Source organism: Trichocoleus sp. ST-U1, assembly GCF_039961835.1.
GTDB lineage: Bacteria > Cyanobacteriota > Cyanobacteriia > Cyanobacteriales > FACHB-T130 > FACHB-T130.
Genome location: NZ_JAMPJZ010000011.1, coordinates 1 through 56,383, shown reverse-complemented (window position 1 = coordinate 56,383; position 56,383 = coordinate 1). Strand labels below are relative to the sequence as shown.

The window sequence follows — 56,383 nt, the reverse complement described above, 5'->3', positions numbered from 1 at the left end:
GGTGCAAATCGATCGGGTGGTGGAACTACTCGGCACAGGCTCAAAGATTCAGGGAGTCAAAACCCCAACGGCAACCTACCACGCTGCCAAAACGGTTATTTGTGCCGGTGCAATGAGTCGGACGCTACTCAAAGCTGCGGGTATTCCCATCCGCTTGTATTTCACCCATACCGAACTCATCGAAACGCCACCCGTTGATGTACAGTTGCAGACAACGGTGATGCCAGCAGAGATCAAACGCTTTCAACTAGAAGCAGAAGCAACTATCCCTGAACGCGATCGCTTATGGGATGAACCCGATTATGAGCCTGTTCCACCGATTCTAGATGCGGGTGCGATTCAGTTCAAAGATGGCAGTTTACGCATCGGTCAAATTAGCCGCGCGATCGCGAACCCCGACGCTAAAATTGATGCGGCTCAAAGTGAAGCGAACCTTCGTGCTGCGGTGGGGAAAATCTTACCTGCACTAGAAAATCTACCCGGAAAGTGGCATCACTGCTTGGTTGCGTTTAGTAGCGATCGCCTTCCCTTAGTCGGCGCACTCAATAACGTAGACGGCGCTTATCTCTTCTCCGGATTCTCAAATCCCTTGGTATTCGTGCCATCCTTAGCCAAGCATTTTGCTAGTTGGGCAGCAGGTCAAGAAGACGAGGTTCTCACCCAATTATCGCCGCTACAGTTGTAGCGATACAATCCCTATTAGTCTGCGTAGGCAGGCTTTGTTTGTATAGCCGCGACTTCAATCGTGAGGCGTTTTTACTATGACAACCACGAGTTTATTGATTTTTGCGATCGCTGGAATGTTTGCCGGAATTCTCGCGGGATTTTTAGGCATTGGCGGCGGTACGGTTCTTGTCCCCTTATTAGTCGCTTTGAAATACACACCCGTGCAAGCGGTTGGCACCAGTAGCCTAGCAATTTTAATCACAGCAATTTCTGGCAGTGTCCAAAACTGGCGGATGGGGTTATTCAGCTTCAAAAGAGTAATTGCCATTGGATTTCCTGCTGTAGTCACTGCACAAATTGGTGCTTATTTAGCTACCCAATTCCGTCCTTATTTACTGCTAGCAGCTTTTGGATTATTGCTACTTTTAAATATTTACTTAGTTGAACTACGCAAGCAGCTAACAATCAAGAAGAAGCAGGAAGAAGAACAGGAACTAAAAACTCCAGGTAGCCACGATACCATCCCTAAAAATTCAAACATCTTCTTCAATCCAAATTTTGCCAGAATTGCCACTGGCAGCGCTGCTGGGATACTCGCAGGTTTATTTGGGGTTGGTGGCGGTGTAATTATGGTGCCGCTGCAAATTTTACTTTTAGGAGAAACCATCAAAGTCGCCATTCAAACCAGTTTAGGTGTCATCGTTATTACAGCTATATCAGCGACTATCGGACACGCTTTCAGAGGCAATGTTTTGTTAGTTGAAGGACTTCTTTTAGGATGTGGTGGTTTCTTGGGGGCGCAAATAAGCACGCGCTTTCTACCCAAATTGCCCGATGAAGTCGTCAGTTTAGCCTTTCGCACCTTGCTAGGGATTTTATCTATTTATGTCTTTTGGCAAGCATGGCAAAACTATAACAATTTTAAAATTTAAGCTTATATAAAAACTGTTTTTAGATAAGTTGAAACTTTAAATTACAATAATTACCTTTCTCTATTTATTGAATTTATTTGTATTGATAACGAGCCTGGTTTAGTTATCAGATACGAGCGGTTCAGACCCCCGACTTCTGGGAGAAGTCGGGGATCTCGCCTTCACTAATAACTCGTAACTAATAACTAAGCAGACAAACCGTTTCTTTCTCTTAAACCTTTAGCAAGCGACAAGCGCATCTGAACGATTCAGAACTCTTAAATCCTCCTCATCCAACTCGACGGGGACGCCGCTGCGAATCAGTTCCACAAAGTCCTCGTTGGGAACCATAAAGCACAGCGTATACAAGCGATCGCAACCTGTATTTTCAATTTTATGAATCCCTGTCGGCGGGACTAATAAGCTGTCTCCAGGGCAAATCGGGACGGTTTTGCCGTCGCAAGTCGCAAGTCCTTGCCCCTTGAGGACAAAAAACATCTCCACAGCCATTTGGTGACGATTGGGAGGAGTTTTCCCACCAACATCAAAAATTTCTACACAAAACGTTAATGAAACGTTAGCGCTTGCCGGATCGAAGACAATCGCTAACCGATTACTATCCTCAGGAGTGATGCGAAAGGCTTGATAGTCTCTGGGAGACTTGACGATCGGAATCATGCAACGGGACGAGTCCATCGGGCATTTCTCCTCTAAAAGAGAGCAATATGGCTAATGGCTAATTGTTCGTTACCATTGGCGATTAGCATTAGCGGTTAGCCAACTGAATTGCTTCTACGATAGCTTGAGAATCTGCCACGAAACCAAAACACTGTTTTACGTTATAAAGGGTGGCTTGCCAGCAATACTCTGGGGATGTGGTAGCAGTACCATCCTTTACCAAAATGCAGTCATAGCCGAGAAAGTTAGCATCTTGCAGTGTTGCCATCACGCACTGATCTGCATTGACTCCGGCAAAGAACAAAGTCGTTTTTCCCAGGTTCCGCAAGATGCTGTCGAGAGGTGTATCCCAAAAACCGCTCATCCGGTACTTATCGACGCGGATATCTTCGGGGTTGGGTTCCAATTCATCCACCACCGCCGCCGCCCAACTGCCCACCATCAGCACTGGCGAACCATTCGCGGGCAACGGATCTCCTAAACCCACGCCATCGCCAGTGGGATTATAAACATGGCGTACACTAGCGCTGATATTCAGTAAGTCGGGACGGTTTCCCCAGTTAATCCAAATCACCGGAACGTTTGCCGTTCGCAATTCTGGCAACAGCGTTTTAAGCGGATTGATGGGCGTTCGGGCGGGTGTCACGTCTACGCCAATGTGGGCTAGCCAGCCATCTGGATGACAGAAATCATTCTGCATATCAATCACCAAAATCGCGGCTTTTGCCAAATCTAGGCGTAGTGTCTTGGTTTCTGTGGCTAGGGTGACAACTTGCGGTTTTAAAGGCGGGCGCGTGATATCAGCAATTTCCGCATCAACTGCCCAAGCATTCGGCGGCACGCCCAAGGTACGGAGGGGTCGATTCATAGGGAGAGTGCAAGGGGGCAATCTTGAGGAATACTACTTTTTTTGCCCAGGACTCTTAAATTTTTTGATTTCTTAACTTCACGGGAAAATGCGCGAGTTATAAACTTACAGAAGGTTTGGGCATACCCGATTGACCTGTTCCTGCTTACTTGCAGAACCTCCTCACTTCTCCACCAGCAAGAGTAAGATCGGAAATAATTTTTAATCCCAAAAGGCAAAATTCCCCTTCTCCGTACCCCCCTCTATCTCCCCGCCAGCAGAGGGAAGATAAGGAATAAATTTTATTCAGGAGGGTTGGGGTGGGGTTCCGGAACTAGAATGAAACGATCTTGTTGCTTAAACCACCATCGGTAACTCTTGAAAGCTACTTTTTAGTAAAGTTTTGTCTTCCTCGGCGCGGAGGAGTTCCATTACCCGATCCTTATAATCCTGAAACAGAGGATTGCACTTAATGTCGTAAGTGCGATCGCTGGGGAGTTTTATACTCAGTTCTTCTTTAACCGTACCTGGACGCGAACTCAGCACATAGATGCGTTGAGATAGAAACACTGCTTCCTCAACATCGTGAGTAATCATAAATATTGTTGTCCGCGTGCGTTGCCAGACTTGCAGCAAAAATTGCTGCATCGCTTCTTTCGTCTGCACATCCAACGCCCCAAATGGTTCATCCATCAGTAAAATTTTCGGTTGCGAGGCTAAAGCACGCGCGATCGCGACCCGTTGCTTCATCCCGCCTGAGAGTTCCTTCGGAAGTGACTTGGCAAACCCAGACAACCCCACCACCTCCAGATAATAAGCCACCCGTCGCCGTCGTTCTACCGAGGAGACACCTTGCAGCTTTAAACCAAATCCCACGTTCTCTGCAACCGTCATCCACGGATACAGCGTATAGCTTTGGAACACCATTCCCCGGTCAGGGCCAGGTCCCGTCACGCGCACCCCATCGACCAAAACTTCCCCCGCCGTGGGAGTATCCAATCCAGCAATCAACCGTAGCAATGTTGACTTACCAGAACCCGAAGCACCTACCGCACAGATACATTCTCCCTCTTCAATCTGCAAATTGATATCTTTGAGAGCAACGAGCGAACCGCGTCGAATTGGAAATTGTTTATGGAGTTGAGAAACTTGCAAATGCATAATGAGTGATAATTTTAAGTTTTTAGATTGAGTTGCCCACTCTAATCGTCATTGGTCACTAGCACCGAACGAATCCTTCAAAACCAATGACTGCTTACTTCTTTTCTTAATCATTAGCCCACTTACAAGACACGCGCAGTAACAATCGAAACAAAAGGTCGATCGTCAAACCAATCAAGCCAATTACAATCAGTCCCGCAAAAATTTCATCGGTCTTGAGAAATCTTTGGGCGACACTAATACGGCGACCCAAGCCTTCTGTCGCTGCCACCAACTCGGACACGATGACTAAGTTCCAAGAAGCTGCCATATTGACGCGACCCGCATCGATAATACTCGGAAGAATAAAGGGAAAAATTACTTGCAATAAAACTTGCTTTCGCTGACCGCCCAAGGTGTAGGAAGTTTCCAATAGCTCTTTCGGTACAAACTTCACCGCATCCATCACCATGAGCGTGTTAAAAAATAGCGTTCCGATAAAAATCAGCAGAATTTTTGGTTCTTCTCCCAGACCAAAATACAAAATTAGTAAGGGAATAAAAGCCGGTGCTGGCATATAACGCACAATGCCAATAATCGGTTCCATCAGCGCTCGAATGCTGGAAAAAGTTCCCATCAGTATCCCTAAGGGAATTGCAATCAGCGCCGCCAGAGAAAAGCCACTCAGAACGCGAAACAGGCTATAGGCAATATCTTTTTGCAAATCGCCAGTTGCTAAAAGCCTCTGAAAAGCGCCCCAAACTTGAGCGGGAGTCGGCAAAAATAAAGGTGCGACTATCCCAGCATTGGAGACTATCCACCAAAGAGCAAGCGGGATGCAAATTGACAGAACCATTAAAGTCCATGCCAATTTTTTAGGAATCTCCTCACCAATGCGCCAGAAGACGCTAGGCGATAACATTTTACGAGGACGAGCGGAATTATTTTCCGGCAAATCTTCAGCGTAGCGGTTCATGATTTTTGCTTTGCCGCGTAGGCTTTGATAAACTGATCGTCAAATATTTGGGTGAGATTCGGAGCCTGTTTAGCTAACTTAGCCTCAACTAAAAATTTGCTAATTTCTTGAGCGGCGTAACCCAAAGAGGTCATGTCATTACCGGGACTAAATGCTTTCAAATTATCTTCAATGGTAAAGATTTTAGTCCCGGCTTCGTATTTCTTGTATTCATCAACCGTGACCCCAGCCCGTTTTGCCATCGTGGCGTAAGCTTTGTCAGGATTGGTGCGGATAAACGCCAACGTGTCGAACCAAGTATTGACCAAAGCTTGCACGTCTTGAGGACGTTCGGTAATCAGTTTTCGACTGACCGTTAAATGATCGGGAATTGCTCCCGGAAAGTCTTTAGAACTGAATAATTCTTTACTTCCAGCACGTTCTAGCGCCTTGCTGGTAAACGGTGCAAAAACTCCAACTGCATCCACCTGACCCGCAACAAAAGCAGCTGAGGCTGCGCCGGTTTCTAAAGGCTGAAAAGTAATATCAGCCTGGGTTAAACCCGCTTTTTTCAGTCCGAGAAGTAGCAAGAAATGATCGACGGTTCCTTCTTCAGCAGCGATTTTTTTCCCTTTGAGGTCGGCAATACTATTGATACCTTCCCGAACAATAATTTTATCGTTGCCTGTTGAATTGTCATTAACTAATACAATCACTTGATCGGAACCAGCAGCCACTGAGCTGATCGTGTCATTCAAGGTTTGGGTATTCGCGCTGAGCTGACCAGCATTGAGGGCGTTAATGGAATCTAAATAGCCATCAAACCACTTCAAATTCACATTAACTTTGTTCGCGTCAAACAGCTTTTCTTCCTGAGCCACCTGCCAGGGCAACCACCCAGGCCAGACACTGAAACCCATTTGGATTGTTTCAGTTTTTGAGGATGTAGCGGTTTGCTGGGGGTTAGCACAACTAACCGTAATGACGAGGCTGAGCAAAAAGACCGAGAATAGAGAAAGTAACTGGCGGGTCTTCATTGAGTCTCACTCTTTACTAGCAGGCTCATTAGGCGGGTAGCATTTCTGTTGCCGCAGCAGATGAACGTTGATTTAAAACTTGCGACTTTACCCAATCAAACCAATTTTCTAATCCCTCACCCGTCTTGGCAGAAACCGCAATAATTGTGACATGAGGGTTCATCTGACGAACGTTGGCGGCAATCCGATTAATATCAATATCGAGATAAGGAGCTAAATCGATCTTGGTAATTAGCAAACAATCCGCTTCTTGAAACATCACCGGATATTTGAGCGGCTTATCTTCCCCTTCAGTCACGCTCAACAAAGCAACTTTAACGTGTTCTCCCACTTCAAACTCAGCAGGACAAACTAAATTACCGACATTTTCAACTAGCACTAAATCAAAATCCGAAGGATTATATTGGTGTTCTAGTTGATGAATTCCCCCAGCTACCATCTTGGAATCCAAGTGGCAGGAACGCCCCGTGTTAATTGCAATAACAGGGACTCCATATTGACGCAAACGGTCGGCATCCAACTCCGTCGTCATATCCCCTTCAATTACGGCGATTTTCAAATCATCCGTCAAAACGGCAAGCGATCGCTCTAACAGTGCCGTTTTACCCGCCCCAGGACTACTCATAATATTGAAACAAGTAATCCCCCACTTATCGAAATGCGCCCGATTATGATCGGCTCCTTTCTGATTAGCATGGAGCAAGTTAATTCCTAATGCAGCGTCAAATGTTTGATGCATAAGCGTTTTTCTGTACTTCGTCAAAACTATACTCAATTCGGTCAATTTTTAGTTCTCTACCTGAGCGAATATCCTCCATCGGTGAGTCACACTCAGGGCAGCCGTATTGCAATCCAACTTGGGGTGCATATTCTTGTTGGCAGCGGTGACAAAAGGCAATCAGCGGTGTTTCCTGAATTACCAGTTCTACCCCTTCTAAAAAGGTGTTGCCAGTCTGTACTTCAAAAGCAAATTTTAGACTGACAGGTTCGACACAAGTGAACTTACCAACAATTAAGTGAATCTGGGTAATCTGGGGGCGCTCAGTCTGGGATTCCCACCAGTCTTTTACTGTGAAAATGAGCGCCTTTGTCATGTCAGTTTCGTGCAAGGCTCAACTCCACTCTGCAACTAATTCTGGTTGGGCGTAGGGGTGAATGTATGCGGCTTTTTCTTTTCGAGGTAACTGTCCTGACAGCACTAGATGCGCCATCGTGTCGCAAATCACTCGCGTCGCCATCAAAGATGTCATGTCACTGATGTCGTAAGGGGGCGATACTTCCACCACCTCAAGCCCGCAAACGGGTGCTTTCTGAACAATTTTACCCAGCATATAAAGAGCCTCGCGGGGCAATAATCCGCCCGGTTCAGGCCAACCCGTTCCAGGGACAAAACCGGCATCAATGCAGTCAATATCAAAGCTGATATAAACGCAGTCGGTTCCATCTAAAGCCCTTTCTAGAGCGAAGTTTACCGCTGCATCCAAACCCATTTCTGTGATGTCTGTAACTGTCAGAATATTTGTGGCTCGTTCTCGACAGATTTTTACACCTTGACGCGGCACTTGCCAGCCGCCGATTCCTAATTGCACGAGGTTTTTTGGATTGGCATTTTTGATGTTTGTGGCATGGAACCAAGGGCAGGTGTGCATGCGCTCATCAAGGTCTGTTTCCTGGGTATCGACGTGGCGATCGAAGTGAATAATCCCCATTTTTTTATCCCCTAAGTGGCGACAAACTCCGCGCACTGTGGGATAGCCAATTGAATGATCGCCTCCCAAAATTATTGGGAAAGCACCGGAACTAAAGATGTGAGCAATTCCTTTAGAAATTTGGTCAAATGACTTTTCGTTATTTCCGGGAATTGTGAAAATATCTCCAACATCACACAGGGTAATTTGCTCTCGCAAATCAACGCCTAATTCAAAGTTATAGGGCGTATACAAAGCTGAAATCCGCCGAATTCCTTGGGGACCAAAGCGGGTTCCAGGTCGGTAGGTGGTGCCAGAATCGTGCGGTACGCCTACAATGGCAACATCGTATTCACCGACTTTTCGCACATCTTCTATATAAGGTGCTTTCAGGAAGGTGTTAATACCTGCGTAGTGGGGAAGTTCGCCGCGAGAGAAGGTAGAAATAGAGCGATCGCGTATACTTTCTGCTGCCTCTAATCCAAACTCTAACCCTTTTGCAACCTCCTGTTGCCAGCCTGTCATTGGCAGATGGGTTTCTTTCTCTAAGGCGCGACTCGCTTCAGTAGACGGCGGCTGAAAATCCGAATTCGAGTTTTGAGAATTTATGTCAGTCATGTTTGGAAAAATGGGATGTTTCGTCAGTCTAAAAGCTCTATTTTTTCTCCCAAGTCAAAGAAGACTTGCAAAAACAATAGCCCGGGTAAGCCATAACAGATAAGCTTCTGCTATGTACCTCCCGGGCTTTTCTCCCGCCGTGTAACCAGTCCGTGTTTCAATTTCTAAAAACACTCCATGACTGATTCGCTTCTCTCGGACCAGCCGTTTAAATCTTTAGACGTAAACCGGAACCCTAGAAGCTATTAATTTTTTTTACCCGATAGCTATCAATATTTGTTGGATGAACTTTGAAAGCTTAAATGTATAGATATCAATAAATTTTAAGGGAGAATGTAATCAAAGTTACAATTTGGCGGATTCCCCCCTGGGGGAATCCAGAGTCAAGCGATCGCTACCTAGATGAACGCTCGCATCACAGCCTACAAGCAGGATTTTGCTATCGAGAAGGCTCAAATCCTACCGGACACCGCAGCCAAACCTGGATGCAAACGACTCCAGGCTTGGCGCATCATCAGCGCCCAATTAGGACAATCTTGTGTAGCTACGCTTACCCCTAAGAGCGATCGCCCTACACGGGTCAGTCGTCGGAAAGCTTTAGTCTTCGTGATCTTCAAACGGATCGCTCAATTCCTTAGAAGGAGGCCCGAACGCAGTGTAGATGGTGAAACCAGTGATAGCGACGAGAAAGGTAGCGATAGAAATGCTAAGAACTGTTGCGGGTTCCATAGGTGAGATAATTTATGAGAGCAGTTCCTATACAATATTACAAAACGTTAAAAACTTCTGTCGAGATTGATCCTAGGAAAGCTATGGCACAACGGACTTGGTTAGGAGATGTCCTCAAACCCCTTAACTCTGAATATGGGAAAGTATCTCCGGGGTGGGGCACTACGCCATTGATGGGCGTCTTTATGGTGCTATTTTTGGTCTTTTTACTGATTATTCTGCAACTTTACAATTCCTCACTCCTCGTTGAGGGTGTTGATGTCGATTGGAAAAGCCTAGGGCGTTAATCGACTGCGATCGGGCGCGAAGTCCTTGGGCTTTACATAACGCCACGATTAAAAAACACTGATGCTTTCCCGGCTAGACCGGGTTTTTTTGTCGGTTCTATACTAAAGTTAACCTTTTGCACGAAAAATCCTATGAATATCTTTGGCATCGGTCTGCCGGAAATGGCGCTGATTATGGTTGTGGCTCTTTTGATTTTTGGTCCCAAAAAGTTGCCAGAAATTGGTCGCAGTATGGGCAAGGCAATTCGCGGCTTCCAGGAAGCATCCAGAGAATTTGAAACTGAGTTCAAGCAGGAAGCAGAGCAGATAGAACAAGCTGTCAAGACACTACCCCAGGCTGACTCAGAGAAAGTAGCAAACGGAAAGTCAGAGAATCCCGCAACTAGCTCATCGCAACACAGCTAAAACTGGCAATTCTCGTTGCCACGCTAGCGATTCTCACTCTTAGTGGAATATACAGGAACCTCACCCCCGACCCCCTTTTATGAACCGAGAGGGGATATCGAACCCCTCCCCGTTCGCTGGGAGAGGGCAGGAGTGGGGTTAAACCGTAGTGCATCCAATAGAGAATTGCTATAGAACAGGAAAGGGGGTAGACGCTAATTGTCAGCGACTGGTAGAAAGCCATATTTCTGCAATATCTGCTGCCCTCTGTTACTAGTAACAAAGTTGATGAATTCTTTTGCCTGCTGGGAATTTTGACTTTGCTTGACAACCGCTATCCAATAGCGGATAGGTCGAGTTGATTCAAGGGAAATTCGGGCGATCGCCTTCACTTTCTTCGATATCGCCGCATCCGTTGCATAGACAAGGGCGGCGTCAACATTTCCCTGCTCCACATAAGTCAAAACTTGACGCACATTGTCACCAAAGACTAACTTTTTTTCTTTTTCCAGTTTGGTATAAAGATTTTCTTTTTCCAGAGCTATTTTTGCGTACTCTCCCGCTGGCACTGTAGCTGGATTACCGATTGCTAAACGTTTCAGACGACTATCCCTTAAGTCAGATAGTTTCTTCAGCCAAGGGGTTTGAGCAGTAGTTGCCACCAGGACTAATTGATTACGAGCAAACGTCTTGCGAGTTTGGGGAAGCAACAAATTCTGCGTTTCTAAAGCATCCATCGGTCGAGCTGCTGCACTCGCGAATACATCAATGGGGGCACCCCGTTCGATTTGCTTTTGCAAGAAACCAGAAGCGGCAAAATTAAAGTGAACGGTAAAGGTAGGAAGCTGAGCTTGAAAGGATGTGGCAATCTCTGTAAAAGCTTCGCTCAACGAAGCAGCAGCAGCAACAGTCAGCGTGGTAGATGTAGATTCAGATGCCTTTGGGGAAATAGCTGGGGCACTGCAAGCCCCCAGCAGAAGACTCATAACCAGACTTAGCAGGATGAGAGGGGGTAGGATAGCGAACCGATTGGCATTCTCCGGACACTTGCGTGGCATCAAAAAAGAACTCAAGCGTTTTTTCCCTAGCAAAAACTATGATTTGAGGCTTTGATTTCTTGAACCATTCGTTTCAGCGCTCCGCTTTGCCATTGAGTTCGGGTTTACCCGGAACTTCAAATTTGTAACCGACGCCCCGAACCGTTTGAATTAACTCAGGCTGAGTAGAATCGATTTCTATCTTCTTGCGAATCTGCCCGATATGAACGTCAACAACCCGTGGGTCTCCAATGTAGTCAGAAGCCCAAACTTCCTTGATTAACTCGGCTCGACGCCAAACTCGACCGGGATGACTCGCCAAGAAATGCAACAAATTAAATTCTAAGGCGGTCAGAGGTACTGGTTGGTCGCTTAGATTCACCTCTCGACGCACTGGATCGATCACTAGTTTGTCAAAGATGAGGCGTTGCTGTTCGGCGACTTTCAGGGGTCGATGGCGCTTTAAAAGCGCCCCGACGCGGACGCCTAATTCTCCCAAGCTAAAAGGCTTGGTAATGTAGTCATCCGCACCCTGGGAGAAGCCGTGGATTTTATCGTTTTCGTCGGCGCGACTCGTTAGCAGCAGTACTAATACGTCGGTGCGGCTTTGCAATTCTTTGCAGAGTTGATAGCCATTCGCGTCAGGCAAATTCACGTCCAGAATCACCAGGTTTGGGTTGAATTGATCAAACACGGCGCGGGCGGTCTTGCCGTCTTCAGCAGACTCCATTTGATAATTTTGCTGACTTAAGAAGCGATAGATGAGATTCCGGATGGCCGGATCGTCATCCACGACAAGAATCTTGTGAGTTGCGGAAGCCAGGACCATAACTTTCCACTAAGAACTGGATTATGATTAACGGACAGCGGTATTTTAAGCAAACAGGTCGAGTCGGGGAAATAAGCGCTTTGGAAGGCGAAAAATCGCTTCCTTACCTTATTAATATTCCCAAGCTTAATGACGTAATGAGCATTTTAGACAATTATCGTCGCTCTCCCCAGTTAGTGAAAATATCTCGTAATCGTCAAGTCTCCACGATGGGCAGTCTGGCGGTTTGTTGTAAGTCTTTTTTGTCTAAAAAAATTAAATTTGCCGAGCGAATCCGGATAAATCATTTGACGGTTAGCTGGTAAACGAATAAAAGTGTCTTTCGAGAGAAGCGCTTGTGTTCAAGGATCAAGCTAAACTAACTTGGAGGATAGGATGAATGTAGGCACTCAAGGCTAAGGGTCAACTGCGATTAGGCAGTGATTTCAAGGACTTGAACGGCTTTGAACAAAAAACCAGTATGACAAAACTTCACGGGAAATGTATAGATACTTTGCCAAATGTAGTAATTTATGACCATTCCATCCTTCAAGAGCCGTAGCACCTTCTCCAATCAGCGTGAAAGTATTCCAATCGCGCTCTCATGGGGTCGGAGATCTTCTTTTCGCAACGGGAATTAGGGAGTTTTAGGTTACATAGGTTAGAACGGCTGGCTAACGATACTTTCTTCTAGCCTGAGGAACTGGCAGTGTAGATAGGGAGCTAGATTGCCAGAAACGATTGAGTCGATGAAGACTGCTAAAAATAATAGATCTCTGGGAGGTTTTGGATGAGCGAGCAAAATCCCTACGAAAAGCTTGGACTGTCAGAAGACGCAACTTTTGAGGAAATTCAGGAGACCCGCAAGCGCCTTCTTCAAGAGCATCATGGCGAGAAGGAGCTTCTGGAAGCGATGGAGACGGCCTACGATGCGATTTTAATGGAACGTCTGAGGATGCGCCAAGAGGGAAAAATTAAGGTTCCGGAACGGATTCGGTTTCCAGAGCGGGCGATCGCGCCTCCTCCCACTTTTACCCCTGTGCCGGTCAACCGTTCCCCAGCTTGGTTGCAAAATCTGATTGATACGCCTTCCTTACAGGAGGTGGCGTGGCCTAGCGGTTTGTTCTTGGCATTGAGCGCCATTACAGCCTATCCAGGCACCAATGATTCGATGCTGCCATTGAATATGGCGTTAGGGGCTGGATTAACTTTATTTTTGGTCAATCGCAAAGAGCGGAAATTTGGTCGCGCTTTCCTGCTGACGCTGCTGGGGTTGTTCGTTGGAATTGGATTGGGAACGCTGCTTGATAATGTGCTGATGACGCAAATTTCCAATATCGGATTGACGCCAGATAAATTCGTCACGGTGGTGACGTTTATTATTCTCTGGCTGGTTAGTAGCTTTCTGCGCTAAAGCTAAGAATTAAACATGAAAAATTAAGAGTTAATTAGAGAATTTTTAATTTTTCATTTTTTATGTTTAATTCTTCAGGCAGCGGCTGACTCAACACGAAATCCACGGCTTCACCAAGGTTGTTTACGATCAAGTCTGGCTGGTATTGCTCAAGCTGAGCGCGATCGCGTATCCCGCACAAAACCCCGATGACCTTAACGCCGTGGTTTTTTGCGGCAATTATATCAGCCTCGGTATCCCCGATCATCCACACCTCAGAGGCGGGAGGAAGTTCCGCGATCGCGCGTTCCATCAGCAGCGGTTTGTCGTCGATGTCACGAGTCTTCACGTAGTCGTTCGCCAGGTGGTAGCACCGATTCTCTGGGAAAAATCGCGCTAAGTCGTAACGACCGAAAGCGTAATCTAACTCTCGCTGACGGCGCATGGTTAGTACGACCAAATCGACGCCTGCTTGCTGTACTTTTTCTAAAGCGTCAACGGCTCCGGGTGCCAGGGCGTCATAAACTAGATAGGGCATGGTATGCACGGTTTGACGCCGCAGTGCCGCAAATGCTTGGGCTTGCTCTTCATCGAGACCGGAAAGGATGCCGATTTGTCGTTCTGGGACGCGCGATCGCTTCAAACCCCAAAACTCCTCCTTAGACATCTGACGCACTGACTGGTCTTCCCGCCGCGTCTGTTCCAAACAAAACTGGTAAACTTGGTAATATCGCTCCGAAACGTCCATAATTGGGCCGTCGAAGTCACTGATAATTCTTAACATTTTTAGACGCAGGGGTTAATCTATATGACTAAGATTAATCACAAATTACCCCCTTTTTACCTGCCTGCCGATAGGTTCCTCAATACAGGCTACCTCGCTTCATCTGCTCTCGTTCAATCGCTTCAAAAAGAGCGCGAAAGTTGCCTTCCCCAAAACCCCGTGCCTGTAAGCGGCGCTCAATTAACTCAAAGAAGAAAGTAGGTTGTTCAAAAATCGGTTGAGTGAAGATTTGCAGTAGCAACGCTTCGGGAGAGTTTTCCTCCCAATCCACCAAAATTTGTTGCACCGCAATTTCCTGAATTTCGGCCTCCGATAGCTGAAGTCCTTGCCGGTGAAGCAGTTGCGTGTAGTAGGTGCGGGGAACTTGCAGAAAGGGTAGACCGCGTTGACGGAGATAGGCGATCGCATCCACAATATTGGGCGTTTGCAAAGCAATATGCTGAACTCCTGGCCCCCGATTCACCTCCAAAAATTCCTGAATTTGGGAATTTGCAGATGTGGGTTGATTAATCGGTAACTTAACCCAACCATCCGGATGAAGCATCACCTTACTGTGCAGTCCCGAACGCTCGGTTTGAATCGCAAACGACTGCTGAGGTATAAACGCCAGCGTCTTTTCATACCAAGCAACTGCCCGATCCAAGTCCCCAGCCGCCACATTCAGCACGACATGATCGATGCCGCCAAACGCGAAGCCGGTGTTGCTCCTGCCATCTAACCGCTCGGAATCATCATCCCATAAGACTTTTCCGCCATCCCAGTCAAGGTGGGGAAAAGTGCAAATAAAACCTCTATCTTGGCGCTCAACAAACCTAGGCTGCCTTTCTATCAAGGTATGGCTCAAAGAACCCCAAGCGGCAATCTTGCCCCACTTCAGAAAGACCTTACCAGGTTGTTCTTGGATGGGTTGCAACACCTTAGCGCCTCCATTGACCGCCTTCGTCATCACCGCTTCCACATCAGGAACGCTAAAAGCAATGTCAGCAACGCCGGGAGGATGTTGGTGCAGAAACTGGGCAACGGGACTCGCCGATGTCAGGGGTGAAGATAGCAAAAAATAGACTGAGCCGCTTTTGACCACTTCTGTGTGAGTGTGGTCGCTTACCCCAGCGGCTACTGCTTGAAAGCCCAGCAGTAGCATAAACCAGTCGCGCGACGCTTTGGCATCTTCAACATAGAAGTGAACATGGTCAATTTTCATGGTTTATCCAGTCTGAGCAGCTCTACCTGAGTGTAAATTTTGCCCTCTTCCTGGCATTTACAGGTCATTCTTGAGAAAGAATCCCTCCTTTGATAAAGCGCTGAGTGCTGTAGGCGTTAGGTTTCCCTGCCCTGTTGAGAACCGAGTGGGAGATGGGAAGGCAGCACAGAGTGAGTAAAAAAACAGCAAATTTTATCCGTGGTGTACTCAGTTCGCAATGACGATTTAGAAAAACAGGTGGCTCTCTGGTTGAAGATTAATTTCCATCGGCACCGCTTGCGGATCGGCGCTGAGCGCGAACAGAATCGCATCAGCGGCAGTTTCAGGGCTGAGCATCTTTTTCCGATCGACTTTTAGGCTGACATTATCCCAAAAAGGAGAATCAACGCCGCCAAAATAGAACAGGGTGAACTTGATGCCGAAGCGCTTCAGCTCATCTGCCATACACTTGCTGAAACCCACGACGCCAAACTTTGAGGCACAGTAAGCCGCTGCCATCGCCATTGAGTGCTTGCCCAGAATCCCCACCACATTGCAGATATGACCGCTTTTATGCTCTTTCATTGCCTCTGCTGCTGCCTGACAGGTGTAGAAGCTGCCTTTTAAGTTCACATCAAGCATGGCGTCTAAATCTGCGGGTTCTAACTGGTTGTACTGCTTCATGACGCCAGCGCCTGCCGCATTAACTAAAACATCAATTTGACCAAAGTGGGCGATCGCTTTTTCCATTAGCGTCTCCACTTGCTGCGGTTTAGTAATATCTGTCGGTACGGTTAAGACTTGAGGGAGTCCAGATGCCAAGTTTTCCAACCGGCTGCTATCTCTTGCCGCTAGTACCAACCGCGCCCCCATCGGTGCTAGTTTGCGAGTTAAGGCAGAACCAATGCCGCCGGTAGCACCAACGATGACAACGACTTTATCTTGCATATTCCTTTACATTTCTTTACATCTTCTCCCATCATACTGACCGCGATTGATTCTGCTCAAACCAGTGATTTCTCGTTTGCAGAGCGAGGAGACGCCTAAGAACGCTCTCAGGACGCTCTTGCTTCCAGCAATCACCGAGAAAGCCTAGGAAGAGGGTGGAACCCCATAGCAGCACCTAAGCACGGTAGCAAGCCCATCCAGTAGGCATTTCCTGGTAGAGCCTCTCAAAGCAGAAACCGCGAAAATGAGCAGACTTCCCAGGCAAAACCTTGACATTTCGTAAAAATCGAGGCTGTGATGGACAAAGTGCGTGAGAGTTCCTGCTTCAGGTTGAGTAAATCATGGATTGGATAGTCAAAGAGACAGGGGAAATATTTACTGGCTTATCCCAGCTATTTACAACCCCAATTTTTGAAATCGGCAACACCCGTCTTTCCCTCGGTTCGATTGTCCAACTGATTTTGTTAGCGATCGCTGTCTTTATCGCTTCTCGCGCTACCAGCGAGTGGATTAAGCGGAAAATTCTGGTGCGGGTGAAATTGGATCGAGGAACGCGAGAAGCGATCGCAGCGGTCATCGGCTACCTTTTAGCCGGTTTCGGATTTATGATTGTCCTGCAAACAGCAGGCATCAACCTGAGTTCTCTAACAGTATTCGCTGGAGTGATTGGGATTGGGTTGGGCTTCGGATTACAGAATTTATCCAGCAACTTTATCAGCGGATTGACGCTACTTTTTGAACAACCGATTAGAGCCGGAGACTTTATTGAAGTTGATGGTCTTTTAGGAACTGTAGAAAATATTTCTATTCGTTCTACAATTGTTCGGACGCTGGATGGCGTTTTTGTCATCGTTCCCAATGTTCGATTTGTAGAAAACCATATTATTAACTGGACTTATAAGGACCCCAAGTGTCGCATCCATATCCCAATTGGAGTTGCCTATGGGAGCGAACCCATCTTAGTCACAGAAGCACTTTTAGCGGCTGCTCGAATGGAACCAGGCGTTTTATCTTCTCCTGCTCCCAAAGTTTGGTTTAAAAATTTTGGAGAAAGTTCTTTAAATTTTGAGCTATTAGTTTGGATCGATCGACCGCAGGGTAGCGATCCCATCAAAAGTTCTTTAAACTTTGCGATTGAGAATGAATTTCGCGACCGGGGAATCTCCATTCCTTTTCCCCAGAGGGATATCCACATTCGCAATTTAGAAGAAATAACGCATCGGTTTCATAAAACCAGCGCGACAGATGTTCCTAATTGCAAAGTCAATTCGCACAATAGTACTATCACACCCAACCCCAAAGTTCTTCCCAAATCCCCCGATAATTGGACGCTGCGCGATTTGTTGCGGAGAGTCACTTTCTTTGAGTCGTGTACGGATTTAGAACTGCGTCAATTGATTGAGTACGGATATCGACAACTGTATCCAAACGGACAGGCTGTTTGTCAAGAAAATGACCCCGGCGATTCATTTTATATTATTCTGACTGGCTCTGTAGAAGTCTTTTCTCAAAAAGCAGAGAAATATATTGCAACGCTTCACAAAGGGGAATTTTTTGGAGAAATTTCTTTGTTGCTAGGAACTCCTCGCTCAGCAACAGTTCGCACTTTGGAAGATTCCATTTTGTTTGTCGTAGACCGCAACGACTTACAGAAGCTTTTAGTCACGCATCAGGAGTTAGCCGATCAGATTGCCCAAAAGTTATCAGAACGACAACAGGCGTTACGAGATTTGGGAATACTAACAGAAGAAGTCTCCGAACAGACTCCTTTAATCCGAATCCGTCAACGAATTCAAAGCCTTTTTGGCATCTAAGAATTAATTCGCTTGAGATAGGCAATGGATTAAGTTTTGATTTAGGAGTTCTGAGCGATCGCTACTTGATATCCTTTATTTATTTTCTCCACATTGAAGCAACTACAAGACTTTAAAAATTGAGTAAAGCTACCTTCTAAATTTAATTGTTTAATAATTTCAGTGATTGGCTGATTGTACTTTTTATGAAATTCTGCTCCTAAAGTTTCTAGGGGAATATATTTTTTTAAAGATTCAGACGCTAGACTATTTAACATATTTAATAACACTTGTTCCAGCTCAAGACAGGATGTGATTTTAGATAAAGAAGCGTGAGCGATCGCTACCTGATAACCTTGCCCATTTTTCTCAACTTTTAACTTAGAACATGACTGTAAAAACTGGGTGAAATTAGTACCGGATTTTAGTTTTTTAAGTAATGCAGTCGGGGATTCACCATACACTTTACTGAATTCTCCACCCAGCGGTCCTATTAATATTTTTGCATCTAAAGATTGGGCTTGCATTGCCCGAATAATATTTAAAACTGCATTTTCTAGTTCTGTTAGAGAAGTAATAGTAGATAAAGCTTGAAGTTTATCGTCTGATTGCTGTTCAAGTTTAGAATTTTCTGGCGCTTTTTGGGGTTCAACTAAAGTCTGATTCCCGGCTTGAGTTTTATCAGTTTTTAACTCAGGCTCTTGTTTAGTCGTTTTGGTCACTTGACCGACTTTAAATAGAGTTATATATACCTCAGAAGTTTCGGGGAGTTGATGTACTACAAAATCTGAGGGTTTATCTATGAAAATATCTTTATCAGTCTTACCGGGACTATAATTATCAACAACTTGATTGATAGTAATTTCGTACTTTTCGTAAAATAGCTGAGATAGGGTAGATAACTTTACCCACTGAATTTTAGCCCGTTCTTGTTCTTCGACAAGCAACGTTTTTAAATAACTAATACATTGCATTAATGGTGGAATAACGGGTAAGTGTTTAGGCGTATAAGTTTCAATTTCACCTGTTTTATAGTTAGATACAGTTATATTAGAACCGTGTCGAAAAACCCGATATACCGTTAACCCGTATTTCTGAAGATGGTTGCAAAGATTGGTCATCACCGTATCTGATGAACAAACTAAGACTTCCTTACCTTTTGGGTAGTGTTCCCGGATTGATAAGCCAACTGCTATCATTTTTCCATCAGCGTTATCTCTACCAGCAGGAACGTGAATTAAATCATAGCCGCGTTCATGCAATTCCGCATCTAATTTACCCATGCGCCGCCAATTGGCAAAGGCAATTTTAACTTGGATAAAGTAAGTACAGACGGTTGTTAAAAATTTTTCTGTTTCGGTATCGAGTTGTAAGTTTTCGGCATCCAAAAGCAAAATCGCGATATGTTGCTCTGGAATCAGCACTCGTGGCGCTTCTGCTGGATGTGAAAAGGCTGAGCCATTTCTGGGAGCTATTTCAGATGATGAATCGATTAAGATACGAAGTTTTTCTATTAATTTACTAGATATCGGTAATTCTAAACATTGAGGAGTTAAGATTAATCGCAGTAACTTTTGTACTGTTTTAATTAGTGTGTCTCTATCAGGTGCTTTGTTGAATTCTGTTTGCAATTTTAAGAGGAAGGAGGATTGGTAAGGAGCATCACTCCAGGGAACATTCCGGTACTTTTCAGTTAATAATTTTGGCTGCTGTTGCTGAATGAAAATAATGGATTGATAGATACAGAAGCTAATTTCATTAATAACAGCAGAATCATTGACCGAAGCCACACGAACGTTATCTGGCATAGTTTTTTTGGGTTATATTCAGGCGGCGTATCCCTAAAGTCTCTAGGGAGCGCTCTTAGGTTTAGGATTCCCCTCATAATAAAAGAAAGTGCTTTATACTTCTTAATCTTTACTATGGCAAGAGACTTGCGGGGATTCATCAAGCTACTGGAAGAACGAGGGCAGTTACGGAGAATCGATGCCCTAGTTGACCCAGATATGGAAATTGCTGAGATTTCTAACCGGATGTTACAACGCGGTGGCCCTGGGCTGCTATTTGAAAATGTAAAAGGGTCAGCTTATCCGGTAGCGGTGAACCTGATGGGTACAGTTGAACGGATTTGCTGGGCGATGAATATGCAGCATCCGTTGGAGTTGGAGGAACTGGGCAAAAAGCTGAGTATGTTGCAACAGCCGAAGCCACCGAAGAAGATTTCTCAGGCGGTGGAGTTTGGCAAGGTGCTATTTGATGTGCTGAAGGCGAAACCGGGGCGCGATTTTTTCCCAGCCTGTCAGCAAGTGGTTATCCAAGGTGATGATCTGGATCTGAACCAATTGCCGTTAATTCGTCCTTATTCTGGGGATGCTGGGAAGATAATCACGCTAGGGCTGGTCATTACCAAGGATTGCGAGACGGGTACGCCGAATGTGGGCGTTTACCGGCTGCAACTGCAATCGCACAACACGATGACGGTGCATTGGCTATCGGTACGGGGTGGTGCGAGACATCTACGCAAGGCGGCGGAACAGGGGAAAAAGTTGGAGGTGGCGATCGCACTCGGTGTTGACCCTCTGATCATCATGGCTGCGGCAACGCCGATTCCAGTCGATTTATCAGAATGGCTGTTTGCCGGACTCTACGGCGGTTCTGGGGTGCAGTTGGCGAAGTGTAAGACGGTAGATTTAGAAGTGCCAGCCGACTCGGAATTTGTCCTAGAGGGCACGATTACACCGGGGGAAGTGCTGTCAGATGGCCCTTTTGGCGATCACATGGGTTATTACGGCGGTGTCGAGGATTCGCCATTGATTCGCTTCCAGTGTATGACGCACCGCAAAGACCCAATATATATGACAACTTTTAGCGGTCGTCCACCAAAAGAAGAAGCGATGATGGCGATCGCGCTAAACCGCATCTACACGCCGATTTTGCGGCAACAAGTGTCAGAAATTGTTGATTTCTTCCTCCCAATGGAGGCGTTGAGTTATAAAGCGGCGATTATTTCCATTGATAAGGCATATCCGGGTCAGGCGCGACGTGCAGCCTTAGCTTTTTGGAGTGCGTTACCTCAGTTTACTTACACCAAGTTTGTGATTGTGGTAGATAAAGACATTAACATCCGCGATCCGCGTCAAGTGGTGTGGGCAATTAGTTCTAAAGTTGACCCCGTGCGTGATGTTTTCATTTTGCCGAATACGCCTTTTGATACTTTGGATTTCGCCAGCGAAAAAATTGGTTTAGGCGGACGCATGGGAATTGATGCGACTACGAAAATTCCTCCTGAAACCGAACATGAATGGGGCGAACCTTTGGAATCCGATCCAGATGTGGCGGCGATGGTGGAACGACGCTGGGCAGAGTATGGTTTAGCCGACTTGCAATTAGGAGAAGTTGATCCGAAATTGTTTGGCTACGATATGAAGTAATTGTTTGGCACCAGCACCAATGCTGGTGTTAAATAATCGGGAGAATTATGGCTAAAAAGGCGAACAAGACAGCATCAAAGCTAACCGTAGGATTAGCGCTAGCTAGCATGAGCTGGGTTATCAATACTGGCACGGCTAATCTTAGCGTATTAGCGCAACCAGTTAATGAAAAAAAATGCGATATTTCTGCCGTCGTCATAGACAAAGATCCGCAAGGTTTAAATGTGCGTAGCGGCCCAAATAGTAATAGTCGAATCTTGGGAAAAATCCCCGCATACGAGTCAGTTGAAGTCATCGCTTCCTCTGGAAATTGGGTAAAAATTACGAATGCTTATAGAGAAATTGGCGGCTTTCAGGGAACTGGCTGGGTGTTTTTGCCCATGTTAGGCACGTCAACGAGGGGCTATGAAACGAATGGCGTTAATCTTTATGCTAGTCCCAGTCAGCAAAGCCGAAAAATTGCACGAGTTCCACGTAGAACCGATGTTAAATTAATAGGCTGTCAGGGACAATGGGCGCAGATTGAATATCGAGGTGTTAAGGGTTGGCTGAAAAGTGACGAGCAATGTGGTGTAGGCACAACCTGTTCTTAATTGTTTCGCGGGGTTCAATAGATTAGGTTTATGAGCTAGTGCGATCGCTATCAGACGCAGATGCGACTTGGGCTGATAAATTGTTGCGATCGCAAGCTTTACGGTAGTTCAAGCTTGAAGAGGCGTGTAGGAGGAAGTCTGAGGCGATCGCGATCGCCTGCTGTGTCTTTTCTATCGCTTAAGTAAATTTTATTGAGAATAGACCCACGAAGCCCCAAGGTTGACTGCCTTGGGGTTTTGCTTTAGCAATTACAGGCGATCGCATATCCCAAACGGCTTACAGACGCAAGTAGGCAGTTGAACACTTGAATTTGTAATCCATCTTAAAGCTCAGAGTTCTGAGTTTTAAGATGACACGAAATCACGAAGATTGCATTACCCTTCTTGAACAAATTCGCTGGGGTGGAAAGCCAAAGTGTCCCTACTGCGAATCGAAAAATGCTACAGCAATGAAAAATCAACGCAGATACCACTGTAATACTTGCTTTACTTCATATAGCGTTACAGTTGGCACTCTTTTCCACAAAACTTATGTAGACTTACAGAAATGGTTTCTAGCGATTACCCTTATACTGAATTCACCAAAAAGTATTACTGTGCGTCAGCTCGCAAAGGAGATTGAGGTCAACAAAAACACAGCAGCGTATATGCTAACACGTATACGCAAGGCAATGGTAGAGAACCCTAAACTCCTACAAAAGATTGTGGAGATGGATAAGCTTTAGAGCATCGAAAAAACTCTAAAATCCCAAAACAAATCTACTGGTAGTGCTCTAAGTGAGTTTATTGCCAGTAGACAATATTAGTTTAGTCAAGTGATCCCAAGTATTTCTCCAGATAGGAGTGTTATTGTGGCACGGTCTACAGTGTTTTCTACGGCAGTAGTTGCTGGATTAATATATTTGATTTGTAGTCTAGCGATAACTTTTGCTGCATACATTAGTTGCAAATGCATTAATGGAGGTTTTGATTCCGGATTTATGGGCACTATAGTTGCTGTAATTGCAATTCCTATACCTTTTTTAGTTCCTCCATTGGTTGGTAACTTAACAAAAGAAGTAAACAAAAAAGTAGAGAAAGAAGTTAGAAATCACTTGTTGCCTGAAATAAAACAACAGTTAGATTATGTAAAAAATAGTCTAAATGCTTTGGATGCCTCTAAAGTAAATGTAGCCGATTTTAATAATAAATTAGACCAAACCGTAAACGATATAGAAGTCTACTTTAGAAGCTATGATGCTTCTCAAAAAGCTGAAAAATGGTTAACTGACATTAGACAGCGTCAACTACTAGCTTTGAGAGTTAGCAGCTCTACTTTAGATAAATGCAATTTACATAATGATTTGAAATATATACTTTGTGATGATATCTTTCAATGTCTGACTTGGCTCCATCTTTGCCTAAAGTATAATGTGCGGCGACCTGTAATAAAAGCCAATATGGTTAAAGCAATACCTGATAACATTAAACCTTATGAGGAGGCACTAAAAATTATTAAGGATAAAGCAGTAAAAAACCTACCTAAAGACGCATCTGAATTAACAGAATATTATATTGATATTCTGCTGAATCAACTAAAGAGCTAGAGGGATTAATCAGATTAAGTAGTAGCATATTAAAAATATACTTATCAAAGTTTTTCCTTTTGGGTATGCCTAGGCAAAAAGCTATATCAATCACGTCGAAAAACACTGAATTTATCTATGAGTTCAATCAGTCGCCAACTCTGCTTTTGCGCCATCACATTCTGAGTTTCTTCGTCCCCTAAATTAATAACTTTTTCTTCATAATCTTTAAGTTCTTGTAAATCAGCTATTAATTTGTTTTCAAAGTGTCCTAATCGAGTAGTGATATCCAAATAAATAGTCGCGTCTAAGTGAACTATTTTTTGAGTTAAATCTGTCTTTAGATTATTGAATTCGCTTAAAGTAATTGATAGTGATTGTATTAGTTCTGATAAAGTTCTAACAGACATTTGTCTTTCTCTCTAATGATAGGAAAGCTTCTACTAAAATGCATGATATTTAGTAAATTTAATATAGTCACTATCTATGGCTGGGATATCATGACTCTTGGTCAACCTTCATCAAGGCTAAGCTCAGAAGGAGCTGAAGCTGCTCAAATGAGAAGCTGGCGCGATCGCTCTCCTTTGCCACAATAAAGAAAACTTTTACACAGAATATTCTTATGAGTACCCAAGTCACTCTTACCCTGCCAGATGAGGTTTACCGTAGAGCTGAGCGACTAGCACAACTGAGCAGCCGAGATGTCGCTGATGTCCTGGCAGATACAATTGAGCTTTCACTATCACCACTTGGTCTACAGTCGGAAGCAATTAAACCAGTATTAGCTTTATCTGATGATGAAGTGATGGCTTTAGCGCAGCTTCAGATGGAACCAGATCAAGACCAAAGTCTGAGTAGACTGTTGGACAGCCAACAAGCGGGGACACTTACACAAACACAACGTTCCGAGTTACTAGCGCTGATGCAGGTTTACGAAGAAGGCTTGTTATAGAAAGCCCAAGCAATGAGTGAAGCAGTACGACGCGGCTTGATGGAACCTTGTCGAACGAGAGGGCTTTCAAGATGGTCAACACTTTCATGATTGTCAGTTTTACATCAGCACTCAATCCCTGTGTGCCAACCAATTTCTAGCCGACACCATTGGACATTGGGGGATTGAAAACCGGCTCCATTGGGTTAGATGATGTTACCTTCGCTGAAGACTTTCCACCCCGACGCCGTGGCAATGCTCCGGTTAATTGGGCGATTTTACACAATTTTTTCATTACCATCGCCAGATTTCTTGGTTTCCGAACTATCCCTCAGGCGCAACGCGCTTTAGCCAATCAACTCTACCAAGTTTTTTCTCTTCTTGTATGAAACCACCCTGAAGCGAGGAGGGGCAGGGGTGGAGTTAAACTCCCCGTCTCCAGACGAGATTGATTGCGTCTGGAGACGATTCTCCGATTCATCCGCATCGTCTGGATAAATGGGCGATCGCTGCCACCAATGCTAATGGTTTCACTGGCTTAGCGACGTGTGTCTGAAAGCCAGCTTTGACAGCCCGCGAGCGATCTTCTTCTCTGGCATACGCTGTCAGAGCCAAAGCTGGAATTCCCTTTTGTTGTGCATCCAGCGCCCTAACTTTGCGGATAAAAGTATAGCCGTCCTCGTTCGGCATATCGATGTCGCTCACCAGGACATCCGGACGCCAATCCGAAGCATCGTCAGTTAAGACTGCCATTGCCTCTTTTGCGGATGCAACTGCCATCACTTCGCCTCCGTAGTGTTGCAAGATAACCGTCAGCAACTCACGGGCATCGGCTTCATCGTCCACTACCAGCGCTCGCAATCCGTTGAGTCCTGGAGGACACTCTGAGAGTCCTTCGTTGTCCCTGGTCCAGAATCCCTGCTCGATATCCTTTGGCTCGATGAGGACAGCGAGGATCGGCAGCTTCACTGTAAATGTCGCGCCTTTTCCTTCTCCCGGACTTTGGGCAGAGACGGTACCTCCGTGCAGTTCTATCAAGTGGCGGGCGACGGCTAACCCCAGTCCCAGTCCGCCGTATGACCGGGTGATGGAGCTATCAGCTTGACGGAAACGATCGAACACATAGGGGAGAAAGTCGGCAGCGATTCCCTGTCCGGTGTCGCTGACTTGAATCTCAACCCAAGAGTTGCTCCGCTCCAGCCGCACCTCGACTCGCCCCCGTTTGGGTGTAAACTTCACTGCATTCGACAGTAAATTCCATACAACTTGCTGCAAGCGGTCGGGATCGCCGCAGATTAACCCTGCGGAGGAATCAAGAAAAGACTCCAATCGAATCGACTTGGCACTAGCCGCCGGTTGGATGGTCGCGATCGCAGCTTCAATGACGGAGGATAGCTCCAGCGGACGGACATAAAGGCGAAATTTCCCCTGAATAATCCGCGAAACATCCAGCAAATCCTCAATTAGCTGTGTTTGCAACCGAGCATTACGCTCAATTGTCTCCATTGCCCGCACAATAATCGCTTCGTCAAGCTTCCGAGTCCGAAGCAACTGAGTCCATCCCAGCATTGAGTTGAGGGGGGTGCGAAGCTCGTGAGAGAGGGTTGCTAAAAACTCATCCTTCAGGCGGTTGGTTTCTTCAGCTGCCATTCTCGCCTGTTGTTCATAAACGAGCAGTTTTTCGCGCTCTTGTTCGGCTTGCTTGCGCTCGGTAATGTCTATACAAGAGCCGATATAACCGACAAAGCTCCCGCCTGGAGTCAGCCGGGGAACGCCTCGATCGAAAACCCAGCGATACTCGCCATCAAAGCGCCTCAGGCGGTATTCCATTTCAAAATTTTCGCGGGCATCAAAGGCAGTGCGGTATGTTTCTACACACTGCTGAAGATCGTCAGGATGGAGGCTTTGCGTCCACCCCATGCCGATTGATTCTTCTAAAGTCCTGCCAGTAAAGTCGAGCCAGCCTTTATTAAAATAATTACAAGTTTTGTCGCAATCGCACATCCACAACATCACGGGAGCCATATCTGCCATCAGGCGAAATCGTTGTTCGCTTTCCCGCAGCGACTCCTGCGATCGCTGGCGCTCGGTAATGTCGCGGTAAGCGATCGCGATACCCGCTACACTCTTCACATCTAGTAAATTATTGGCGATCGCTTCAAAATCTCGCCAAGAGCCATCGACTTTCTGGATGCGAAACTGTGCGGTAATTTTGCTAGTTGGAGAGTTGCTAGTTGGAGAATTCAGTGCAGCTGCTAATAGTTTCTCTGCCTGAGAGCGATCGCTCGGATGAACAATTTCAATTGCTTTTTTCGAGAGCCAATTTTCCGGTTCGTAGCCCAAAATCGATTGAATGGAGGCACTGGTGTAGCGAATTGTGCCATCAGCTGCAACAATCACAAGAATGTCAGAGGCATTCTGCGCTAAAGCCCGGAACCGCTCTTCACTTTCCCGCAGTGCCTCTGCTCTGGCAAGCTCAATTTTCAGCCGTCGATCGAAGACAGAACCCAGCAGCGCTAGCGCTAGCACGATCGTCGTGGCAATTCCAATTTCAACTGCCAGCCAAGAATTGTCCATAATCAAGGACAACTCCATCCCGGAGGGATTGGTTGATTGATAGCTTACCGCTGCCATCCCGGTATAGTGCATCCCTGCGATCGCGCATCCCATGACAATCGCGCTGCCGATCTTTCGCAAGTTCCCGGTTAATGTCGCCGCTGTACGCAGATGAAAAGCTAACCACAAGGCGAGCCAGGAAGCACTAATGGCGATCGCCATCGAAACTGCTACCAGTCTAAGGTCATAGGTAACGGTCGCTTCTAACCGCATCCCCGCCATGCCTGTATAGTGCATCGCGGCAATGCCACAGCCCATGAAAATGCCACCCGCGAGTAATCTTCGCCAACCCATTTGTTCGCGGCTAACGATATACAAAGCTGCGCCGGAAGCGATCGCTGCGACTCCCATCGAAACCAAGACGGTGGGGAAATCGTAAGCCATTGAGATTGGCAGGCAATAGGCGAGCATTCCGATAAAATGCATCGACCAAATGCCACTTCCCATCGCGATTGCACCTCCCGCTAGCCACAGCTTCCGCCCACGTCCTTGAGCCGCCGTGACTCGTCCCGCTAAATCCAGCGCCGTGTAGGAAGCGGCGATCGCGATCGCCATCGAAAGCACAACCAGACGTAAATCGTAGGTTGCTATCATCTCTTGGGCTGCATCATTGATTCCCTTCATCTCTATACTGAACGCTGAGATTGTGGTGGCAGTCGCAATTTCTCACGATCGGATTGCCTGATTCAAGTGTTTAAATTTTATCGGAGCAGCGGTTGAAAACTGTTTAACCTTCAGGAATAGCCTGAGTATATCTTCCTATGAGTTAATCTTATGGAAATCGAGGAGAAGGAACAGAGAACGAGGTAGAATGCCCCTGCACCCCTACCCTTTTTACTTGTCCTTTTTCACCTGCCTTTTTTACTTCTGGCGTTCGCCATTTTTGCCAAACCGAGTTTCTTGTAACGTTGTGCCAATGCCTTGAATGATGCCGCGTCCAATTAAGCCAATGCCTCTGCCGATTACTTGCGTGAGGACGTAAACAACACCGCTACCTAGGAAGGCAACCGTTGAGCGCAGACGTGGCGCGATCGCATCTCTAGTTTCTAGCGCTAGCGTACAAGCGAGTTGGGCACCCCTGAGTTGCTGTAATTCATCAGTGCGGGGGGCATAAATAGAGATTTTTTTGATTCCAATGCCACCTAGCGCTAGCAGAAGATATCGGCTTTCAAAAATTGCGGTTGGCTCACCCACATATCTTTCTAAACGATATTTCCACGATAGATTGTTCCGAAATCGAGCAATTTCCCGCGATGAAATTAACCGTCTATCGTAAAAAATCTGCTTAATTGCTTCCACATCTGCAAAATAATTCAGCAGGGGTTGGACAACGCTATTGGCAATTTGAATTAATAAATTCTCCAAGATAACTTCTGCTCGATCCCGCGCTTCCGGTGTCCCAAAAGAGTAGGAAACATTATCAATCATCAGCGAAGTTTGAAAAAGCAAATAGTTGATGATTTCGACAACCAGAGGAATTTTATCTAGAAAAGATTGTTGAATAATTGTTGCATCCTGTAACAAGGTATTGACAATATCCACTTCAAGATTTCCGACTTGAATCGTGCAATATTTGCCAAAAAAATCAGTGGTAGACGCTTGCCACAAATCCCGCAGAATCAGCGAGTGCTTCAGAGCGATCGCTTCCGGCTGTAGCTGGGAAAAGCGCAGTTCCTCTAAGACATCCTCGAATTTACGCAAGATCAGGTAAAGCAATTCCCGTTTCTTTTCTTCCAGCAGAATATCAATTTCCAACGGAGAGCCAGTCAGATTCTTGAGTCCGAATTGAAGTTTATTTAAAGTAGCGTCTAGCAGGGGGCTGAGGATCGAGGATTCAGAAAGTGCTGAGGACTGAGTCGCGAGTGCTGAGTCTAACGAGGGATTATTTCTTCTCCTCGGTTCCGGGGTAGGGAGAGGAGTCCCACTGCGGCGATCGCGACTTCCCGATCTAGGTGGGTTGAGGAGGTCATTCGAGTTTTCCCCAGGGGGGTCAGTAAAACCCGTCCCTGCCACCTGATTTCTTGCGCCGGTCGTCGCCACAGGTAACAGCTGTTTGACCAGCCAACGGGCTGTCCGCAATTCTCGTCGCCGTCCCGTTAGGATGAACCAATCTAGTGTCGAAAGATTGGGGTTTTGTACCTGGTTTGTCACCTGGGCGATCGCGGTATCGATTTGCCGTAGTCCCGACTGACGGATTTGCCAGAGCAAGGATGAACGACTTTGTATGACATCTGAGGCTTCTACAGGCGCGTCGTTTTGCGTCTGTACGAGTTCTGACCAGTAAACTTCCCCAACGGCTACCTGACGAAGCGCTGGCACCAGAACCGAGAGATCGGTGCCTTTGGGGCAATAGCCCTCGACGCCTAGGGTTCTGGCTGCTATCAGTTCCTCTGGCGTGAGTCGTTGGCTGAGAAGGAATATCGGTAATTTCGGGAATTGCGTCTTTAATTCCTGGCACAGATGCAACCCGATCGATCCCCCCAAAGACAAGTTAGAGCGACCTAGGTTTAGTTCTAAAATCACCAGATTTGGAGCGTTGTCTGTACCAACTCCATCTGCCAGCGTCTGCAAAGCGTCAGCAACGCTATCCGCCTCGGCAACGACTTGTAGGTCGGGAAACGACGCCAAAGCGGTGCTAAGACCCAACCGAAAAATCGGGTCATCATCGATTAGCATCAACTTGAAGCGGCGAACAGTCCCAAGGGTATCCGCTACGCGATCGCTCATCAACAACCTCCTGCTTCACACCGCTTTCTCCCTGCTATAACAGATTACTCATTCCAGGGGCGATGCGAACAGAGCGCGATCGCGTACCTTGGAAGCGAGGATAACGCCTCGCGCAGAAAAAGTCAGTTCGCCACGCTTGTACTTTCCCTTGTATTTTCCACAGAGCGCGATCGCTGCTATCTAATTTTTTGGGAAATTTATCTTAAATCGTCCTATTTAATCTTCCCCTCTTTTTAGTTCGAGCTAAAGAAAAAGTTGTAGATTTTATAGTGGACAAGACCCACGAAATGTGATTAGGGCGGGCATTGCTCCCCCTGCTACTACAGAAACATCATCATCTAGTTCTTGTATTGAAAATTGAGTGGCTATTTCTATAGTCAGATATTTAGCAATTAGAAGCTCTAACTATAGAATTATGCTCAGACTCGACATCTCCTATAAGCTAACGAAGACATACAAAAGCTGGAAATCATTCAAAGCAAGAAGCTTTGGATGAATCATAAATAGGAGGCTTTCTAAGCCACAAACGGTGCATTTATGAGCATCTTGTGTTTTTGAAAGAGGAACTGACGCTGATGACAGCAAAATTTTTTAAGTCAACTATCAAATCCCTGAGCATTCTTTCTGCGGTTGCCTCGCTCCCGCTGCTCTTGAACGGGATGAGTGCAAACGCTGCCGGGATTAGTGCTTCTCAGATCAACCCTGAGATAAATGAAGTGCCCATCGATATGCACGGTGGGAGCTATGAACAGCCAACAAGACAAGCGCAGCTGATTCCCGATCCAACGGGGCGTAATGAAGGGCCAACTGTGCCCACTGAAAACACAGCGCCTGCAAAATTTAATCCCCTTGCCCGCTATTCTCCCTCACCCGCGCCGATGCTAAAAAGCGGTAGTCAGGGAGCAGTGGTGACAGAAGTTCAGACAGTATTAAAAGATCGAGGACTCTATAAAGGCGGAATTGACGGCGTGTATGGGTCGCAAACGCGCTCAGCCGTTATCGCCTTCCAGCAGTCGAGAAACTTACGCCCGGATGGGATCGTTGGCCCTCGGACTTGGGAAGCGATGATTGCAGCTTAAAGCAGATACAGAACGATGGGCACGCTCCTGCTGGAGAGTGCCAATAAAAGAGAAAATGCTGAAAAAGTCAGCAGCGAAACAAACAAAGGCTGCATACGCAGCCTTTGTTTGTTTAGCCCCAGGATGAGAGGCTGGGGGAATTATCCAAGCCTTGGGAAACTTTACTGTCCCTTCTCGGTGAGGGAGATCGACAGCGTCAATAATTCCCCTCCGGCTCACTATTCGTTTGAGATTCAGAGGAACTGTCTTCGATAGACTGCTGAAGTTCAGCTGCCTTTTGTCTTTCTATTAAAATGGCTTCTCGTTCAGATGCCCAACGAGCGATCGCTCCTTGCGCTTCTCGATACAGTGCCCGACCGTAGCGAATCCTAGAAGCCTTATTAATTGCCGCAGTGAGCCGCCCATTAGCCGCTAAAGCGTTCGCCTCGTTAAGAATCGGCGTATCTTCAGCGATTTGAATTTGTGTTACCCAATCGCTCAGCGATGCCTGTGCCTCAGAGTACAAAGCACGTCCAGGAGCGATTTTGGAGGCAGCTGCAACCGCCGCCTGGAGATTTCCCTGCTGAGCCAAACCTTTCGCTAAATCTAGGATCGGTCGGTCTTCCATCGTTTGGATAGCTTTCGTCCATTGGGCGATATAGGTTTGTGCCTCTATCCGCAAAGGCTGACCCAGCTTAATCCGGCTTCCCTCCTCAACCGCCGCCCTCAAACTTTCTAGAGTTCCCGGTGTTGCCAGCTGTTTGGATCGGGCAAGGGCGATTCGGTCTTGAATTTGTTGAATTTGCTTCCGCCAGTGGGCAATTTGAGTTTGGGCTTCGATGCGTCCAGGTCGTTTGGGCGCGATCGCTTGGGCTTGGCTAATCGCAAATTCAAATGCCAACGGTTGATCGAAGCTGGCTATTGTTTCGGCAAATTGCATTTGCAGCCGATCTTGTAAATTAGATTGCCAAAGCGCCTCGGTCACTCGTGCTTGCTGGCGAAGCGGACTTTTTGGGGAAATCTGACGCAGCGCCGCTTGCGCCTCTAGGAAGCTGAGGATTTTATTTTCCTGAGCAACTGCATAAGAACGACTCAGTTGAATCCAATCTTGAGCTTCCTTATAGACTGAAGTCTTCGGAGGAATCAGCTGGGCGGCGGTAATAGCACGGTCAAACTCTTCCTTCTCGAAATGCTCGGCAGTTATTTTTAGCAACTCCTGGCTCCAGAGATTGATTTCGGCTTTTGCCTTTGATTTGACATAGGTGTTGGGGTTCACCTTTCCTGCCAGGGCGATCGCTGGCGCGTATCCCTCAGGTGTCTTGGCTTCGGCAAATGTCTGCGCCTCTTCTAGCTGTTGCCAAGCTTTTTTTTCCTGACTCATCCGATCGATCAGTTTATCGAGTTGTTTTTGATCCCAGTAGCGGTTATCGAGACGAGACAAAGCTTGTATTTGCAAAGAAGCTTCAAACCACTTTTGTTCTTTTAAAGTTGCTAAGAATTTTTTGGTAATCTCCTCACCCTGCCGCCAATCCCCTTGCCATTGTTTCATTGCTGCTTGCACCTCTGGATACAGGGGGCTAGAGGAGGGAATTTGGCGGGCAATGGCGATCGCTCCCTTTAAATCTCCTTGGTCAATTTTCTGACGGGCGATCGCCAAGAGCGATCGCGACCAGTCTTCCATCAGCCGAGTCGCTTCTGGATACACCGGGTTATCGGGGGACAAGCTCTTGACGAACTTCATTGCCTCCACCAGCTGCTCTAACTTGCCCGACTGAGCCGCCTGCTGGGCGCAAGTCAACCGATCCATTTCCGGAGCCAAAGGCGACATATTTTTACAGTTAACTTGGGGAGGAATCGTTGCCAGCAAGAAGAAAGCCGCGAGTGCCGTCCCACCCAACCCGAAGATGATACTCAGCCACAACAGCCACCACTGCCAAATCTTATTTCGCCGTCTCAGCGGTGTCAGAGGCGGCTGCATCGCTGAGGCAGGGGCTTCAGTTTGCTCCGCATCCTCGTCCCGGAGCTTGGTGGCAGATGCGCTGGCATTCGAGACGACTCTAATTACCAGTTTGCGTCCCTGCCGTTGCCGCAATCGGTTTGCCGTGCGTACTTGAAATTCATGTAATTGTCTTTTCACTACCATCTCACTACCACTACCCTTGAGTCCTCGTTTTGCTGCTCCTGCTTGATGACATCGATCCGGAGCCGAATCGCCGTCAGCGTAAAGGGTCTAAAACTGATAATAAAAGCTTTAAGTTTGTAGGGGTAAAGCTTTTGTGAGTGAATTTAGAGATCGAGCTGATTTTTTGCACCCGTGCTTCGCCCTTACATAAGTTATCCTGAAATTCAACTCAATTAGGGATGATGAAAAACAGCTTCTACCCCATTCATCACGATTGGTCGGCACACCAGCCGCCTACACTCCCGATAACATGACTAATAAGTGGCATATTGAGTTATTTCCTAGAATTGAGGTGGGATGAGCCTTAGCATTCGGCATTGGCTGGCGGAACGCAACATTGAACTGGCAACCTTGAGGCACCCAGGCACTCAGATTGCCGGGATTGCCTTTCGCATTGTCCGGGATATGGAACTCAAGAGCCTGACACCTTTTGATATTAGTGTCTTAGCGGAAGTCTTAGAACTACCTTTGAGAGCAGCTTGGGAAGTGGCAGGCGTAGCTTCCCAACTTTGTGTGGGGTTGCTGCGTATCCTGAGTCAAAAAAAGCCCCTGAAGCGCAACGAAGGAACCTGGCTAACTTTCCAAGTTGCTTACCTGAACGCCTTACAAGGAATTTTAGAACAAGAATCTCAACTGAGAAGACCGTGGTTGTCTCGTGCAGGCGTCCCAGGCGAGTCAGAAGACTTGTACGGGCAGGTCTGGGATGCGCCCCTTTCCGATCCCCAGTTGCAAGCCTTACTGAAAACTTTGCGTCCCGGACGCCTCACCGATAGTCAGGCAGAACAAGCGCTGAGTATGGTGGGCGACTCCTTTCTCGTGCAGCAGATGAATAGTACGGGCATTGCCTGGTTGATCGCTAATGGTGCCGAGGAAACAGAAGCCAAGCTAATCGCCCAACGCCTGGTTCACGGACTCCCAGGATATTTACTTGCCGCGATCGCTGAAAATGCCTTGCCGCTGGCACAATTACAGAAATTTGTCCAGCTAGGGAATTTATCAACTTGGCAGGATACTCCTGGTGCGGGAAACCCGGAGCGGAAGCGTTCTGGGTTCTCCACCACTTTGAATTTTGAGCCAAATCAAAACTCAGACTTAAACACGCCACAATTTTCGCTGAACCTCGAACGAGAACGCTATCGAGCCAGCCTTCTACAATCTTTGAGCGAACCGTTACTGGCAGAACCTTTTGCCCTAAAGGATTTATACGTCCCCTTGAAGGGAGTGCTGCTCGAAGAAAGCTCCACCCGGTTAGAGACGAAAAATCCCAAGTCAGATCCGACCACGACACCGCTTGCCGCTAACGCCGTACCTGCGAAACCCGTGGATTTAATGGAGTGGGTCACGGCTCAACTCAATGATACGAGCAGCATTGCGGCGATCGAGAGTCTTCCGGGCACGGGCAAGACCAGTTTTTGCCAAATATTGGCATCGACCGTTGCTCAGGAGCTTTACCCTAGATGGATGCCAGCGTTTATCCGACTCAAGGACGCTACCTTGGGGCAAACTTTGGAGCAAACCCTGAACTCTGCCTTCCCTTGGGGCAGATTTACAGATGCAGATGGTTGGCTTTCACCAATGCATCCTCCTTGCTTGTTGATTCTGGATGGCTTGGATGAATTGCCCCGCTCAAGCCACGCAGGGCGTCATTACCATGCCTTCCTGAACCAGCTGATGCAGTTTCAAGGGGAAGCAATGGCGTCTTTTGAGGGCACGCCCCGCCACAAGATTATTCTGACCAGCCGGACAACTGGAAGAGAAGGAGAATATTTCGATCTTGCCTCTACTCTGATACCTTTGCCTCACGATTTGCGGCGGCGGATTGCAATTCAGCCAATGGAACACGAGGAGTTCCGGGAGTGGTTCAAGCAGTGGTCGAAACTGCAATCGAAAGCGATCGCTCAAGGATATTTCGCCTTTGTCAAAGAAAGAGGCGGCTTTTCGACTCGTCCCGTTGGCACCCCAGGCGCTGCTAACGTACTCGCCGCCCTCGTCCGCAAGCCTTTGATGCTCTATCTACTGGGTATCTTGCATCGAGATGGACTGCTCAACGACACGATCTTTCACCTGACATTACCCCAAGCGAAGTTTGAAATTTACGACCGGATTTGCCGCTGGCTTTTGGCATACCCCGAAGCTGGCAGCGGTTCCATGCCTTTTGTGATTCGGGAAGGTCTGGCTCATGCTTACCGCAGCAATGATGCGATCGCTCATCTCCTGCAAAACCGACGCCCCCAAGACCTACGCCACCAGATGCAAGTGGCGGCACTGACCATTCTGCAAACAGGTCGCCATCAAGCCCCCCAATCCGCTGTAGAGGCAACCTTTACCAGAATGGCGACGGAGGCGCACACACCGATAAACCCCCGCTTACAGCCGTCAGATGACACCCTGCCAGCCTTTTTCTTCCACACTCATCACTCAGCGATCGAGTTTTCTCACCGCAACCTGGGAGAATATCTCTGCGCTGAAGAAATTGCCGCTCAGATGCAAGCCCTCACCCAGCCAGTCCAAGATACCTACGGTGAATTCACCTTTGCGATCCACTCGCCGATCAATGTAGCCCAGTATCTTTATCAATTACTGGGTTATGGCGTATTGTCAGTTGAAATCGAAGACATGGTAATTGAGCGACTGCGGCGGATTTTTGAGCGCAACCCGGCTCAGTTTAGCTTCAATGTTTTGTTTGAACGCCTCTATCGGTTTTACCGCACCTACTGTCGAGGTCGCTGGCTAGATGAAGGAATTGCCCACCAGTGTCACACCCAGTTGCAGGCGTTGCACAACCCCTTAAAAATCTTGCAAATCGATGCCGCCGTTGGGCTGAATGTCTTCTTGTTGCTCAGTGCGATCGCAAAGCAGATGCGCGAAGCACATCTCGGTCATCGGGCAACGCAGATTTCTTTCTGGCCTTGCGGCAACCCCGACCTGCCATCTGAATTTGACGCCGAAGCACTGCTGACTTTAATAGGTCGCACTGTTGTCCTATCTCCCACCGCCTTTTGGCAGAGGGCGCGGCACAGCCTCAGTCAATTACAGCTACGCTCTGCCTGTTTGAATCATGCTCTGTTAGCAGAGGCTAACCTCTGGCAAACCAATCTGTTAGCGGCTGAGCTAGCAGGAGCCAATTTAGCAGGTGCCAACCTCCAGCAAGCTAATTTGTCTTGGGCGAATCTCTCCGGTGCTGACTTATCAGGAGCCAATCTTGCTGGAGCAAGGCTTGAAGGGGCAAACTTAACTGGCGCTAACCTGCAAAGAACCAATCTTACGTTAGCGAACATCACTCATGCCTGTCTGTTTCAAGCCCAGTTAGATGACCAGAACCACTACTTTGCCCGGAAAAATGGTGCCCTATTTTCCTTGGAAGAGTTCCAGGCATACATTCAAAGATTACCCCGTCTCAAACAGGCTGGAAGCGCTCAGGACAAAGGCAGTGCAGATTCTGAACCTACAGTGTTTCTGATAGAAAGTGCCGAAGGAGAACCGATGTTGCCAGAAGCACCTACGGAGGACGAAGACGATGAAACGGTGATTGCAGAAACTTCTTCTACCCTAGGGGAACCCTTAGCATTCCAAGAAGCTCCGAAGGTAGATTCCCAATACGATGATGAGACGGCGCTAGTAGAAAACCCTCAACTAAGCAATTAGCTGTTGAGGGTGTTAAAAACTCTAGAACCCTATGAAGTATTCGTTAGGTTTCGCTAACGCCCAATTCCACTTACTAGCGCTAGTGGGTTTATTTGTAAATGTTAGGTAAAGGAAATTTGGAGCAGCGATTTAATCTCCAGTTTTCCCACCCTCAGTTAGCCCACTTAATCAAACTAGACAGCCTGCTACAAGCGTTTTTCACTAAACTTTAATCAGCCTGTAGTTACGCAAAATTTTCCGTCCCTACAAACGGTTTAAAAAATTATTGATATAGCAGCAATCGGTGTTAAAAAGTGGATTCTACCGTCTACTGATTACCCGTTCTCCGCTTGAGACCCAGATTCCGGTAATTTGTACCCGTAGAAGTTAATGCAATATTCACTAATCCGAACCCCTGTTTGTTGTTCAATTTCTTTAAGCAGGGTTTCAGGCAGTTCTACATAAACATCTAAAATCTGATTGGTATCCAGACAGTTTACGTGGCTGTGAGCGTCGCTGATATTGCCGTACAAACGACCATCCGCACGCTCAATACACTCAATAATGCCTTGAACCGATAGCGCTTCTAAATTTTGATACACGGATGTATGACCGATGTCCTTACCTTGATGGTTCAAGCGGTCATAAATTTCTCGCGCCGACAGGTGTTCTTTCGCTTGCCACAGCAATTCCAGAATGAAGCGGCGTTGACGGCTCACGCGCATACCCAGCGCTTGACACCGATTTAAGGCATCCTCTAACGAGCGAATAGGTTTAACCGCTGCCGCTTCTTTTTGCATACTTTAGACTTTGACACGCTTGCCTGCTAATCCAAACTCATTTCCACTTTAACCTAGCTATTCTCGGAATGTCCACCGTCCCAATATTCTAGGACAGCACTATCGAGTGCAGCCGGTTAATTGATTCTATTGTTGCAGTAAATTTTCTTCTAGAAGGCGGGCGATCATGGCGGTTCTAGAAGTGACACCTAACTTGCCAAAAATCCGGCGTAAATAGGTAGCAACTGTCCAATGGGTAATGCCCAGCTGATTCCCAATACACTTGTTGGGAAGACCCTGTGCGACCAATCGGGCAATCCGCTGTTCTTGGGGGCTGAGGCTAATCCCGCGTTCTGACTTGGGGCGACAACGCACCAAATAATAGTGGGTTCCGTCAACATCAGATTCAAAGATTACTTCATCCACCGTCTGCTCAGATTTTTGAATCCCTTTGGATGGACTAACAGAATCAACTTGTTCTACAAGGTGCTTGAGCATTTCTTGGGGGATCATGGCCTCTCCTTGTTCTTTGGTTTTCATTTAACGATCAGAACTCGTAATTTCACGCAAAGTATCAGGAGTAGATGCCCGATCTTTATCAAATCTTCACAAAGCCTTGTGGAAAATACTTACTTCCTGACATAGTGCTGCTACAGGAAAATTGAGATGGATTTCGGAGATGGATGAATCCCCCAGATTTTTTGCTGAATGCATCGTATCCGCTCTATGCTGAAAAACCTGGAAGCGAAGACTCAAGTTGCCTGTATTGTAAAGATTGCAAACCTGTACGCCGTATGGTTGCTGAAAGAATATAAGACTAAAGTGCGATTAAGTGAGATTAAGTGCGATCGCGCTGAGAGAATATCGCCAAACAAAATGTCTGTTAACGCAGTTATAACAGCGGGGATAACAAAAAGCTAACGACATCTTACAGCTAAAGCTCCTTTCTACCCTGGTTAAAAAGGGAAATGACGGTGGAAAAGCTATCAAGGGACATCAGGCGAATTGCCGCTAGCCCGACACAAAGCGTGGGACAACTAATTTAGAGCTGGGACTGACGTGACGGAGCAAGGCTGCAACAATGTAGAGAGAAGCCAGCGCTAGCCAGCGCTATTGTCGGCATTCAAAGTGTGTCACCTTAACAATGGTTCAATGACGACAGCAATCGCGCTCAATTCTGACTTAATTCAAACTCTGGATCTGTCGCCGGTGCAGTCGGCGATCGAAAAGTTGCTCCAAGAGGGAGCGCTCGCATCCTCGGAACAGCAACTGCGTTTTGAGATTGACTATCCCCGCGAACCGGAAGATCCACGAGAACTCTCCGAAATCCCAGAAGTCCGTCTATGGTTTATTCGCTTAGATGCCCAATATCCCTGGATGCCCTTTCTGCTGGATTGGAAATCCGGTGAACTCGCCCGCTACACTGCTATGCTCGTGCCACACCAGTTCAATCGGACAGAAGGGATTGAGTACAATCCCGAAGCCCTAGAGATTTTTGTGATGCAAAAAATCTTTGTCCTGACACAATGGATGAAGCAGATGGGAATCCCCAGTACCTCTCGCCTGAAGTCGTTTGCTAAGATGCTGGGCTATGAGCTGGATGATGCCTTTTTTGAGCTAATCGGCTGATATAGCCGTCCTAAATGCTTTGTAAAGGCGAGATACCCGACTTCTCCAAAAAGTCGGGTATCTAAACCACTGGTATCTCACAACTAACATGGGATTACTATTGCTATAGATACATAGATAGCAGATCAGCCTAGCTCCTAACTCCTCAGCCGTCTTTCACTCACTCCTCAGCCCTCAATCCTAAACTCCTAACTCCTCAGCCGTCTTTCACTCACTCCTCAGCCCTCAGCCCTCAGTCCTCAGTCTTAACTCCTAACTCCTCAGCCCTCAGTCCTCAGTCCTAACTCCTTTTTAAAGATAGCCTTCCAGCGTTTCAGGTTAAAATCAATTGCGGAAGACTCTAAAACATTGGGAGAGGTTCCGTTGCCTACACTTGGCGTCAATATCGATCACATTGCCACCATTCGGCAGGCACGACGGACAGTAGAACCAGATCCGGTGGCAGCAGCGGTGCTGGCAGAACTTGCCGGTGCCGATGGGATCACGGTGCATCTGCGGGAAGACCGGCGGCATATTCAAGACCGAGATGTGCGATTACTGCGGCAGACAGTGCGGACTCATTTAAATTTGGAGATGGCACCCACCGAAGAAATGGTCGCGATCGCTCTCGACATCAAACCCGATTACGTCACTCTCGTGCCCGAAAAACGCGAAGAAGTGACGACAGAAGGCGGATTGGATGTTTCCAGTCAAATCGACCGAATTGGGGAAATGGTGACAAAGTTGCAAGACGCCGGAATCCCCGTCAGCTTGTTCATCGACGCCGATCCCGGTCAGATTATGGCAGCTGCGATTATTAAGGCGAAGTTCATTGAACTGCACACGGGTTGCTATGCCGAAGCAGCAGATGAAACCAGTCGAGAGAAGGAATTAGCCGTGTTAGCCAAAGGATGTGAGCAAGCGCGTGCTGCTGGCATCCGGATCAACGCCGGTCACGGTCTTACCTACTGGAACGTTTACCCTGTTGCTTGCCTTGAAGGGATGGAAGAACTCAATATTGGTCATACCATTATTAGTCGAGCAGCTCTTGTCGGAATAGAACGAGCCGTTCGAGAGATGAAACAAGCAATGTTCGGTCATTGGTAACAACTGAAGTGTCATGAGTGATGAGTCTTCAGTCACTCGCTAATGACTCATCACCGATTGCTAACAACCCATTACCCATTAACAACCTATTAAGATGCAAAATTACTACTACGTTCTGGCTAGCCAACGCTTTTTACTCGAAGAAGAACCCTTGGATGAAGTCCTCAAAGAGCGTACCCGTAACTACCACGAACAAGAAAAAGAAATTGATTTTTGGCTAGTCAAGCAACCGGCATTTTTAGAGGCACCGGAAATGGCAGCAATTAAGTCTCAGTGCCCTCAACCTTCTGTGGCAGTCATTTCTACGAATTCCCAATTTATTACCTGGTTAAAGCTGCGGTTAGAGTTTGTGCTGAGCGGGGAATTTCAGGCACCTTCCCAAAGTATCCCTAATCCACTTGCGTCCCTCGCATCCGTTTCCTGAGAAGGCAAAAGTAAACAGTTAAAAATTAAGGAAAAAAGCAAAAAGGAAAAACTGAAAACATGAAAAAAATCTTTCTTTTGCCTTTTGCCTTTTTTCTTTTGCCGGGTGCAGTTGCGTCTGCTCAATCGTCGCCTCCCACTTGCCAGCCGCCTCCCCAAGGCGAGTATTTGGTATTAGTAGGAAGCCAAACGAGGGAAAGTCAAGAGCAAATCCAACGAACGTTGCCTAACAACACAAGTACGTCAACTTGTAAATATCTTGAAGATACGATGACGCGGATTGGTGGCTTCAGGAGCGTGGAAGATGCCAACGGTTGGGCACGTTATCTGAATGAGATTGTTGGGCTATCGGCTTTCGTTCTCCGACCTCCAGAGGCACCGGCAAATCCAAATGCACCCACCTATAAACCGCAGGCACTCGGTGCTGGTTATGCGGTGTTGGTGGATTATTCAAGCAAACCGGAAGTAGCGGCTCAAGTACGGCAGATGTTGGGTCGCGATGTTGGCTTGGTTTCCTATGCCCAACGTCCTTATTTACTGGCGGTTTACACAACCAATTCAAATGAGGCAAATTCGGCTTTAAGAAGATTGAGCGATCGCGGTTTTTTGGTAATGCTAGTCGATAGCCGCCGAGTGACACTGCTCAGGTCATCAGTGGTGAGTAAATAGCCAATCGTTGCGAGCGGTCATTAGTCCTGGTCACTCGCTAATCACTAATGACCGCTCGCTAATACGCTGGCCCTGCTAAGCAGGAGACAGCGATGCCGAGTGCTGAACCCACAATCACCTGAAACGGCGTATGTCCCAGTAACTCCTTGAGACGGTCTTCGTTAAACTTGTGATGTTCTTGAAATAGCTCATCGATAATTTGGTTCAGGATGCGAGCTTGCTTACCCGCAGCCTGACGGACGCCAGCGGCATCGTACATGACGATAACGGCAAAAATGGTGGCTAGCGCAAATTCAATACTGTCCCATCCCACCGTTTGTCCAATGCCGGTTGCCAGCGCTGTTACCAATGCTGAATGAGCGCTTGGCATCCCGCCAGTGGTGACTAAGACGCGCACATTCACCTTGCCATGTTGGGCTAAGTCGATGATCAGCTTGGATGCTTGAGCAATTAAACAAGCTACGGTCGCAACCAGTAGCACATGGTTTTCTAGGATGTGGGCAAATTCCTGCATTTTGTTTTGCGTTGGGTAAAAGCGAGCAGCATGGTTCGTATGAGCGTTAAGGAGTGAGGGGTCGAGAACTCAGGATGAAATAAACGGATCATCCTGCTTATTTTCTAGTGAGTGCGAGTAGTAATGAAATCTGCGATCGCAATCAGGGGATTAGCTTTTTCTCCAAAGGTTGCCAGTTCTCCTTTGGCGGCGTCAATCAGTTGCTGAGCCTTAACTTTTGATTCCTCAAGTCCCCAAAGCCTCGGGTAAGTTGCCTTTTGGGCTTGGATGTCTTTCCCAGCAGTTTTCCCCAACTCCTCCTGAGTCGCCGTGATATCCAAAATGTCGTCCACAATCTGAAACGCCAACCCAATATTTTGGGCATAGCGAGACATCCGTTGCAAAGTTTCCAATTCTGCTCCCGCTAAAATCGCGCCGCAGACCACACAAGCTTCTAGTAGCGCCCCTGTTTTGTGGGTATGAATGAAAGTGAGCGTTTCTTCCTGAATATCCGGTTTTCCTTCAGATTCCAAGTCAACGACTTGACCGCCCACCAAGCCCGCAGCACCAACCGCTTTGGCTAACTGAGCAATCACCTGCAACACTCGCGCTGCCGGTACATTCTGGGTATTTGAGGCAATGAACTCAAAGGCGTATGTCAGTAGACCATCCCCCGCCAGAATGGCAATATCTTCACCATAAACCTTATGGTTGGTCAATTTGCCCCGCCGATAGTCGTCGTTATCCATCGCCGGTAAGTCATCGTGAATCAAGGACATGGTATGAACCATCTCCAAGGCGCAAGCAGTGGGCATCGCCATTTCTAGGGTGCCTCCAGCCAGTTCGCAGCTGGCAAGGCAAAGAATCGGACGCAGGCGCTTACCTCCAGCCAAAAGCGAGTAGCGCATCGCCTCATAAATTTTCTCTGGATACGTGACTGGGAGGGAACTATCCAAAGCTGCTTCTACCAGAGCTTGTTGTTGAGTCAGGTAGGTTGAAAGGTCAAAGGTCGCTGATTCACCTTTGGGAGCATGAAGGTCATCTGTCGCTAACATCCCGTGATTCCTTGTAGCACAGTCGTTTCCGTAACAATTTTACGGGGCTTTGGGTCACAAAAAGTTACGAATTATGAGCGATCGGTGTTGAGTGATGGAATTCGTCCAGAATCCTCGCGCCTCAAACCGTCTTCATTCAATCAAAACTAGAGATAGCGCTGGCTGTAGCTCCAGACTGTATTTTGCAGCAGCATGGCGACGGTCATCGCGCCAACCCCGCCGGGAACTGGGGTGATAAACTTTGCGACCTTTTTGACGGAATCAAAGTGGACATCTCCTACCAAACGGGAGTTACCGGCGTCGTCGGTGACGCGATTGATGCCGACATCGATGACGACCGCACCAGGTTTGACCATCTCGGCGGTAATCAGCGCTGGACGCCCCACGGCTGCCAACAGAATATCAGCGCTGCGGGTAATGGCTGGGAGATCGTGCGATCGCGAATGGGCGATGGTAACGGTGGCGTCTGCGTCTAAGAGCATCAAAGCCAACGGCTTGCCCACCAGGGTACTCCGCCCCACCACCACTGCCTGTTTTCCCTTCACATCAATCTGGTATTCCTGCAACAGGCGCATGACTCCGGCTGGTGTGCAGCTGCGTAAACCAGCTTCAGAGCGCACCAGCCGCCCCAAGTTCAGGGGGTGTAGTCCATCGGCATCTTTATCTGGATCGATTTGATGCAGCAGGGAAACAGCGTTTAGGTGGTTAGGTAGGGGCAGTTGAACGAGAATTCCATCAACTCGCTCATCCTGATTCAGGTTTTGAATGACTTGCTCTAGTTCTGAAGCGGTCGTTTCCGTCGGGAAATGGGAACCATAGGAGGCAATCCCAACTTTGGCACAGGCGCGTTCTTTATTCCGCACGTAGGCAGCGCTGGCTGGATTATCGCCAACCATCAGCACTGCGAGTCCCGGCGGGCGTCCCGCCGTGGCTTGTATTTGCTGAATTTGCTCTTGTAGCTGTCCGTAAATTCGTTCAGCGAGGGCTTTACCGTCTAATAGTTGGGCGATTGATTCGTCCATTGTGGTGTCAGGAATGTGGGCAGGAATTCGTTCTTTGGGGATGAAACAGAGCGCATCTGTCATAGGATAGTTTCGCAGATTTCCCACCCTTACTGCCAAAGGATAATGAGAGAAAAGGAACGCGATCGCGTTTTTCCGTTTGCCTTGTAGCTGCATCTTGGGGGGATTTCCTTCGCCTTCTTTGCGTTTAATCTTATTTGAGGCAATCCTGCCCGACTGTAAATCTTTGGAAGATTCACTATATTTGTACCAGTCAGAGCCATCTGGATAGGGATAAGTATTAATACCGAAATAGTGAGAAACTTGAGATTTCCCCGATGCAAGATATGAGGTCAGTCAAAATCCGGGTATTGCAATTCAGCACCACCACGCTACTTTTGGGTGGGTTGTTCGGCTGCGGTCATGTGGCTCAGTCTGGATTGGGTCTGTTTAACAACCGCAGTGTCCCGATCACCAGTATCAGCGATCTTCAACAGAGTTATGAGGGCAACCCAACGGTTTATTTGGAAGGCAAGGTAGCATCTCAAGCGCCTTTTGTGGGAAGCGGCGCTTATGAGTTGCGAGATGCGACGGGAAAAATATGGGTTTTCACCAGCCAGAATCTCCCCGATAGAGGAGATGAAGTTTTAATCAAGGGGAAAGTACAGTATCAAAGCATTCCCTTCGCAGGGAAAGATTTAGGAGAAGTTTTTCTTCAGCAGCAGGAACAGCTAGAGCGGAAGCCAGCGAAAAAGGGAGTACCTTTACTACCGGAAGGAAGCTATGAACAATAAACCAATTGTTGAGGTAGCGATCGCCATCCTCTATCGCCACGGCAAATTTCTCCTCCAGCTGCGCGACAACATCCCCGGTATTCTCTACCCCGGACACTGGGCATTTTTTGGCGGGCACCTCGAACCAGGAGAAACCCCAGAAGAAGCCATCAAGCGGGAACTGCTGGAGGAAATCGGCTATACACCGCCCGCGTTATCATTATTTGGCTATTATCCCGATACCTACGTTCTTCGCCATGTCTATCAGGCACCCCTTCCCGTGGAACTTAACCAGCTAGTGCTAGGAGAAGGTTGGGATATGGATTTATTAACGCCTGAAGAAATTCAACGCGGCGAGGGTTACTCTGAAAAAGCTAGGCAAGTACGACCGTTAGGCACTCCTCACCAAAAAATTTTACTGGATTTTATGGACAAGTTTCCTCAATTGACTGTGTAGCCAGAAGCATAACTTTTTAGTTGTTATGAATCCCGATTTCAAAACCTCAACATGATGCAATCAGCAAACAAATTACCGCGATGGGTCGTTTTAGGATTGGCATTTCCCCTCGCCGTTCTCAATGGTTGGCTATTGCTGCTCGTGTTGCAATATTTTCAACCTCTAGTTAGCGTTTTTGTTGCCGCACTCCTGCTGGCTTTTGTATTAGATTACCCTATCCGTTTTTTACAGCAACAAGGAGTTAAACGGAACAATGCGGTCGTCGCTGTTTCCCTAGTGGCGTTGCTAATTTTGGTAGGTTTGGGACTTACCTTAGTTCCGATCATTTGGCAACAGCTCAACGAACTAGCTAATATATTGCCTAGTTGGATTGATTCGGGGAGGCAACAACTCCAAGCTTTTCAAATTTGGGCTGAAACTCAGCAACTTCCGATTAATTTAGGCGGAATCGTTACTCAACTAACAGACCGATTATCCAGTCAGCTTCAAAACGTAACGGGTAGAATTCTTAATTTTGCCTTTGATACGATTGGCACTGCTGTCAATGTTCTGCTAACAGTGGTTCTAACTTTCTATCTAATATTAAATGGAGATCGTCTCTGGGACGGAATTTTTAAGTGGTTTCCGGCTAGCTTTAGTTCCCAAGTAAGGCAAGCTCTCCGCGAAGATTTCCATAATTATTTTATCGGTCAGGCGACGTTCGCTGCTTGGAGCGGATGTGTGATCACGCTGGCATTTCTGGCTTTGCGAGTGCCGTTAGGATTATTGTTTGGAATTGCAATTGGTTTTTTGGCTCTTTTTCCCTTTGGTGCCGGAATCGGTATCAGCATTGTTAGTCTGCTAGTAGCATTACAAAATTTTTGGCTAGGGGTGGAAGTGTTCGCTGTAGCTGCCGCTATCGATCAAATCAATGCTAATTTCATCGCGCCTCGCATTTTAGGTGGTTTTACTGGCTTAAATCCTGTTTGGATTTTGCTTTCGCTGTTGATAGGCGCGAAGCTGGGAGGGCTATTGGGGTTATTAATTGCCGTACCTTTAGCAAGCTTCATCAAAAGTACCGCAGATAGCTTGCGCGATGGCAAATGGAACGAGATAGAGGAGATTGAATCTGACTCTACACCCTTAAATGTTTCGCCCGTCATAGCGTCTAAGAACTTAGCGAGCGATGCCGGGAGTTGATGACTGTTTTAATTGGTACAAATGCCGCTTGAGAAGGCAAGACTAATAAATGTTTCTTGAAGCAACGCCGATAGTTTGGCACAACGGAAAGTTAGTTGAACGGGAAAATGCTGCGCCTTCTATTGCTAGCCATTCTCTGCATTTAGGGATCGGCGTTTTTGATGGGATCATGGCTTATTGGAATCGCGATCGCTATTACATTCATCGCTTAGATGCACATCTAGATCGCCTTCGCAATGGTTCTACACATATTGGTTTGGGTTTTTCTTGGTCGAACGAAGACCTGAAAGCAGGTATTTCGGCACTTTTAGAGGCAGTTCCGGCAACAAATTACTATATCCGACCGATTGTTTATCGCTCGGTGCCTCAACTGAACTTTAACGATACAATGCCGGTCGATGTGACCATCTTGGCAGTGACGATTCCTCGCGATGTTGATAAATCTTTGACTTGCCACATCTCCCCTTATGAACGGGTTTCTGGTAACGCAATTCCAGTGGCGTGGAAACTCTGTGGAACTTATGTAAACAGTTATTTAGCTCGTCGTGCTGCTGAAGTAGCTGGATTTAATGATGCGATTTTGCTTGACCAACAAGGCAGAATTACTGAAGCGGCGGTAGCTAACCTTTTTTTCCTGCAAAAGCATACAGTGATTACGCCTGCGCTGACTGCGAATATTTTCCCTGGTATCACCCGCGCCACACTGCTTGATATTGCAGGGGAATTAGGAATTGAAGTGGTTGAACGGGATGTGCGACCAGAGGAATTAGGGAATTTTGACGGAGCTTTTCTGGCTGCGACGATGATGGAGTTGAAGCCATTAGCAAGTATTCATCCTTATGAATATGATTCGACAAATCATCCTCTATTTCGACGCTTCTTGAAGGAATTTCGCGAAATTACGCACCAGTAGGAACGATTTTTAGCATCTCGCAAACTTCCTTTTGTGGAGACACGATTAATTACGCCGCTACATCCCCTGGCGGGTGAAGACGTTCAGTACAAGATTTCAGGTTAACAAACTGCAAACAACGGCAAGAGATACGTGCGGTAAAGTCATTAAAGACCACGGCGTAGCACTGACTTTCCATGAACGTTCCTGACTCGGCATCTACCCCGACCGAACCCAAAATCCGTAACGCTGACTCACGACTGGTGGAGCGCAGCAAGCTGAGTAAGATGTACCACCATTACGTAGAAGTGAAGGATAAGTATCCTCATGCGCTGCTGCTGTATCGGGTGGGAGACTTCTTTGAAACCTTTTTTCAGGATGCGATCGCTGTATCGAGAGAATTAGAACTTGTCCTCACCAGCAAGCAAGCGGGAGAAATTGGTCGGGTGCCGATGACGGGAGTGCCGCACCATGCTTGGGAACGCTACACGACTCAGCTGGTGGAGAAGGGATATGCGGTGGTGATCTGCGATCAGGTAGAAGACTCTGCCGATACTGACCCTGGAAAGCTGGTGAAACGCGAGGTGACGCGGATTCTCACCCCCGGTACGTTGCTGGAAGAAGGGATGCTGAATGCGCGGCGGAATAATTACCTGGCGGCGGTGGTAATTGCCGGGAATCATTGGGGTTTAGCTTATGCAGATATTTCTACTGGGGAATTTCTAACTACTCAATCGAGCGAATTAGAGCATTTGACGCAAGAATTGATGCGTTTGCAGCCTTCTGAAGTTTTGGTGCCAACGAATGCGCCAGATTTAGGCAGTTTGCTGCGACCGGGGGAGACTTCCGAGCATTTGCCGAGTTGTTTACCGCCATCTTTCTGTTATGCGTTGCGATCGCAAACTCCTTTTACTGCGGGTGAATCGAGACATCGATTATTGCAGCGGTTTAAAGTGCGAAGTCTGGAAGGACTCGGTTGCGAACACCTCCCCCTGGCTGTCCGCGCTGCGGGTGGTTTGCTGGAATATTTAGAAGACACCCAGAAAGAAAACCTCGTTCCTCTCCAGTTCCTCCGCACCTACACCCTCAGCGATTATCTAATTCTTGACCACCAAACCCGCCGCAATCTAGAAATTACGCAAACAGTTCGGGATGGCACCTTTCACGGTTCCCTGCTTTGGGCGTTGGATAGAACTAGCACAGCGATGGGGGGACGTGCCTTGCGGCGGTGGTTGCTGCAACCGCTACTGGATATCAAAGGCATTGCAGCGCGGCAAGATACGATTCAAGAATTAGTCGAAAATAGCTTCCTGCGGCAAGATTTGCGCCAACTGTTACGGCAAATTTACGATTTAGAACGGCTAACGGGTCGAGCTGGTTCCGGCACGGCAAATGCGAAGGATTTAGTTGCTTTAGCGGATTCTCTGGCAAAATTGCCGGAATTAGCGGAACTGGTGGCAGATGCTCACTCTGCGTTTATGAGAGCTTTGCAGAAGGTGCCGCCGGAATTGGAACAATTGGCAAAGCGACTCAGCGCCCATTTGGTAGACGCGCCTCCCATCCATATCAAGGAAGGCGGTTTGATTCGCCCCAATGTGAATGTCCAGTTGGATGAAATGCGAAGTCTTGCCCAAGAGGATCAGCAATGGGTGGCGAATTTGGAGGTGACGGAGAAGGCGCGAACCGGAATTTCCACGCTGAAGGTGGGCTTTAATAAAACATTTGGCTACTACATCAGCATCTCTCGCACTAAAGCTGACCAAGTTCCCGATAACTACATCCGCAAACAAACTCTGACGAATGAGGAACGCTACATTACTCCGGAGTTGAAGGAGAGAGAAGCGCGGATTTTAACGGCGCGGGATGACTTAAATCGCCTGGAATATGAGATTTTCACTTCTTTAAGAGAAGAGGTGGGGCAATACGCAGAACAAATTCGCACGATTTCTCGTGCGGTGGCGGCGGCTGATGTGTTGTGTGGTTTGGCTGAGGTGGCGGTTTATCAGGGTTATTCCTGCCCTCAGATGGTGGAAGGTCGGGAAATTCGGATTATTGATGGGCGTCATCCGGTGGTTGAGCAGTCTTTGCCATCTGGGTTTTTTGTGCCGAATTCGACTGGGTTAGGTAGGGGGGAATTAACCCCTCCCCAGCCCTCCCCGCTAGCGGAGAGGGAGAAACTCACCCTATCAACGGGGGGAATGGGGGAGCAAGAAGAAAGACCAGATTTAATTATTTTGACGGGTCCGAATGCGAGTGGGAAGAGTTGCTATTTGCGGCAGGTGGGCTTGATTCAGTTGATGGCACAAATTGGTAGTTTTGTGCCAGCCAGGGCGGCGACTTTGGGAATATGCGATCGCGTTTTTACTCGTGTCGGTGCGGTAGATGATTTGGCGACGGGTCAATCTACTTTTATGGTGGAGATGAACGAGACAGCAAATATTCTCAATCACGCAACGGCGAAGTCTCTGGTACTCTTAGATGAGATTGGTCGGGGGACGGCTACGTTTGATGGTCTTTCGATTGCTTGGGCGGTGGCGGAGTATCTTGCCAGTGAAATTCGCTCGCGGACGATTTTTGCCACTCATTACCACGAATTGAACGAACTTGCCTCAATTTTGCCGAATGTGGCAAATTACCAGGTGACGGTGAAGGAGTTACCCGACCAGATTATCTTTTTGCATCAGGTGCAACCGGGAGGCGCTGACCGTTCCTATGGCATCGAAGCAGGGCGGCTAGCAGGTTTACCCGCACCCGTGATTCAACGCGCCAAGCAGGTGATGAGCCAAATTGAAAAGCATAGCAAAATTGCTATCGGGCTGCGCCAAGGCGGGCAGGTAGAGGAATCATCTACCTTCTAGAGAGGAAAATGCATACTTATGTCTTTTTGGCAAGATTATTTTCCTCATACTCAGTCCACTTGATAAATAATCAAGCGGGACTAAAATCAGTAAATCTTTATACAAAATTGCTAACAATTCAGTAGTTTCTGGGTTTCATTTAGGCACCTAGAGGGCGCACATTAGTATTAGGGATCGGGCACCGTAGTTCTACTAAAAAAAGATTAATTAGGGAACTTATGTGCAGGGTGTTAGTGTCTGAATTCCTATCAACCAGTACGCATTAGCACTTTTCGTAGCAATTCTAAATGAGTTAGCGTTCCGAAAGGTGGCATCTCCAAAAGGAGATTCGCAGCATTAACGAGAAGGCTCGCTTCAGGAATTAGGGAAAAGCAATCTGCAAGTCAATTCATACTTAATTTGCCGGAACCTTTAACTTTTCCGGAAATTATAAGCATCTGGGTGCATATTCTACCAATACAATTAATGCCCTTTGTAATAACAGCACCCCTGTCAATGTTTGCTATGGAAGAAGTTACTACCCCTGCCTCTCCCACAGAAACTATCGCTCAAAAGGCTAGCCAGCTAAGCCTAATTGTTCAGGCTTTGGTGTTGACGGGCATTTTATCTTTGACCGCTACACTAACGCTCCCCAATCGCAAAGTTACGATTTCAAATCCTCGTTCTGGGGTTAGTTTATTAACATCGGTTCAGAATGCGGTTTTGCAGGACGTGTCTCAACATTCAGGGTTGCCAAAGTCGGCGCTAAACATTGTCCAAACTCAACCGCAAACTTGGTCTGATGACTGCTTAGATATTAATAACTTGGAGGTGCTTTGCACCGAGATGCAAGTTCCTGGCTGGCAAGTCACGGTAGGGAATGGGCAACGCCGCTGGATTTATCGCACTAATGCCTCTGGCTCGATGGTGAAGCTGGCTCAAGGCGTCACACCCAATCAATAGAGCAGAAAGTAGGGAAGGTTACTGGCGATCGCTATCGAACGTATATAATTCGTGCATCTAGTTTCAGCGATCGCAATGCGTAATAGATACTTTTCGCACTGGATTGGTCGGGAAATGACCCCGCTAAAATGTAATTTCCTAAATTTGACTTGGCGATCAATGCATCGGGTACGCACTGACGCACTTGTTCCAGCGTGGCTTCACTTCCGGAGGGAACCACGACCACATAGTGATATTTAGGCAGGCGTCCCAGAACGATTAAATTCCCTTCCTGACGAGTATTAAAACCGGGTCTTTGCGATATATTCAGCAGCTCGGAACAGGGCGATGCCTGCACGCTTGACGCTTGCAAATTCCAAATAATCCAACTCACCGCAGCTAATATAATCAACTTACTGATTCTAGGAAAAGTTTGAAAATTAGCTGTTAGTTTGTTGTCAGCGATTGGTTGTGTAAAAGTGGGTTTAATCAAGATATCTGCTAATCGCGAGTAGATGCACAAATCCTCTTCAAACGGTGAAGTTAAAAGAAATTTCACGCTGGGTGTGCCGCTTTAGGCTGAAATATTCAGTGGGGGTACGATCGCTTCCGCTGGATCTGCCAAGTTGACCTTCTCTCCCTGGATGCAATAAATAATTGTTGCCTGTTCTCGTCCCCGCAGTTGAATGGCGCGGACAGCAGGCCCGTGATAGCGATCGCTTGCATAAGCAAATGTACTGCCACTGACAATCATTTGGTAGGGGTTGTGAATTTTTACTTCTTTATTCATCGGTTCCAGTCTGGCGGCAACATTGACGGTATCCCCCAAGACTGAATAATTCAGGCGTCGGGAACCTCCCACACTTCCGGCAACCACTGGACCTGTGTGAATGCCAATCCCTATCTCAATCGTAGGCTTGTTAGCGTTGTGGAAGCGCTGGTTGAGCTTTTTGAGTCGTTCCTGCATCGCAATTCCTGCCGCGATCGCATTTAGGGCGTCCTGTTGAATTTCTTCCGGCGTGGTGTGCGAAAACGGAATCCCGAAAACCGCCATAATTGCATCCCCAATATATTTGTCGATCACACCACCACGATCCATGATGCAATCTGTCATGGCGTCTAGGAACAGGTTCAGCCACTCGATTAATTCCCCCGGCGGTAGTTTCTCGGAAATACTGGTAAAACCCCGGATATCGGCAAATAAAACCGTGACCATCATTTCTTGGGCTTGCAGCTTCCCTTTGTGGAAGATTTCGTCTTTCCGGTGCCAAATGAGGTCAGCCATTTCTGGCGCAACGTGCTTGGCAAACAAACTCATCAGTTGTTGCTTTTCATATTGTTCTCGCAGCTGAACGCCGATCCCAGCAGCGATCGCGGTTCCCACAGGTGCGACGATGGGCAACCACCAGCCATCGTCGATGAAGGCACTCAGGGCAAAGATTACCCAACCACTCGGTAACAAAATAGCGATCGCCATTCGCGCCCACACTCCCTGTTTTAACAACAGCCAGCTAGTAATCGGGGCAATCCCCAACAACAAGAGCATTACTGTTGTTTTAGGCAGCGTGTGCAGCAGCTTGTCGTTCAGCAAGTTATCAATTAACGCCGCATGGAGATAAACTCCAGCCGTAGGAGGATTTTGATTGTAAGGCGATCGCAAGCGATCGATAGCGGTTGCCGTGACACCGACTAAAACAAACTTGTTGGCAAAGGCTTTCGCGTCAACTTTGCCTTCCATGATTGAGGCATAAGAATAGGTGGAGACATTTTGGGTTGGCCCAGGCCAGTTAATCCAGACATCTTTACGCCTCTGAACCTCAGCCAGATGAGGCAGGGATACCGCCTCTGGTGCCTCTAGCAACATTGCTAAACCGAGAGCGGGTTTGGTGCCAAAAAAGAGGGCTGCCTGTCGGCTAATGCCGTCTGCGTCGGGATTGTGCCAAATTTGACCTTCCCCAAGTGCCGCTTTTTTTAATTCGGGTAATATTTCCAGAGGTTGCCCGCGATTGTCCCAAGCCGTTGCCAAGATGACATTGCCAGATTTAGCGATCGCTTTGGCAAATTCCTTATCGCCTTTGCCAGGGTCAACAAATAACACATCAAAACCAATGACTGCTGGAGATGAGGGTTTTAGCTTTTGCAACAATTGGGCATAGCGATCGCGCGACCAAGGAAATTTCCCGTATTTCTTTAAACTCGCATCGTCAATCGCAATCACCGCGACCCGACGATCCCAATTCGTCTGCGGTAAGATACTGGCGCTACGAGCTTGAAACAGCGCACTGTATACAAGCTGTTCCAGGGGTTGCCATGCCCCTATCTGCCATAACCCGACAGACAATAAACCGACCATTGCGCCCGGAACGATTGATTGACTGCTAGAAATAAAACGCTGATTTTTTTTAAACCAATTTTTGATTAACACGTTGATTCCATCAAAAACATCAACCATCGTGATTGCTTGCCTGGAAACATACGGACTTTTCCCAAGCGTTCCGCACGCTCACCGGATGGTAAATGCCCCTGATGGAATACTGAATTTATAGCAATTCTCTGTTCTTGGATGCAGTACGGTTTAACCCCACCCCTGTCCTTCCCCTTGAACGAGGCTACCGTGTATACACAAGTCTTCTTGAACTTGCAAGTCCCGTTTTGATCCCCCCAACCCCCCTTGAAAAGGGGGGCGAATTAAGTCAAAGTCCCCCTTTTTAAGGGGGATTTAGGGGGATCAATCAACGTTTTGCCAATTAATCAAAGATGTGTATACACCGTAGGGGTTGGGGGTGAGGTTACGAGTGTGTATATATGCACTAAGAGTGAGAACTGCTACAAGCTTGATTCAGACAAAACGCGATTGCATCACGAGATACGCGATCGCATCACGAGATACGCGATCGCGTCACAGTATTGGCGCTTTCAAGTTCTTTGACGACTTCTCCAGTAACTCATGCCCTTGAGAATTTTCACCTCACTCGTGCGGAGGATTTTGCCAATTGATTCGCGTTCCCAAGCTCAGATTGAGAACGCGAATTCGTGGGTTGCTGCCTCGTCTTTTCCGACTAAAAAGGAGAGGAAAAGGCTATCCGATAAAAATTATTGATTCACAGGATTCTCCGATGTCCCCGCACTATTCGGAATTTCCAATTCATAAACTTGTTGATTGCCCAAAGGATTCCGCACGACTAATCTCAGCTGCCGATTAGACGGGATTGGCACCACCGTATCGAGTTGTCCCTCGCCTCCCGTATCCACAATCTGATTATTCACTAACACTAAATTGATTGGGTCTACCGTTCCAGTGACTCTAACTTGACCATCGCCTGTCACCGAGAGAACCTGTAATTTCAGTCTCGTGTCACCCGTTGTCACCTTGGGAATCGTTGGAGCCTGTCCCGGAGCAATTAAAGCAGAATACCCCGGCTCTACCAACACAGTTTTCCCTCGCGCACTAAAAGCTACTTTTCCTCGGATAGTTGAAAGCCCAGTTTTCCCATTCGCTCCGACGGTAACGCCAAATTCTGTGCCTCTCGTCCCAGCAACGCCCCCAGGGGTCTCCACTTCAAAGCTAGAGTTAGGGTTAGTAAAAGGTCGCACTTTGGCGCTGACCTGTCCCTTGTCCATATAAAGGCGCGTTTGTTTGCTACCATCCTTACTTGTCTTTAAAGTCTTGACTTGCACGTTGGTGTTTTCGGAAACCTGAACTGTACCGATGCCATCCTCCATCGCCAAAATAACCCTGGCGTCGAAGTCAGTGGTGAGACTACCGGATGCCTGCAAGCGATCGCCAACTTTCACTGGCTTTCCTTGAGTTGTTACCGTACCATTCGTTTCTTTGACTTCTATCGAGCGTGGACTAACCGCAGCTCGAACACTTTCGGAGATAAACGATAAGGACGTAAGGACTAAGCTACCGGCTAACAGGGATAATCCTAGTAGGGTGACTGGAAAAACAGGGAACTTCATAGAGAATTGGGAGCCATAACGGGTGAACGCAAAGACGATTTAAGGACTACTGAAAGAAAAAAGGTTTCTACAGCAACTTTGGTATGATTCTTCGCTTGCAACAATTTCAAATCAGGATTCTGACAGCTTCTCGCCGTTCCTGGCGGCAGTTTTTTTTGAGTTGCCTCTTGACACTGGTTGTTTCTTTCAGCTGCCTGCTGGGGACGCCATCAGCTTTAGCAGGTATCAACGACGACAACTTTGACGGGAATGTTTTTCTCCTCTATGGTGGCAATGCCTCGCTGGTTCCCCCGCGAGTGGCATTGGCAGATTCTCTTAAAGGAGGTAAACCGGCATTGTTGGTGTTCTACGTGGACGACAGTAGCGATTGCAAGCAACACGCAATCGTCGTTTCGCAGCTTCAAGCTTTTTATGGTCGAGCCGCTGATTTCATTCCCATCGACGTAGATTCGATTCCAGTACAATCCAACTTTACACCTACGGAACCGGGCTACTACTACGAAGGCCTCGTCCCCCAAACAGTCTTGCTAAACCAGAAGGGCGAAGTTGTCCTCAACCAAAAGGGTACGGTGGCGTTTGAGAAAGTAGACGATGTTTTCCGTGAAGTGTTTAACTTGTTACCTCGCTCAGAATCGGTGGAGCTGAAGCGGCGACTCGTGAATGAGTTTAATACGGAGTTAGCGAAGTAAGTGGAGTTTTGTGGGTAGAGAATCTTGACTGTTTCAATTTCCGACAGGCGCGATCGCTCAACTCACAAGACAAAATCCTTGACAAATTTAGCAAAGTGTTCGTTTGCTCTCACTTCTTCAGTTTCTTCAGTAGCAAAAAACTCGATTCCTGCTCAAAAGGGGTGATTCAAAGTTTTGTGCAAATACTAAACTTCTATCTTGAGCTGTAATCTAAATCATATTAAATCTCTAGCTATAGATTGAGTTAGGTGCTGTTTTGAACCAATAACCTGAGTATCAAATAGCAGCAATCTTAACCATGAATTCTTCGATTTTTTCTCAAGCCTGTCTTTTACCGTCTGCAATCATTGACTTATCTGCCAAAGTTGCTGAATCAGGTCAGATAACAATTACAGACCGTTGCGTACTCAGAACAGCACTGCTTGAAAATTCTCTCAGCGAAGATGAACAACTTTTGCTGAACCGAATGCTTTATGCGGTTCGTCGGGGACGTCTGGCGCTGGTTAATGAATTTTAGCTTCTGAATGTAAATCTTGATTATTCGGTACCTTTTTTAATCGTAATTACTGCGACTCTCTCTGAAATTATTGACTTTTGAAAAAGAAAATTATTCCTTATCTCCATTGGTCTATTCGCTACCAAGTAGTAGGAATTAAAAATCGACGATTGCACTAATGATTAGGGTCATCTACTACCATAAGCCGGTCTTTGGTAGCGCCTGTTAGCGAGTTGTTCGCGACTTTGGCGACCAATTTGACCATTCACTAGAGGCAAAGACTTTTGCGGGTAGTTCATTAGACCTCCTGCATGAATGAGAAAATAGTGTGCCAGTTGGCGATCGTCGAATTGCAAAATTAAGGAGAGACAAGGAGCAACTTAAGGAGGGGGCGATGCCATACACACAGT

Annotated in this window: 56 protein-coding genes and 1 riboswitch (1 of these 57 cut by a window edge); of the genes, 26 read left to right on the top strand and 30 right to left on the bottom strand. The window is 47.2% G+C overall.

Features of this window, described 5'->3' with window-relative positions; translation table 11 throughout:
* Positions 1-685 carry the 3' portion of an FAD-binding oxidoreductase gene (locus NDA06_RS06670; protein WP_190985574.1) on the top strand. 485 nt of this gene lie to the left of the window's left edge, so the window shows 685 of its 1,170 coding nt (coding positions 486-1,170); the start codon falls outside the window, past its left edge; the stop codon is at positions 683-685.
* Positions 686-761: 76 nt separating this feature from the next.
* The gene (locus NDA06_RS06665; RefSeq protein ID WP_190985556.1) at positions 762-1,598 is read left to right on the top strand and encodes a sulfite exporter TauE/SafE family protein; all 837 of its coding nucleotides are present in this window, start codon (positions 762-764) and stop codon (positions 1,596-1,598) included.
* Between the two features lie 219 nt (positions 1,599-1,817).
* Here the strand turns inward: NDA06_RS06665 and NDA06_RS06660 are convergent, their stop codons facing one another.
* The 10 genes from NDA06_RS06660 to psbN all read right to left on the bottom strand — a co-directional run bounded on the left by NDA06_RS06660 (position 1,818) and on the right by psbN (position 9,269).
* Positions 1,818-2,273 (bottom strand): cupin domain-containing protein, encoded by a 456-nt coding sequence (locus NDA06_RS06660; protein ID WP_190985557.1) that lies wholly within the window; start codon positions 2,271-2,273, stop codon positions 1,818-1,820.
* Between the two features lie 70 nt (positions 2,274-2,343).
* A complete protein-coding gene (locus NDA06_RS06655; protein ID WP_190985558.1) occupies positions 2,344-3,123 on the bottom strand; it encodes a cysteine hydrolase family protein in 780 nt (259 codons plus the stop codon).
* Between the two features lie 336 nt (positions 3,124-3,459).
* Positions 3,460-4,263, bottom strand: coding sequence for an ABC transporter ATP-binding protein (locus tag NDA06_RS06650; RefSeq protein WP_190985559.1), 804 nt, complete (start codon positions 4,261-4,263; stop codon positions 3,460-3,462).
* A gap of 106 nt (positions 4,264-4,369) precedes the next feature.
* A complete protein-coding gene (locus tag NDA06_RS06645) occupies positions 4,370-5,218 on the bottom strand; it encodes an ABC transporter permease (protein ID WP_190526823.1) in 849 nt (282 codons plus the stop codon).
* The gene (locus tag NDA06_RS06640) at positions 5,215-6,234 is read right to left on the bottom strand and encodes an ABC transporter substrate-binding protein (protein ID WP_190526821.1); all 1,020 of its coding nucleotides are present in this window, start codon (positions 6,232-6,234) and stop codon (positions 5,215-5,217) included. The genes NDA06_RS06645 and NDA06_RS06640 overlap by 4 nt, the downstream gene beginning before the upstream one ends.
* 28 nt (positions 6,235-6,262) lie before the next feature.
* On the bottom strand, positions 6,263-6,973 hold the full coding sequence (gene hypB / locus NDA06_RS06635; protein ID WP_190985560.1) for a hydrogenase nickel incorporation protein HypB: 711 nt from the start codon (positions 6,971-6,973) through the stop codon (positions 6,263-6,265).
* Entirely contained in the window at positions 6,957-7,343 is a 387-nt protein-coding gene (gene hypA / locus NDA06_RS06630; RefSeq protein WP_199299643.1) for a hydrogenase maturation nickel metallochaperone HypA, read from the bottom strand. Before hypA ends, hypB begins: the two co-directional genes overlap by 17 nt.
* Positions 7,344-7,346: 3 nt before the next feature.
* Positions 7,347-8,540: an agmatinase gene (speB, locus tag NDA06_RS06625; protein WP_190985561.1), complete on the bottom strand. Its 1,194-nt coding sequence runs from the start codon at positions 8,538-8,540 to the stop codon at positions 7,347-7,349.
* 116 nt (positions 8,541-8,656) lie between these two features.
* Positions 8,657-8,790, bottom strand: a riboswitch (guanidine-I (ykkC/yxkD leader).
* Positions 8,791-8,992: 202 nt separating this feature from the next.
* On the bottom strand, positions 8,993-9,157 hold the full coding sequence (locus tag NDA06_RS06620) for a hypothetical protein (protein WP_190532789.1): 165 nt from the start codon (positions 9,155-9,157) through the stop codon (positions 8,993-8,995).
* Positions 9,138-9,269, bottom strand: a complete 132-nt coding sequence (gene psbN / locus NDA06_RS06615; RefSeq protein WP_190411418.1) for a photosystem II reaction center protein PsbN — start codon at positions 9,267-9,269, stop codon at positions 9,138-9,140. The genes NDA06_RS06620 and psbN overlap by 20 nt, the downstream gene beginning before the upstream one ends.
* Positions 9,270-9,352: 83 nt before the next feature.
* Here psbN and psbH point away from each other — a divergent pair, with 83 nt between their 5' ends.
* The gene (gene psbH, locus NDA06_RS06610) at positions 9,353-9,556 is read left to right on the top strand and encodes a photosystem II reaction center protein PsbH (RefSeq protein WP_190411417.1); all 204 of its coding nucleotides are present in this window, start codon (positions 9,353-9,355) and stop codon (positions 9,554-9,556) included.
* Between the two features lie 132 nt (positions 9,557-9,688).
* Complete coding sequence (locus NDA06_RS06605) at positions 9,689-9,961, top strand: TatA/E family twin arginine-targeting protein translocase (protein WP_190411416.1); 273 nt, start codon at positions 9,689-9,691, stop codon at positions 9,959-9,961.
* A 194-nt stretch (positions 9,962-10,155) separates the two neighbouring features.
* Here NDA06_RS06605 and modA read toward each other — a convergent pair whose 3' ends face one another.
* Both modA and NDA06_RS06595 read right to left on the bottom strand, forming a co-directional pair.
* Positions 10,156-10,998 (bottom strand): molybdate ABC transporter substrate-binding protein, encoded by an 843-nt coding sequence (modA, locus tag NDA06_RS06600; RefSeq protein ID WP_190985562.1) that lies wholly within the window; start codon positions 10,996-10,998, stop codon positions 10,156-10,158.
* A 73-nt stretch (positions 10,999-11,071) separates the two neighbouring features.
* Positions 11,072-11,806 (bottom strand): response regulator transcription factor, encoded by a 735-nt coding sequence (locus NDA06_RS06595; protein ID WP_190411414.1) that lies wholly within the window; start codon positions 11,804-11,806, stop codon positions 11,072-11,074.
* A 23-nt stretch (positions 11,807-11,829) separates the two neighbouring features.
* Here NDA06_RS06595 and NDA06_RS06590 point away from each other — a divergent pair, with 23 nt between their 5' ends.
* Both NDA06_RS06590 and NDA06_RS06585 read left to right on the top strand, forming a co-directional pair.
* Entirely contained in the window at positions 11,830-12,111 is a 282-nt protein-coding gene (locus tag NDA06_RS06590) for a hypothetical protein (RefSeq protein WP_190426037.1), read from the top strand.
* A 464-nt stretch (positions 12,112-12,575) separates the two neighbouring features.
* Positions 12,576-13,199, top strand: coding sequence for a CPP1-like family protein (locus NDA06_RS06585; RefSeq protein ID WP_190411412.1), 624 nt, complete (start codon positions 12,576-12,578; stop codon positions 13,197-13,199).
* Between the two features lie 34 nt (positions 13,200-13,233).
* Here the strand turns inward: NDA06_RS06585 and NDA06_RS06580 are convergent, their stop codons facing one another.
* The 3 genes from NDA06_RS06580 to NDA06_RS06570 all read right to left on the bottom strand — a co-directional run bounded on the left by NDA06_RS06580 (position 13,234) and on the right by NDA06_RS06570 (position 16,090).
* Positions 13,234-13,962, bottom strand: coding sequence for an HAD family hydrolase (locus NDA06_RS06580; RefSeq protein ID WP_190985563.1), 729 nt, complete (start codon positions 13,960-13,962; stop codon positions 13,234-13,236).
* A 79-nt stretch (positions 13,963-14,041) separates the two neighbouring features.
* Positions 14,042-15,163 carry a 4-hydroxyphenylpyruvate dioxygenase gene (hppD, locus tag NDA06_RS06575; protein ID WP_190985564.1) on the bottom strand — a complete coding sequence of 374 codons (1,122 nt, stop codon included), beginning with the start codon at positions 15,161-15,163 and terminating at the stop codon, positions 14,042-14,044.
* A 225-nt stretch (positions 15,164-15,388) separates the two neighbouring features.
* Positions 15,389-16,090, bottom strand: a complete 702-nt coding sequence (locus NDA06_RS06570; protein WP_190985565.1) for an SDR family oxidoreductase — start codon at positions 16,088-16,090, stop codon at positions 15,389-15,391.
* A 341-nt stretch (positions 16,091-16,431) separates the two neighbouring features.
* Here NDA06_RS06570 and NDA06_RS06565 point away from each other — a divergent pair, with 341 nt between their 5' ends.
* Positions 16,432-17,904: a cyclic nucleotide-binding domain-containing protein gene (locus tag NDA06_RS06565; RefSeq protein ID WP_190985566.1), complete on the top strand. Its 1,473-nt coding sequence runs from the start codon at positions 16,432-16,434 to the stop codon at positions 17,902-17,904.
* A gap of 41 nt (positions 17,905-17,945) precedes the next feature.
* Here the strand turns inward: NDA06_RS06565 and NDA06_RS06560 are convergent, their stop codons facing one another.
* Positions 17,946-19,691: an NYN domain-containing protein gene (locus tag NDA06_RS06560; protein ID WP_190985567.1), complete on the bottom strand. Its 1,746-nt coding sequence runs from the start codon at positions 19,689-19,691 to the stop codon at positions 17,946-17,948.
* 114 nt (positions 19,692-19,805) lie between these two features.
* On the opposite strand from NDA06_RS06560, the gene NDA06_RS06555 reads away from it, so the two are divergent.
* The 4 genes from NDA06_RS06555 (at position 19,806) to NDA06_RS06540 (ending at position 23,493) form a co-directional block, all read left to right on the top strand.
* Positions 19,806-21,314 (top strand): UbiD family decarboxylase, encoded by a 1,509-nt coding sequence (locus NDA06_RS06555; RefSeq protein WP_190428905.1) that lies wholly within the window; start codon positions 19,806-19,808, stop codon positions 21,312-21,314.
* 47 nt (positions 21,315-21,361) lie between these two features.
* Positions 21,362-21,907 (top strand): SH3 domain-containing protein, encoded by a 546-nt coding sequence (locus tag NDA06_RS06550; protein ID WP_190526792.1) that lies wholly within the window; start codon positions 21,362-21,364, stop codon positions 21,905-21,907.
* A gap of 350 nt (positions 21,908-22,257) precedes the next feature.
* Positions 22,258-22,632 carry a transposase gene (locus tag NDA06_RS06545; RefSeq protein ID WP_190678350.1) on the top strand — a complete coding sequence of 125 codons (375 nt, stop codon included), beginning with the start codon at positions 22,258-22,260 and terminating at the stop codon, positions 22,630-22,632.
* A 126-nt stretch (positions 22,633-22,758) separates the two neighbouring features.
* On the top strand, positions 22,759-23,493 hold the full coding sequence (locus NDA06_RS06540) for a hypothetical protein (protein ID WP_190678351.1): 735 nt from the start codon (positions 22,759-22,761) through the stop codon (positions 23,491-23,493).
* A gap of 86 nt (positions 23,494-23,579) precedes the next feature.
* On the opposite strand, the gene NDA06_RS06535 is transcribed toward NDA06_RS06540, so the two are convergent.
* Positions 23,580-23,882 carry a hypothetical protein gene (locus NDA06_RS06535; protein WP_190678352.1) on the bottom strand — a complete coding sequence of 101 codons (303 nt, stop codon included), beginning with the start codon at positions 23,880-23,882 and terminating at the stop codon, positions 23,580-23,582.
* A gap of 212 nt (positions 23,883-24,094) precedes the next feature.
* On the opposite strand from NDA06_RS06535, the gene NDA06_RS06530 reads away from it, so the two are divergent.
* Entirely contained in the window at positions 24,095-24,424 is a 330-nt protein-coding gene (locus tag NDA06_RS06530) for a hypothetical protein (protein WP_190678353.1), read from the top strand.
* A 136-nt stretch (positions 24,425-24,560) separates the two neighbouring features.
* Here NDA06_RS06530 and NDA06_RS06525 read toward each other — a convergent pair whose 3' ends face one another.
* From NDA06_RS06525 to NDA06_RS06515, 3 genes are all read right to left on the bottom strand, one after another.
* Positions 24,561-24,704 carry a hypothetical protein gene (locus NDA06_RS06525; protein WP_348251696.1) on the bottom strand — a complete coding sequence of 48 codons (144 nt, stop codon included), beginning with the start codon at positions 24,702-24,704 and terminating at the stop codon, positions 24,561-24,563.
* A 176-nt stretch (positions 24,705-24,880) separates the two neighbouring features.
* A complete protein-coding gene (locus NDA06_RS06520; RefSeq protein ID WP_348251695.1) occupies positions 24,881-27,643 on the bottom strand; it encodes an MHYT domain-containing protein in 2,763 nt (920 codons plus the stop codon).
* Between the two features lie 237 nt (positions 27,644-27,880).
* Positions 27,881-29,746 carry a DUF3685 domain-containing protein gene (locus tag NDA06_RS06515; protein ID WP_190986598.1) on the bottom strand — a complete coding sequence of 622 codons (1,866 nt, stop codon included), beginning with the start codon at positions 29,744-29,746 and terminating at the stop codon, positions 27,881-27,883.
* Between the two features lie 575 nt (positions 29,747-30,321).
* Between NDA06_RS06515 and NDA06_RS06510 the strand changes: the two genes are divergently transcribed.
* Entirely contained in the window at positions 30,322-30,825 is a 504-nt protein-coding gene (locus NDA06_RS06510) for a peptidoglycan-binding domain-containing protein (RefSeq protein WP_190986597.1), read from the top strand.
* A 196-nt stretch (positions 30,826-31,021) separates the two neighbouring features.
* Here NDA06_RS06510 and NDA06_RS06505 read toward each other — a convergent pair whose 3' ends face one another.
* Positions 31,022-32,947, bottom strand: a complete 1,926-nt coding sequence (locus tag NDA06_RS06505; RefSeq protein WP_348251694.1) for a hypothetical protein — start codon at positions 32,945-32,947, stop codon at positions 31,022-31,024.
* 336 nt (positions 32,948-33,283) lie between these two features.
* On the opposite strand from NDA06_RS06505, the gene NDA06_RS06500 reads away from it, so the two are divergent.
* Positions 33,284-36,631 carry a pentapeptide repeat-containing protein gene (locus NDA06_RS06500; protein ID WP_190986595.1) on the top strand — a complete coding sequence of 1,116 codons (3,348 nt, stop codon included), beginning with the start codon at positions 33,284-33,286 and terminating at the stop codon, positions 36,629-36,631.
* 314 nt (positions 36,632-36,945) lie between these two features.
* Here the strand turns inward: NDA06_RS06500 and NDA06_RS06495 are convergent, their stop codons facing one another.
* Positions 36,946-37,410, bottom strand: a complete 465-nt coding sequence (locus NDA06_RS06495) for a Fur family transcriptional regulator (protein ID WP_190411365.1) — start codon at positions 37,408-37,410, stop codon at positions 36,946-36,948.
* A 126-nt stretch (positions 37,411-37,536) separates the two neighbouring features.
* A complete protein-coding gene (locus tag NDA06_RS06490) occupies positions 37,537-37,929 on the bottom strand; it encodes a helix-turn-helix transcriptional regulator (RefSeq protein ID WP_242028996.1) in 393 nt (130 codons plus the stop codon).
* Between the two features lie 612 nt (positions 37,930-38,541).
* Here NDA06_RS06490 and NDA06_RS06485 point away from each other — a divergent pair.
* From NDA06_RS06485 to NDA06_RS06470, 4 genes are all read left to right on the top strand, one after another.
* Positions 38,542-39,018 (top strand): CRR6 family NdhI maturation factor, encoded by a 477-nt coding sequence (locus tag NDA06_RS06485; RefSeq protein ID WP_190986594.1) that lies wholly within the window; start codon positions 38,542-38,544, stop codon positions 39,016-39,018.
* Positions 39,019-39,381: 363 nt separating this feature from the next.
* Positions 39,382-40,104: a pyridoxine 5'-phosphate synthase gene (locus tag NDA06_RS06480; protein ID WP_190428917.1), complete on the top strand. Its 723-nt coding sequence runs from the start codon at positions 39,382-39,384 to the stop codon at positions 40,102-40,104.
* A gap of 94 nt (positions 40,105-40,198) precedes the next feature.
* On the top strand, positions 40,199-40,528 hold the full coding sequence (locus tag NDA06_RS06475) for an MgPME-cyclase complex family protein (protein ID WP_190436491.1): 330 nt from the start codon (positions 40,199-40,201) through the stop codon (positions 40,526-40,528).
* Positions 40,529-40,587: 59 nt separating this feature from the next.
* Positions 40,588-41,196 carry a hypothetical protein gene (locus tag NDA06_RS06470; protein ID WP_190986593.1) on the top strand — a complete coding sequence of 203 codons (609 nt, stop codon included), beginning with the start codon at positions 40,588-40,590 and terminating at the stop codon, positions 41,194-41,196.
* A gap of 58 nt (positions 41,197-41,254) precedes the next feature.
* Here the strand turns inward: NDA06_RS06470 and NDA06_RS06465 are convergent, their stop codons facing one another.
* From NDA06_RS06465 to folD, 3 genes are all read right to left on the bottom strand, one after another.
* Positions 41,255-41,710, bottom strand: coding sequence for a divergent PAP2 family protein (locus tag NDA06_RS06465; protein WP_190428920.1), 456 nt, complete (start codon positions 41,708-41,710; stop codon positions 41,255-41,257).
* A gap of 104 nt (positions 41,711-41,814) precedes the next feature.
* Positions 41,815-42,744, bottom strand: coding sequence for a geranylgeranyl diphosphate synthase CrtE (gene crtE / locus NDA06_RS06460; protein ID WP_190986592.1), 930 nt, complete (start codon positions 42,742-42,744; stop codon positions 41,815-41,817).
* Between the two features lie 146 nt (positions 42,745-42,890).
* Complete coding sequence (gene folD, locus NDA06_RS06455; RefSeq protein WP_190986600.1) at positions 42,891-43,766, bottom strand: bifunctional methylenetetrahydrofolate dehydrogenase/methenyltetrahydrofolate cyclohydrolase FolD; 876 nt, start codon at positions 43,764-43,766, stop codon at positions 42,891-42,893.
* Between the two features lie 326 nt (positions 43,767-44,092).
* On the opposite strand from folD, the gene NDA06_RS06450 reads away from it, so the two are divergent.
* Genes NDA06_RS06450 through NDA06_RS06435 form a run of 4 tightly spaced genes read left to right on the top strand, consistent with a single transcriptional unit; the run spans position 44,093 to position 47,067 of the window.
* Positions 44,093-44,539, top strand: a complete 447-nt coding sequence (locus NDA06_RS06450) for a hypothetical protein (RefSeq protein WP_190428927.1) — start codon at positions 44,093-44,095, stop codon at positions 44,537-44,539.
* Positions 44,529-44,975, top strand: coding sequence for an NUDIX hydrolase (locus NDA06_RS06445; RefSeq protein ID WP_190411372.1), 447 nt, complete (start codon positions 44,529-44,531; stop codon positions 44,973-44,975). The genes NDA06_RS06450 and NDA06_RS06445 overlap by 11 nt, the downstream gene beginning before the upstream one ends.
* Positions 44,976-45,029: 54 nt before the next feature.
* Positions 45,030-46,154: an AI-2E family transporter gene (locus NDA06_RS06440; protein WP_190411475.1), complete on the top strand. Its 1,125-nt coding sequence runs from the start codon at positions 45,030-45,032 to the stop codon at positions 46,152-46,154.
* Between the two features lie 49 nt (positions 46,155-46,203).
* The gene (locus tag NDA06_RS06435; RefSeq protein ID WP_190986591.1) at positions 46,204-47,067 is read left to right on the top strand and encodes an aminotransferase class IV; all 864 of its coding nucleotides are present in this window, start codon (positions 46,204-46,206) and stop codon (positions 47,065-47,067) included.
* A gap of 49 nt (positions 47,068-47,116) precedes the next feature.
* On the opposite strand, the gene NDA06_RS06430 is transcribed toward NDA06_RS06435, so the two are convergent.
* Entirely contained in the window at positions 47,117-47,245 is a 129-nt protein-coding gene (locus NDA06_RS06430) for a hypothetical protein (RefSeq protein ID WP_277878434.1), read from the bottom strand.
* Between NDA06_RS06430 and mutS the strand changes: the two genes are divergently transcribed.
* The gene (gene mutS, locus NDA06_RS06425) at positions 47,244-49,904 is read left to right on the top strand and encodes a DNA mismatch repair protein MutS (protein ID WP_190986590.1); all 2,661 of its coding nucleotides are present in this window, start codon (positions 47,244-47,246) and stop codon (positions 49,902-49,904) included. The two genes, NDA06_RS06430 and mutS, sit on opposite strands and share 2 nt — an antisense overlap.
* Positions 49,905-50,408: 504 nt before the next feature.
* Complete coding sequence (locus NDA06_RS06420) at positions 50,409-50,846, top strand: hypothetical protein (RefSeq protein ID WP_190429281.1); 438 nt, start codon at positions 50,409-50,411, stop codon at positions 50,844-50,846.
* A gap of 31 nt (positions 50,847-50,877) precedes the next feature.
* On the opposite strand, the gene NDA06_RS06415 is transcribed toward NDA06_RS06420, so the two are convergent.
* From NDA06_RS06415 to NDA06_RS06405, 3 genes are all read right to left on the bottom strand, one after another.
* A complete protein-coding gene (locus NDA06_RS06415) occupies positions 50,878-51,384 on the bottom strand; it encodes a hypothetical protein (RefSeq protein WP_190986589.1) in 507 nt (168 codons plus the stop codon).
* Positions 51,385-51,399: 15 nt separating this feature from the next.
* Positions 51,400-53,277, bottom strand: coding sequence for an adenylate/guanylate cyclase domain-containing protein (locus NDA06_RS06410; protein ID WP_199324187.1), 1,878 nt, complete (start codon positions 53,275-53,277; stop codon positions 51,400-51,402).
* 641 nt (positions 53,278-53,918) lie between these two features.
* On the bottom strand, positions 53,919-54,788 hold the full coding sequence (locus tag NDA06_RS06405; protein ID WP_190986588.1) for a FecR family protein: 870 nt from the start codon (positions 54,786-54,788) through the stop codon (positions 53,919-53,921).
* 83 nt (positions 54,789-54,871) lie between these two features.
* On the opposite strand from NDA06_RS06405, the gene NDA06_RS06400 reads away from it, so the two are divergent.
* Together NDA06_RS06400 and NDA06_RS06395 are read left to right on the top strand one after the other, a co-directional pair.
* Positions 54,872-55,477: a thylakoid membrane photosystem I accumulation factor gene (locus NDA06_RS06400; protein WP_190411379.1), complete on the top strand. Its 606-nt coding sequence runs from the start codon at positions 54,872-54,874 to the stop codon at positions 55,475-55,477.
* A 298-nt stretch (positions 55,478-55,775) separates the two neighbouring features.
* Positions 55,776-55,994 carry a hypothetical protein gene (locus NDA06_RS06395; protein WP_190411380.1) on the top strand — a complete coding sequence of 73 codons (219 nt, stop codon included), beginning with the start codon at positions 55,776-55,778 and terminating at the stop codon, positions 55,992-55,994.
* The last annotated feature ends 389 nt before the right edge of the window (positions 55,995-56,383 follow it).

Bases quoted from the DNA above. Each gene is read 5' to 3' on its own strand.
- NDA06_RS06665 (WP_190985556.1), top strand. From the start codon at position 762: ATGACAACCACGAGTTTATTGATTTTTGCGATCGCTGGAATGTTTGCC.
- NDA06_RS06660 (WP_190985557.1), bottom strand. From the start codon at position 2,273: ATGGACTCGTCCCGTTGCATGATTCCGATCGTCAAGTCTCCCAGAGAC.
- NDA06_RS06655 (WP_190985558.1), bottom strand. From the start codon at position 3,123: ATGAATCGACCCCTCCGTACCTTGGGCGTGCCGCCGAATGCTTGGGCA.
- NDA06_RS06650 (WP_190985559.1), bottom strand. From the start codon at position 4,263: ATGCATTTGCAAGTTTCTCAACTCCATAAACAATTTCCAATTCGACGC.
- NDA06_RS06645 (WP_190526823.1), bottom strand. From the start codon at position 5,218: ATGAACCGCTACGCTGAAGATTTGCCGGAAAATAATTCCGCTCGTCCT.
- NDA06_RS06640 (WP_190526821.1), bottom strand. From the start codon at position 6,234: ATGAAGACCCGCCAGTTACTTTCTCTATTCTCGGTCTTTTTGCTCAGC.
- hypB (WP_190985560.1), bottom strand. From the start codon at position 6,973: ATGCATCAAACATTTGACGCTGCATTAGGAATTAACTTGCTCCATGCT.
- speB (WP_190985561.1), bottom strand. From the start codon at position 8,540: ATGACTGACATAAATTCTCAAAACTCGAATTCGGATTTTCAGCCGCCG.
- psbN (WP_190411418.1), bottom strand. From the start codon at position 9,269: ATGGAACCCGCAACAGTTCTTAGCATTTCTATCGCTACCTTTCTCGTC.
- psbH (WP_190411417.1), top strand. From the start codon at position 9,353: ATGGCACAACGGACTTGGTTAGGAGATGTCCTCAAACCCCTTAACTCT.
- NDA06_RS06605 (WP_190411416.1), top strand. From the start codon at position 9,689: ATGAATATCTTTGGCATCGGTCTGCCGGAAATGGCGCTGATTATGGTT.
- modA (WP_190985562.1), bottom strand. From the start codon at position 10,998: ATGCCACGCAAGTGTCCGGAGAATGCCAATCGGTTCGCTATCCTACCC.
- NDA06_RS06595 (WP_190411414.1), bottom strand. From the start codon at position 11,806: ATGGTCCTGGCTTCCGCAACTCACAAGATTCTTGTCGTGGATGACGAT.
- NDA06_RS06590 (WP_190426037.1), top strand. From the start codon at position 11,830: ATGATTAACGGACAGCGGTATTTTAAGCAAACAGGTCGAGTCGGGGAA.
- NDA06_RS06585 (WP_190411412.1), top strand. From the start codon at position 12,576: ATGAGCGAGCAAAATCCCTACGAAAAGCTTGGACTGTCAGAAGACGCA.
- NDA06_RS06580 (WP_190985563.1), bottom strand. From the start codon at position 13,962: ATGTTAAGAATTATCAGTGACTTCGACGGCCCAATTATGGACGTTTCG.
- hppD (WP_190985564.1), bottom strand. From the start codon at position 15,163: ATGAAAATTGACCATGTTCACTTCTATGTTGAAGATGCCAAAGCGTCG.
- NDA06_RS06570 (WP_190985565.1), bottom strand. From the start codon at position 16,090: ATGCAAGATAAAGTCGTTGTCATCGTTGGTGCTACCGGCGGCATTGGT.
- NDA06_RS06565 (WP_190985566.1), top strand. From the start codon at position 16,432: ATGGATTGGATAGTCAAAGAGACAGGGGAAATATTTACTGGCTTATCC.
- NDA06_RS06560 (WP_190985567.1), bottom strand. From the start codon at position 19,691: ATGCCAGATAACGTTCGTGTGGCTTCGGTCAATGATTCTGCTGTTATT.
- NDA06_RS06555 (WP_190428905.1), top strand. From the start codon at position 19,806: ATGGCAAGAGACTTGCGGGGATTCATCAAGCTACTGGAAGAACGAGGG.
- NDA06_RS06550 (WP_190526792.1), top strand. From the start codon at position 21,362: ATGGCTAAAAAGGCGAACAAGACAGCATCAAAGCTAACCGTAGGATTA.
- NDA06_RS06545 (WP_190678350.1), top strand. From the start codon at position 22,258: ATGACACGAAATCACGAAGATTGCATTACCCTTCTTGAACAAATTCGC.
- NDA06_RS06535 (WP_190678352.1), bottom strand. From the start codon at position 23,882: ATGTCTGTTAGAACTTTATCAGAACTAATACAATCACTATCAATTACT.
- NDA06_RS06530 (WP_190678353.1), top strand. From the start codon at position 24,095: ATGAGTACCCAAGTCACTCTTACCCTGCCAGATGAGGTTTACCGTAGA.
- NDA06_RS06525 (WP_348251696.1), bottom strand. From the start codon at position 24,704: ATGGTAATGAAAAAATTGTGTAAAATCGCCCAATTAACCGGAGCATTG.
- NDA06_RS06520 (WP_348251695.1), bottom strand. From the start codon at position 27,643: ATGAAGGGAATCAATGATGCAGCCCAAGAGATGATAGCAACCTACGAT.
- NDA06_RS06515 (WP_190986598.1), bottom strand. From the start codon at position 29,746: ATGAGCGATCGCGTAGCGGATACCCTTGGGACTGTTCGCCGCTTCAAG.
- NDA06_RS06510 (WP_190986597.1), top strand. From the start codon at position 30,322: ATGACAGCAAAATTTTTTAAGTCAACTATCAAATCCCTGAGCATTCTT.
- NDA06_RS06505 (WP_348251694.1), bottom strand. From the start codon at position 32,947: ATGGTAGTGAAAAGACAATTACATGAATTTCAAGTACGCACGGCAAAC.
- NDA06_RS06500 (WP_190986595.1), top strand. From the start codon at position 33,284: ATGAGCCTTAGCATTCGGCATTGGCTGGCGGAACGCAACATTGAACTG.
- NDA06_RS06495 (WP_190411365.1), bottom strand. From the start codon at position 37,410: ATGCAAAAAGAAGCGGCAGCGGTTAAACCTATTCGCTCGTTAGAGGAT.
- NDA06_RS06490 (WP_242028996.1), bottom strand. From the start codon at position 37,929: ATGAAAACCAAAGAACAAGGAGAGGCCATGATCCCCCAAGAAATGCTC.
- NDA06_RS06485 (WP_190986594.1), top strand. From the start codon at position 38,542: ATGACGACAGCAATCGCGCTCAATTCTGACTTAATTCAAACTCTGGAT.
- NDA06_RS06475 (WP_190436491.1), top strand. From the start codon at position 40,199: ATGCAAAATTACTACTACGTTCTGGCTAGCCAACGCTTTTTACTCGAA.
- NDA06_RS06470 (WP_190986593.1), top strand. From the start codon at position 40,588: ATGAAAAAAATCTTTCTTTTGCCTTTTGCCTTTTTTCTTTTGCCGGGT.
- NDA06_RS06465 (WP_190428920.1), bottom strand. From the start codon at position 41,710: ATGCAGGAATTTGCCCACATCCTAGAAAACCATGTGCTACTGGTTGCG.
- crtE (WP_190986592.1), bottom strand. From the start codon at position 42,744: ATGTTAGCGACAGATGACCTTCATGCTCCCAAAGGTGAATCAGCGACC.
- folD (WP_190986600.1), bottom strand. From the start codon at position 43,766: ATGGACGAATCAATCGCCCAACTATTAGACGGTAAAGCCCTCGCTGAA.
- NDA06_RS06450 (WP_190428927.1), top strand. From the start codon at position 44,093: ATGAGGTCAGTCAAAATCCGGGTATTGCAATTCAGCACCACCACGCTA.
- NDA06_RS06445 (WP_190411372.1), top strand. From the start codon at position 44,529: ATGAACAATAAACCAATTGTTGAGGTAGCGATCGCCATCCTCTATCGC.
- NDA06_RS06440 (WP_190411475.1), top strand. From the start codon at position 45,030: ATGCAATCAGCAAACAAATTACCGCGATGGGTCGTTTTAGGATTGGCA.
- NDA06_RS06435 (WP_190986591.1), top strand. From the start codon at position 46,204: ATGTTTCTTGAAGCAACGCCGATAGTTTGGCACAACGGAAAGTTAGTT.
- mutS (WP_190986590.1), top strand. From the start codon at position 47,244: ATGAACGTTCCTGACTCGGCATCTACCCCGACCGAACCCAAAATCCGT.
- NDA06_RS06430 (WP_277878434.1), bottom strand. From the start codon at position 47,245: ATGGAAAGTCAGTGCTACGCCGTGGTCTTTAATGACTTTACCGCACGT.
- NDA06_RS06420 (WP_190429281.1), top strand. From the start codon at position 50,409: ATGGAAGAAGTTACTACCCCTGCCTCTCCCACAGAAACTATCGCTCAA.
- NDA06_RS06410 (WP_199324187.1), bottom strand. From the start codon at position 53,277: ATGGTTGATGTTTTTGATGGAATCAACGTGTTAATCAAAAATTGGTTT.
- NDA06_RS06405 (WP_190986588.1), bottom strand. From the start codon at position 54,788: ATGAAGTTCCCTGTTTTTCCAGTCACCCTACTAGGATTATCCCTGTTA.
- NDA06_RS06400 (WP_190411379.1), top strand. From the start codon at position 54,872: ATGATTCTTCGCTTGCAACAATTTCAAATCAGGATTCTGACAGCTTCT.
- NDA06_RS06395 (WP_190411380.1), top strand. From the start codon at position 55,776: ATGAATTCTTCGATTTTTTCTCAAGCCTGTCTTTTACCGTCTGCAATC.